The organism is Parabacteroides sp. AF19-14 (assembly GCF_003635485.1).
GTDB lineage: Bacteria > Bacteroidota > Bacteroidia > Bacteroidales > Tannerellaceae > Parabacteroides > Parabacteroides distasonis.
This window is the reverse complement of the sequence record NZ_QTMJ01000009.1, coordinates 1-47,991: the sequence shown is the minus strand read 5'-3', so window position 1 is coordinate 47,991 and position 47,991 is coordinate 1. Positions and strand designations below refer to the sequence as shown.

The following is a 47,991-nucleotide window of genomic DNA, read 5'->3' as shown; positions in this document are numbered from 1 at the left end:
CTTTGTTTCGAGAGTGTGTATAATTATGCGCCGAAAGTAGGGTGAAGAAAAGTACGCTACTTGGCGAGTAGCCTTAACAAGAGGAGTAAAAGAATATCCCTTAGTTGTAGAGACGGAGCGTGCTCCGTCTCATCCTCTCAAAATGGTATTTTAAGTTACTATCAGGCGATGGGAGACGGAGCACGCTCCGTCTCTACATACATCATGTAGAATTTACTTCGGATAACGTGATGATTTCGGGAATACGAGGCCATTTCGTTTCTATTGCCATGTCTATACATCAGAAATAAGAACGAAGATTTAAAGAGAATCAAGGTTGAAACACAAACAAAGCCTAATGTTTGCTTGTGTTATGTTATTTTTTACTACATTTGCAGCATGAAATGACGCTACTCGCCAAGTAGCATGAGTATTGAAGGGATGCAAATTTTCAGTAATTCCTTTTTGTTTTCATATAAGTATTTATTTATCAGGGTATTACAATGATATCTTGATAAGGCTCTGAATTATCTTCCTCAATGAATATCATGACAAGTAATAGCTCTGATAGAGCTATGGTGCATATACGCAATCGCCGTAGTCAGGAGGCTGTACGCTGGTACGTACTGACGCTTCCTACCGCCATAGGGGGACGTGATAATATCTATTCGTCAAAAGGATTAGATGCCGAGCTTTCCCGTCGTAAACGTTGTGGGGAACCCTTGTTCGAGTACTTTGCCCCCTCGTATGTCGAGGCTCGCAAGGTGGGAGGCAAGATGGTCAATACGAGGAAGCCTCTTTTATACAACTATGTGTTTATCCATGCTTCGGAGAATGAGATTTTCCGTTTGAAACGTATCATGCCTTTGTATAATCTTCTTCCTCGGGTATCCGTGGGCGAACACTCTTATTTCCCTTACCTGTCAGATCATGAGATGGAGACCTTACGCTGGATGGCTGAATCTTATTCCAATGAGCTTCCGGTGTACGTACCGGATAGCGGTCGCTTGCTGAAAGGTGACCGTGTACGTATCACCTCGGGTTCTTTCATGGGGATGGAAGCTGAGGTGGTGGTGCAACCGGGTGGAGGTCATAAGGATGTCATGGTACGTATCCTTGACTGTATGTGGGTTCCTCTATTTGAGGTAAGGCAAGGCGAGTATGAGCTGATCGAGTTGAATACGAAAGGCAAGCACGTTTATACCCATTTGGATAACGAGCGTTTATCGGAAGGTATGCACAAGGCGTTGGGGCATTATTATCTCTCGGGCAAATTGGAAAAGGAAGACGAACTTCTGGTTCGTGAGGTGCTGAAGGGCTATGCTTCCCTTCGTGTGGAGACCGACGTGATGCGTTGCAAGGTTTACTCATTACTCCTTCCGGCCTATAAGCTGTTGGATCAGGAAGAGGAGTTTGAACGCTTGCATTCCACCCTACGCAATATGCTTCCATTGGTTAAGGCTGTGAATTCTCGTGCCTTACTGCTCGTCACGCTTTACGGCTGCACGAATAGCAACCTGTATTACCGTATGGCGCATGAGCTGGTAGATCCCTGGAGGGATGACCCTTCGCCTAAGAGAAGCAAGGCCTTGTTGATACAGCGTTTACACGATTACGATATTTGGCTAAAACATTAAATAGTAGACTGTCATGAGAAAGGAAAGCGAAACTCCCTCCGGTATCCGTTTGATGCTATTGCTGAAAGGGCATTTGAGAGAGATCATGGATCGTGAGTGTGCGAATCAGACCTCGATCCATTTATATTGTACGGGATCTTATTGGGTCGCGTTCGAACGTTCCGCTTATCAATTGCGTCGTGCCTTTCCGGATAGTGAGATCACGCCGATGCGCCTGTACGCTTATCCTTTTCCGGTTGTCATGGTTTCCGTAACGGATCGTTCCCTTCGTTTGTATGAACGAAAACATATAGCTAAGCAGAACGGGGCAGATTACAAGTTATTGACTGTACCTGAACTCTCCGCTCCCGCCTACCAAGCGTGGCATACGAGGGAGGTGAAGGGACTCCCTGCGTTAAACTAATCGGAAAACTCGTTCACGACATTAAAACAGGGACAGGATTTCGACGGGTCCAAGTCTTGATGTCCCACGATTAGGGCTTTGGGGAATCGCTGATGCAATTCACGAAGCAAACCCTGTAGGGCTTCTCGTTGGGCTTCCGTTCGGGTATCCATGGGAGTCTTTCCATCGTTGGCGAGTCCTCCGATATAGCAAACCCCGATACTGTACCGATTGTGGTTCTTACAGTGAGCACCCACTTGTTCAAGGGGCCTACCGGTCTCGATCGTACCATCGGTCGGGATAACGAAGTGATATCCGCAGCCATTCCAGCCGAGAGAGCGATGCAGACGGTCGATGTCCATCATCCGTAAAGTGCTGCCCTGCCTATTGGCAGAGCAATGCACGATAATCAGCGTGATGGTTCTCATCCGATCCAACCGCTAGCGGCTCCACCGGCAGCACCGGTGATGACCAGTTCGACAATACGGATGATGTAGAGCAAGACGCTCTTCCAATTTGTTTTTTTCATACTTGTAGTCTTTAAATAAATGAATAAAATAAGCTTCATGGTTTGAGAGCCGTATTTCTCAATGGTAGGATTTAGATCTCATCGGGAGATTCTGAGTCTCCTTTCTTCAACGCAGCCAAGTCCACCGTGTCTTTATTCTCCTTTACCGCCTTCAGCGAGGCGGCTTGGACCGCACGGCTGGTTACCAGGTGGAACTCCGCTTTGGAACGTAGGTTCTCGAAGTCAACTCCCGGGGTGAATAGGAGATTTACCGCTTTGATGTTGTCGCTGGTGAACTCCTTGAGTGTAGCGGCCGGCTCGCAGGTGAGGGAGATGCTAAAGATTCCCAGTTCGCCGAATTGTACCTTGTAGCCGTTCAGCAATTGTTCCACCAGACATGAGCAGGTGTCGCTTACCACTCCTTTTACCGTGCCGCGTGTGAAAACACCGTTGTGATCTGAGATGTGCTTCACGAAATCATCGAAACTCATCACTTTCGTCACTTGGTTCTTGGCATACGCCTGTTCCTTTGCTGTCTCATCCAGTGGACTTTTCCACATGTAAGTTGAATAATTAATCATACTTCTTTTTTTTAAAAGATTAAACTTATTGTTGACAATGCGAAAGTACAACCCCCGGATAGCGAAATCAAATCCGTTGATAACCGTTGACAAACTGTTTACTTTTCATTGACAAACGATTCATATATACCTTATGTCTGATATAACGATTACCATACACGGCGGCAACAACCAGATACTCCCCAACGCCACGGAAGCCATCCAGAACTTCTATGTGGGAGAATATTGCGGGGAGACCTCCCAAGAAGAGGGGGACGGTAGATCCGGTCTCATGCCTGAAACGATCCGTTTTCGTGCCTATATAAATAAAGAAGAGGATCTGGAACGCTATCTTGCGCAGATCGTCGAGTGCCGGACGGTTACCGAGTTGGCCCAAGTCATTCTGGTCATGCAAGAGAACGAGCCGAAAATAACCCCCGAGGAGATGGTCAAAGAGCGTTTCATCCGCCTCTTTCTACCCATCACCCCCCGAATCACGAAGGGTAAAAGCGTCAGCAACATCCGTGCCCGTATCAACGATGCGTGGAGCAGTCGTCTCAGACACCGTTCAACTGGCCGTTTTTGAGAAGATATACTGCATATGCCCGAGGATATATACTGCGTTAGGCAATTGATATATACTTCACAGGGCAATTCATATATACCTCGTTTTCCAAGGGAAACGAAAAGTGATAACCTTACTGAAAAAATTACGATATGACAGAAAACCATGAGCGGGCGGAACAAGCACGTTTCGTCTTCCATATCTACGGTTGCAATGTGCAGATCCTGCCCAATGCAACCCATGCGATCCAAATCATCCACCAAGGTGATGGTACGATCTTGCGGACGGAAAGCTGTATTACGCCCGCCACTTCGGGACGCCATGAGTCACAGGCACCGCCGTTGGGAAAAGTTAGGGCATTGAATATAAAACAAACAAAATACAAATGATGGATTTTCATAAGGGCAGATGGCGATTGGCCTTAGGCCGTCTGGTGAATTTGCGGTATATCAACCGTTGGATCATTTTTAGTGCGGACCTTTTCGTCTCGCTCTCCGTGTCGTTGCTGGGCGTACTAGGAATGTTTTCCATTCTGCATATACGTATAGGAGAGTCTGATGTGCTGAAAGTAGGCCTCTCCTCATTTGTGGGCAGTATCGTTTCGTTCTTGCTGTTCAAAGCATATCATGGGGTTATTCGCCATTCTACGCTGCGTGGCTTGTGGCGGATCGGTGGTGCTGCGATCGGCAAGTCGCTCTTGATGTTCCTGCTGCTTTGGCTGTTGAAAGCCCGTTTCAGCCCTTCTATCTATTGGTTGGGTGGAATCATGGACAGTACGTTGACGATCGTGATGTTGGTCACGTTGCGTGTCTTCGTGATCAATGTCTATAACAGTGTCCTCCTGCAACTCGGCAAGAAACGCAAGCGGGTACTGGTCTTTGGCACGGAGGAGGAGAGCGTGATGATCGCCACATCGGCGAACCGTCAGGTATTCATGCAGAATTATAGCATCATGGGCTTCCTTTCCTTTGGCAATTCCAAGAAAAGCATCCGGATCGCGGAGTTACCGGTCTACCAGATCGAGAACGTGGAGGATCTGTATCGCTTGATCCCTCGCAACAGCTTGGATGGCGTTCTCTTCCCCAATATAAAGGTTGCCCATCAGGAGCGTGACCGTTTGATCCGTTATTGCGAGCAGGCCTCCTTGAAGACGTTGGTAGTCCCGGAGATGGAGGAGCTACGTGGAGGTGAGGCGAAGCGTTCCGTTCGAGAGATCCGTATCGAGGATTTGCTAGGTCGTGAGGAGATCCATATCAATCTGGATGAGATCGGCAATCTGTTGGAAGGGAAGACCGTGCTTGTCACGGGAGCCGCCGGCAGTATCGGTAGCGAGATCTGTCGCCAGCTGGCTCATTTCCCGATTAAGAAGTTGGTTTGCTTCGACTCCGCTGAGACTCCGATGCATAATCTTCGTTTGGAATTGGAAGAGAAATACAAGGAACTGAACTTTGTTCCGGTGATCGGCGATGTTCGCAGCCCGGACCGTGTGGATTATGTGTTCCGCAACTGGCACCCCCAAGTGGTGTTCCATGCGGCGGCCTACAAGCATGTCCCCTTGATGGAAGAGAACCCCTGCGAGGCGATCCGAACAAACGTGTTCGGTACTCGTGTGATGGCGGATGCCGCTGTAAGCTATGGCGTGGAGAAATTTGTGATGATCAGTACGGATAAGGCGGTGAACCCCACGAACATCATGGGATGTAGCAAACGCTTGGCCGAGATCTACGTACAGAGTCTGAGCCTTGCGATTGAGCGAGGAGAGGTGAAAGGCGAGACGCGTTTCATTACGACTCGCTTTGGAAACGTATTGGGTAGCAACGGTTCGGTTATCCCCCGTTTCCGTGAACAAATCGCTCAAGGAGGTCCAGTGACGGTCACCCATCCCGATATTATCCGTTACTTTATGACCATCCCGGAGGCTTGCCGTCTGGTATTAGAGGCCGGTACAATGGGCAAGGGCGGTGAGATCTTTATCTTCGATATGGGAGAGCCGGTGAAGATTGCGGATTTGGCGAAGCGCATGATTGAACTGTCCGGGTTGCAGGTAGACAAGGATATCGAGATTAAGTATACTGGTCTCCGCCCCGGCGAGAAACTATATGAGGAGCTATTGAACAACAAGGAGAATACGAAAGAGACTCCTCACGAGAAGATTCGGGTGGCAGCTGTACGCAAGTACGATTATAAGAACGTAGTAGAACATATCAATGTATTAACTGAATTGTCCCTCCGTGTTCAGATATTCTCGATGGTGAGGGAGATGAAAGCCTTCGTGCCTGAGTTCAAGAGCCAGAACTCTCGGTTTGAGGAGTTGGATTGAGGAAGGAAAAATGACTGCTTACGAGAATTTAGAGCAGATTGAGCATGTCAGAGCGAAGAAAATCTGAAGTGAATAAATATATAAATAGTTAATAATAAGCAGAAAAGTAGAAGAATGATTTGTCCTTTTCAAAATAGTGAGTACTTTTGTTCCATATAATATGGAGGTAATGTTATGGCACAGTTGATTTTGGAAGTTGAGGACAATGCGCAGCTTCTTGATTTGAAGAGAGCTGTGGAGATGTTTCGTGGGGTGATAAGCGTGACAGTGAAAAAAGAAACCGCTTCGATCCCTAACAAAAAAACGATAGAAGCTATCAAGGAGGCCAAGCGAGGAAACTTCGCTGGAGAATTGGACGTTTCATCGAAAGAGACCTTGAAATCTTCTATCATGGCGTTATGAAACGCATTGTATTTACTAAAAAGGCTAAAAAGGACATAAAGCGTCTACAAGGCGATTCAAAAAAGATAGACCTTTTGACTGATTTGCTATTTAAACTCGCAAATAACGAGGTGCTTGATTCTACTTATCATGTCCACGAATTAAAAGGTGAATATGCGGGATGCCTTGAATGCCACATACAGGGAGATTTCCTTCTTGTGTGGATTGATGATGACGCAATAAAAATAATCAGGGTAGGAAGCCATTCGGAACTTGCATCAACCGCTATGACAGTTGCTTGGATGACATAGAGGGGAAGGTTTATACGCAGGATATTTTCAGGAGGGATTAAATAGATGGGGCTCTCAAGTGCTTGCGGGAACAACGTATTGCAAGGGTGTCCAAATTGAGACTCTCCGGATTTAATCCCCGATAAGATCTCATTGGCCGGTGGCCAATGGCTAAAATCAGGATTTATTTTTAACAGAACGCAGTTCAGGGCACGGTAAAGAGTCCTTTCAAAGGAGTGTACCCTAATTTGAGTGTTTGCTGTTATATAACAGTTCTGATAGTTGTATTATGTATAGTATTTATAATTAATTTTGTCACAGATAATCTGTGACGACATAACAATGGCAACATTTAAGGAAATAGAGGCATACTATCGAAGTTTGGATGACGCTTATAAGAGTGGACAAGAATCTAATCGTTTCAATACGGATCGTTCCCATAACGCTACGATTTTTCGTTTTATGCTTGATAAATCAGAACATATCTACATGTTTTGTGGGGAATTGTCGGTTTTGCGACATAGTTTTGCCAAATATGTAAAAGAAGATTGTGGACCAGCTGATGGCGAAAAAGTTATGCGATGCATGTATGATAGTCTCGCTTGTTTTTTGTCGGATGAGAAAAAGACACTCCATATTATTTTGGAGAACGATATATCATCAGATCATAAAGGTCATTTTGTAGACGATCTTGTTACAAAAGAATTGTTTATGAAAGCTTTGAAAAAGGGGCAAATCGAACTCAATGCATTAGGGGACAATTTGACTTCAAAAGAAGGCTTGTCTCATTTTACTTATACAGATACGCAAATTGTCCGGATAGAGCAAGATAAAGTAGAACATTCAGCCATTTGTACAATGAACGATGCTCGCTATTATCACCAGATAAAAACAATCTATAGCAATTTAAGCCGATTTGCAGTTCCTGTACAATTGGTATGATATAAAGATGGAATCGATTTTTTTAGGAGATAGCCAAACCTTTTTAGGAACGATCGCGACCCTTACAATCCTATGTGTTTTTTCAGAACAGGATAGTAGTAATTTTATTGTTTCGGTTTTGAAAGGGATCCGAGAGCGGATTGAAAAACAGATTAGGCAGTTAAAAGAGAATACAAGCATGGAGTTGCCGGATTCAATACAATTGCTACAGTATTTTCTTGGTAATGCGAATGTGGAAAGTGAACTGAATAACAAGGGAGTTCAAATCTTGCGTGAAATCTCCGTTAAGGAAAATGAATTGAAAGCGCAATACACGATGAACGTGGAGTTCAAGAAGGATGAACTTTTTGAGCAGATAAAAAAGTCGGAGGAGCAATTCTTGGCTCCGTTGTATTCCTTCCTTTTTTGTCTTGTAATCTTTGTGTTTGATGAATTATTGCGTGTCCATTTTGTCGGTAAAGAGTGGCTCGTTTCCGGAATGGCACTGTTCACGTTTTATTCTTATTTGTTTTGGTTGATTATCTGGATAAAGTTTTTTGTAATACATCGAGCTGGGTATAAAAAGCGAGAAAAAACATTCATTCCAGAGCGGCTGATGAAGAGATGGAATGAGATCTCCTTACTGGTGAGGCATTGGGGATGTAGTAAAAGTTTCACCTTACGGTTGGCCTGTTTTTTGCTATTCTTTGTAGTATGCTTTCTATTGGCGGCTCATTGCAATTCTAAAATTTCGATGTTTATTCTGGTTGTCGGTCTGTCTATCCCGGTTCTTATCAAGGGATATTCGAGGGTAAATTGCTTTTTTGATGAAGAGGATTATTCCCATTTGTTTTTGGTAGGGCATTTTGTCGCTATATTTATTTTGTCATTTCTTTTGGCGATTGTGATTCATTTATTTGTGGATTACGATCATTCTTTTAAATCCTTATTGATTCCTTATGAGAATTTTTTATGGATGAAATATTCCGTATTATGTTTTGCGTTGCTTAACGGTATTGTGTTTCCATTCCTTTTCCCATTCTTATGCTACAATTCTTTGTATATACATGCGAAGAAGACAGCAAGGATGACCAAGAGGGAGCAGGATGAATTTGTTAATAGTTTAACACCCCGACTGAAAGATTTTTGTGAAAGCATCCTATCTTCAAAATCTGCAGGAAGTAAAGAGGAAGAAATAAGCGTTTTTGAAAGGCATTATCAAGAATATACGGATTTGAAAGGTGTTAAAATTGTGGATTTTTGTCGGAAGAAAGGCATTGATGTGGTGGCTTTTAGAGAATATCGCAGGAAACGTTTAAATGATTAGTGAAATTTAAGAGCCAAAAAGTATTTTATATCTAAACCACATACACCTTCGCTGCGAAAAAACATAGGAAACACGCATGGCGGCGAATAATTAGGACGATTTTATTTTCAGCATCCGGTGGAGTCGTTGCCCCAAGGCGTGTCCGTTCAGTCTTTTTTGTAAAAGGAATAAGGTTTCTTTTGGGATCTTTCCAAAGTGCTATACATTGGCCGGTAAACGACCATTATAGCGTAAGGTACTATTCTGTATATCTTCGCCTCCGCATCAAGACATAATTTGTAATGGAGACGAAAGAATATTTTGAGAAAGTGATGCAAGACTACAATCAGCATCGTAATGGTCGCAGTTTGCGAAAATACTGCAAGGAAGAAGGAATTGACTATGATTGGCCCATTGAGTATAAAAAGAATTATCCACTGCGCAAGGAAGAAGCTTTTTCTGAAGCTTCCGGATTCATTTCTCTCTCTTTGGATGCAAAGATAATTCCTTCCGTATGGCAAGTTTCCCATTTGGTTTTGTCTGGTCCAAATGGGGACTTGGTTGAGATAAAGAGCAATAACTTGCTGGTAGCCCAGAGTTGCTTCGTAAAATGTCCGTAAGCAGTCAAAAAGTGGCTATTAATAGAAAGGAATATCTTCGCCGGGAACAAATTTTTATAATCAAGTATAGCAGTGAAGATCTTGAAAGGTTTTACTTTCAGTACTAGACGGAGGCCTTGCCTCGTGGGGAATCCCTCCAATCGTTTTGTGTTAAGAACAAGTTCCTTATAATATTTTCAGAAATGGTATCAAGGATACTCGGAAAAAAGTAGTTACAGTTCAGATTGATGGTGCTCCTGGGATTAGCCATTCGGAAAAACAAAGAGTAGTGATCAACCTCAGCCATACCAAAAAGCGGTAATGACGCTCCAGTTCGTATATGGATTGACATCCGTGTCTGCAATGGCTTACATTTATCCCAAAAGAATTTAAGCTACTAGGATTTAGTTCGTATGGTAGATAAATTGGAGGGTTTATGCTGAGTGTTACCTCAAGAGATAAAAGATCCATCCAAGAAAGAGCGTGATTTATCCAATCGTCCCGATGGGTATAAAACGATGGGAGTGTCCGGAGAAGCGATAGAGCATCCATCAGATTTGACAAAGATTCCCGGTCGTATTCTAAAAACACATTACGTAACTGGCTTAAGAAAGGCAAAAAATATCTGGATGATCTGGTTTGTGTATTGAAGTCTATAGCCTTGGAAAAGGATTCGATAGTGAACTGCGATGAGACCTGGTGCAAGGTGCATAAATATGATTATTATAAGAAGTGTTATATCTGGGTGCAACAGTAAAGCTTCATGGCGGTTCTATCTGGAACTTCATCGGAACACGGGTGCAGGGATTATGTTAATATGGTTCCTGGCAAAATCACTTTGGCTACTGGCCAATGTTAAATTCAAAACTAATTAATTAACAAAACTCGGTTTAGGGCACAGAAAAGTGCCCTTTCAAAAGAGTATGCCCTAAATAGAGTGCTTACTAATAGAAAAATAGAATGAAAGCTTGTTTTATGGGGTTGGGCTATATTGGCCTGCCCACTGCAATTATTGCCGCTAAACACGGAATTCAGATTATTGGAGTTGATATTAATCCTAAGGTTGTAGAAATGACTAATCAAGGAAAGTTACATATCATTGAGCCGGGCATGGAGGAGATGCTCCAAGAAGTTGTGGCCTCTGGTCAGTTGAAGGCTTCTACTACTCCGGAAGTGAGTGATGCCTATTTCATGGTTGTGCCTACTCCTTTCAAGGGAAATCATGAACCCGATGTTTCTTATGTGGAGGCTGCTACACGTGCCGTGATTCCTTTGTTGAAAGAGGGGGATTTATATGTTATAGAATCTACATCACCAGTGGGAACTACAGATAAGATGGCGGAGCTGATTTTTGAGTTGCGTCCGGAGTTAAGAGATAAAATCTATATAGCTTATTGTCCGGAACGTGTATTACCGGGAAATGTCATTTATGAACTGGTCCATAACGATCGTGTCATTGGTGGGATCAACCCTGAGTCGACGGAGAAAGCGATCGGGTTTTATAGCCAGTTTGTCAAAGGAACCCTGCACAAGACAAATGCTAAAACGGCGGAAATGTGTAAGCTGACTGAGAATTCTTCTCGTGATGTGCAGATAGCCTTTGCTAATGAGCTTTCTCTGATTTGTGATAAGGCGGGAATCAATGTCTGGGAGTTGATAAGTTTGGCGAACAAACATCCTCGTGTGAATATCCTTCAACCTGGATGCGGTGTGGGAGGCCATTGTATTGCAGTAGATCCTTATTTCATCACGGCAGAATTCCCTATGGAATCCAAGATAATATCTACTGCTCGAGAAATCAATAATTATAAAGCATTCTGGTGTGCTGAAAAAGTACAAAATGCTATGCTTAAATTTGAGTTGGAACATCATCGCAAACCCTCTGTTGCCATGATGGGATTGGCTTTCAAACCTGATATTGATGATTTGCGTGAAGCGCCTGCTAAATATATCACTACGAAAGTGATGCAAAGTTGTAACAATGCGGATATATTGGTTGTAGAGCCTAATGTGCAAACACATAATGTATTTAAACTTACAGATTATAAAGAGGCTTATGAGAAAGCGGACATAGTCGTTTTTCTGGTTGCCCATTCGGTATTTAAAACTTTGCCTTATAATGACCGGAAGGTAATTCTTGACTTTTGCGGAATCTATAAAAATGATTAATCGTTGTAGCATGAAGAAAGTAATGTTGGTTTTCGGGACTCGTCCCGAAGCTATAAAAATGGCTCCTTTAGTAAAGGAATTTCAGAAATATCCCCAAGAGTTCAAAACAATCGTATGTGTCACTGGGCAGCATCGTGAGATGCTTGATCAGGTATTGCGTATATTTGAAATCACTCCGGATTATGATTTGAACATAATGAAACAGGGGCAGGATTTATACGACGTGACAGCCCGTGTTTTGACGGGTATGCGTGATGTGTTGAAGGATGCGCAACCGGATGTTGTTTTGGTTCATGGTGATACAACTACATCTACCGCTTCGGCTTTGGCTGCTTTCTATCAACAGATTCCTGTAGGCCATGTAGAAGCAGGGCTTCGTACTCATGATATTTATAGTCCTTGGCCAGAAGAGATGAATAGGTTGATAACAGGTCGTATTGCCACTTACCATTTTTCTCCAACGCCGTTAAGCAAGCAGAATCTGTTGAATGAAGGAGTAAAAGCCACTTCTATTATCGTAACTGGTAATACGGTGATAGATGCGCTCTACATGGTTATAGATAAGATAAAGAAAGATGAGAAACTTGATGGAGAGTTGGAAGGAATTTTGCGTACTTCCGGTTATGATGTTAATCGTTTGCAGGGGGGAAAGAAATTGGTTTTGATAACAGGACATCGGCGTGAGAATTTCGGTGACGGATTTATTTCTATGTGTAAGGCTATTCAGACTCTTACAAAGCGATATCCGGATGTTGACTTTGTTTATCCGATGCATCTAAATCCCAATGTTCGTAAACCTATTCATGAAGTGTTTGGCGAAGATTTGTCCAATTTGGGGAATATGTTTTTCATTGAGCCTTTGGAATATCTTTCTTTTGTTTATTTAATGGAGAAATCGACTATTGTCTTGACTGATAGTGGTGGCATTCAAGAAGAGGCTCCAGGACTTGGTAAGCCTGTACTTGTGATGCGTGATACAACAGAACGTCCGGAAGCTTTAGAAGCTGGTACGGTGAAATTGGTAGGAACAGATTATGATAAGATTGTAAATGAGGTTTCTGCTTTGTTGGGTGATAAAGTGCGTTATGAGGAAATGAGTAAGGCTGTGAATCCTTATGGGGATGGAATGGCATGCGGAAGAATAATATCTTTCTTATAAAGTTCAGTATGCGGAAGAGATAATTTGTCAGAGGAACTTCCTGCATACGAAGGAAGTCCAGAGTCGTATGCACAGTCTTGTAAATGTCCCCACTTCGGAGGAGTACTCTCCCCCGAAGTGTACTGATGGATAAGGTTGGCAATTAGCTGAAGAACTTTGGGAATCAGACGCCTCCTTGCAGGTGAGCAGAATGGCTCGTTGTTCTTTGGAAGTAACCGGATGGCGAATGTGTTTGCTTCCTATTATACATTAATATCCATTTGTCGTGCTAACGGCATAGTCGTCCTTTAATATTTGAAGAATTTTTCCGTGAAGTGATTAAAGGTTGTAAAGATTATGAGAACTTGCTGCCGATAATCATTGAGATTGCTGTTGATAAACGTTAAAAACAAATCCAGCTTTTGAATTTTTTAAGAGGAATGTTTCCCAATGGCTTTCACTATGAGGTATGTCAAAATTGGATGCTAACTATCCAGGACCTTAATTAAGAGCTATGTTCGAATTATAGGACTTAAGTCTAAATGTTTATGGAAGATTTATTAATAGTTTCTAATGCTGATTTAATATGGGTAAAGCGTTATGTGGAAAATGTTGTGATTCCTCTTGGTTTATCTGTTAAAATAGTTTCAACTTACAATATAAAATATAGTCAATTTTATAAAGAATGTGGAATAGATGTTGAAACACTTATTCAAGGGAAATACTACCAAAATATCCCTTACATAAGGATGAAGTTTGCTAACAGAAAACTTAGAAATATTTTATTAAGTACAAGAGCTAATTTTGTGAATTTCTTTTTTGTGTCAGATAACATTATAGATATATTATCTGATATAAATTTAAGAAGCAATATAATATTAACATATTTAGGAAGTGATTTGCTGAGAAGATGTAAAAAGTACCATAAAAAGGAATTGTGTGCAATGACAAAATCGTCCAATATAATTGTTATGACGGAAGATATGTTTGATGTTGTTTCAAAAGATAGCAAGATGCTAACTGAAAAAATATCTGTTATAGATATGGGAGTAAGTGCTATTAATGAAATAGATAATCTTCGGGATAATAATGTAAGTTGTAAACTAAAAATTCTTGGAAGAGACAATATAAATAAAAAGATTGTAACAATTGGCTATAATGCTATTCCTCAGCAACAACATATTAAAGTAATTGAATCCTTAATGAAGTTAGATGTTGTTGATAAACAAAAGATACATCTAATAGTCCCTCTTACATATGGAAGGAAAGATATACAGTATATTGAAAATGTTAAGGTCATTCTTTCTAAGAGCGGTTTTACATATACTATTTTAGAACAATTCATGAATGATAAAGAAATCGCGGAATTATGTTTGGCAACTGATTATTTTATAAATGCTCAGACAACAGATGCATTTTCGTCTTCTATGATAGAGCATTTATACTCTAATTCAGTTGTTATAAATGCATCCTGGTTAAGCTATAAACCATTAATTGTAATGGGTATTGATTGTGCGACTTTTCACGATTTTAATGAACTTCCCAATTTGATTTTTAAATTAGAAAAGACTGATATAGATATAAATATACTAAAAGAATATTGCAGTTGGGATACGTGTATGAATAAATGGAAGAAAATTTATAACAATGAATGGTAATTTGTTTTTTTGCGATAAGTTTAGTAGACAGAATCGTGTTCCTTTAAGTTTAATGTATATTACCAATCATCCAGAAATTGCAAAGATTGCAGAAAAATCTGGTGTAGACAGAATATGGATTGATCTTGAAACGATAGGTAAGGAGCAGCGTCAGTTCAATATGAATACAGTAAAGTCTGACCATGTCCTTTCCGATATACCGATAATTAGAAATGTCCTTTCTAAATCAAAATTACTTGTAAGAATTAATCCATTATATGATGGTTCGAAAAAAGAAATAGATAAAGTAGTAGATGGAGGAGCTGATATTATCATGTTGCCGTGGTTTCACACTCAAGATGAAGCTAAAAAATTTGTCGATTTAGTTGATGGTCGTGCAAAAACTATATTACTAGTAGAAACCACTAATGCAGAGAAAAATATAAAAGAAATATTAGCAACCTCAGGAGCAGATGAAATACATATTGGATTGAATGATTTACATTTGGAGTACAAAATGACTTTTATGTTTGAATTATTAATAAATGGTGCTATAGATAGGATGCTCAAAATTATTCATGATTCCTCTCAAATACATTATGGATTTGGAGGAATAGCTCGTTTGGATGAGGGGATGCTACCTGCAAGATTGATAATAGCGGAACATTATAGGATGGGAAGCCAAATGGCAATATTATCTAGAAGTTTTTATGATTCATGGGTATCACAAGATATAGATGAGATAGAAGCTGTGTTTAGACACGGCGTAAGCGAGATAAGGGAGTATGAAGAAAGATTAAAAGAAAAGGAAGATTCTTTTTTTATCGAAAATCACAATAAAGTGGTAAATATTGTTAAAGAAATAGTGAATCGGAAAAGAGCAAAATAATGAATACTTTATATAATAGTGATAAACTTCTTCAGTATGAAGTCTTATCAAAATTAACAGAATATTACGGAGATGCTTTTTATGTGCTTCATAAAGAACAATTTGTAAATAATTTTAACGAGTTGAAAAATGTGTTTCAAGATTATTATCCCCAATTTAATATAGCTTATTCCTATAAGACTAATTATATTCCACGTTTATGTCAAATAATAAATGAATTAGGTGGTCTTGCTGAGGTTGTTTCAGATATGGAGATGCAGCTAGCGCTAAAAATAGGTGTGCCTCCATGCAATATCATATTCAATGGACCTTATAAATCACCTGCCGCAGTTGAAAAATTATTATTACTAGGTGGTGTTGTTAATATTGATTCTATTGAGGAAATTGATGTTTTAAATAAAATATTGACTAATAATCCACAAACAGTTCTTAATGTTGGTATTAGAGTTAATTTCGCTATTAATGATAATGTGTTGTCTCGATTCGGATTTGATATTGATACTGTTGAGTTCAAGAAGGCGTTATATTTCTTAACAAATACAGATGGTATACATTTTACTGGATTTCATGTACATATAGCAGCAAGATCTCTTGAGACATGGAGACCACGAGCTGAAGGAATGTTAAAATTGATTCAAGAGTTAAATATCAAACCTGAAAGAATTGACATTGGTGGTGGATTATTTGGCAAGATGTCAGATGATTTCAAGGGACAATTTACAGATTATATTCCAACATATAGTGAATATGCCAAAGAAGTAGCAACTGTATTTGCAGATTTTTATTCAAGTGTTACCAATGATGAGAAGCCTCTATTGCTGATTGAACCGGGAAGTGCCCTTGTTGGGGATTGTATGTCTATCATTAGCAGAGTTAAAAGTGTTAAAACCGTACAATCTCAAAGTATTGCAACACTTTTATGTAGCTGTTATAATATCAATGTTGGAACTAAAAATCCTCCTTTAACGATTGTTCCTTGCGATAGTAAAAATCGAAAAGAGTATTCGAATTTAAATTTTGCCGGTTTTACATGCATTGAGTCAGACTATTTATATAAAAATTATTCTGGTAAACTTGCAGTAGGAGATTATGTTATAATTAGTAATATAGGATCATATTCAATAGTTTTTAAACCACCATTTATCCTTCCAAATTTTCCAGTTATTGCGTTTGATGATAGTTGTGAAGAAGGTATTGATTTGATTAAGAGACAAGAAACTTTTTCAGATGTTTTTCAAACTTATAAGTTTTAATGAAGTTATGGCAAAGTATAGTGTTGAGAATAGATTGATATGGCTTAATGGAGAAATTGTTCATGTAAATGATGCTAGAATAAATGTATTATCTCCTACATCACAATTTGGATTAAATGTTTTTGAAGGTATCCCTTGTTTTTGGAACGAAGAGAAAAGAGAACTATATGCGTTTCGGTTAAATGATCATTATGTAAGACTGATGAGGTCGGCTAGATTATTGCATATTAATTGCTCTTATTCGATAAATGAAATATCTAGAGCTTTAAAGGATGTAATAAAGGCTAATGAATATCAGGAGGATTTATCGGTAAGGCAAACTTTGTTCGTTGAAGGTTTTGGTTCATGGGCGTCGAAAGAACCAACGGGGATGTTTGTTGCTCCGATTCCTAAAAAAATGACGTCGTTAGAATATAATAAAATAGGATTGAATTGTTGTACAAGTTCATGGAGAAGAATAAATGATGTTTCACTTTCTCCAAGAATTAAGTGTGGAGCGAACTATATTAATAGTCGAATGGCTCAATTGGAGGCTTTAAGAAATGGATATGATACAGCTATATTGATGAATGAATTTGGTAAGATTGCGGAGGGACCAGGATCTTGCTTTTTTTTAATTAGAGATAATAAGCTTGTTACCCCTTTAATTACGGATTCTGTCCTTGAAAGTATAACGAGAGATACTGTTATACAAATAGCAAAGGAAATGGGGATTTGTGTTGAGGAACGAACAATAGAAAGAACCGAATTGTACATGTGTGACGGTGCTTTCCTTTGTGGTTCTTCTATGGGGATAACTCCAATTTATAGTATTGACAAATGTGGAATTAATGGAGATTCTGATATAATAAAGGAAATACATAAGAAATATTTTTCTATTGTTAGGGGTACTGGAGAACATAGAGAATGGCTCACTGTTGTTAACTCTAAATATTAGTCAATTAAATTATTATCATGAGAACATTTGGTTTTACTGTGATATTAGGTAAATCTTACAATTGTAATAATATATCTGCTGATTCGATTATTACGTATGACGATATAAGATGTTTTAAACATATGATTGATAAATTTGAAAAAGATAAAGTGTTTTCGAATGATAATAATTATATTGTTATTGTTGATGGTGTAATTCTTAATAAGAATGTTTTAATTACGAGGATGGGAGGAAATACTTGGCTTGATACAATAATAAAACTTTATATAGAAAAAGGGGAGTTGTTTTTTGATGAATTTAGAGGGTCTTTTTGCGGATTATTGTATGATAAGTCTAGTAATAAAACCATTATTTTCTCTGATCATATCGGTACTAAATATATATATTATTCTCAATTGGAAAATGTAATTATATTTTCAACAATTATTGATTTTATATATGGCTTTCTAAAGCTTAATAATGTAAAATATAATCTATCAGTGGAATCTGCTTATTTGTTACTTACATATGGGTTTATGTTAGAAGGACGTACCTTGTGTGATAAAGTATTTAAACTTAAACCAGGATATTATCTTTTAGTACAAGATGGGAAAATTTCAGAAAAAAGATATTGTTTATTGAATAATGAGCCGGATTATTCAATGTCTGAAAATGAAGCTATTGAGTTGTGTGATTCAGAATTTAGAAGAGTAATAATATCACAATTCGAAAAAGATAAAGAATATGGATACAAACATTTAGTTGCATTAAGCGGTGGATTAGATTCTAGAATGACATCATGGGTAGCTCACGAACTAGGATATGCAGAACAATTAAATTATACTTTCTCCCAAAGCGACTATTTGGATGAATCCGTGCCAAAACAAATTGCACGGGATTTAAAACATGAATGGATTTTTAAATTTCTAGATAATGGATTGTGGCTGAAAGATATAGAAAATATCACAAAAATTACAGGTGGTAATGTGTTGTATTATGGTTTAGCGCATAATGGAAGCTTTTTAGAGAATTTGAATCTAGAGAAGTATGGTATTATTCATTCAGGACAATTGGGAGATGTAATTTTTGGAACCTGGTATGAATCGCCCAATCCTCAAGCCCAGTTCCATTTAGGGAATGGAGCATATTCTTGTACCTATTTAGATAAAATTAGTAATATATCAATTGAGAAATTTGATAATCAAGAAATTTCTAAATTTTATCATAGGGGATTTTGTGGTACTAATAATGGACAATTAATAGATATGATTTATTCAGAAACTTGCTCTCCATTTATGGATTGGGATTTAATGAATAAAGTTTTACACATCCCTGCAAATTATAGATATAATCATAAACTATATAAGAAATGGATTATAACTAAGTATCCTAAGGCTGCAGATTATATATGGGAAACTATAAAAGCTTCTATTAAAGAACCAATGATTAATATTGCTAACCGTCGTATACCTATTAGGATACTTCCAGGGAAAATATTTGATTTATTAAAAAATAAAATAGGAAAGCAACCAACCAATAAGCATATGAACCCTATCGGGTATTATTTTGCATCTAACAAAGATTTAGAAGTATTTATAAATAATATACTATGTCAATATGGTTTAATTAATGATATAGAATTGGCGAATGTTATAAGAAAAATTGTTATATCGGGGACGCCTATAGAGAAGATACAGGCATCATCGCTCATGTGTGCTATAAAAATGTATTTTTCATAAGAAGATATAAATGGTAGAGATACAATCATCTAAAGATTTGAAAACAGCAACAATTGTGGGAGGTGTGAAATGGACAACATTTTCAATGATAGTTTCTTCCCTAGTACAAATTTTAAAGATAGTAGTACTTACTAGATTTTTGTCTACAGAGGATTATGGGCTTATGGCAATCATACTTCTCGTTTTAGGGTTTACTAGTTTGTTTTCAGAGTTAGGAATGGGAGTAGCTCTTATGCATAAGCAAAATGTTACACAAAATGATTTCTCTAGCTTATATTGGAGTTTCTCATTACTCTCTATTGTATTATATATAATATTATGTTTGTGTACACCATTAGTGGCTCAGTATTATGCACAACCAATTTTGAACAAATTAATACCTTTGATGGGATTAGAATTAGTCATAGTTGCTTCTGGTAAGTTATATGGTACTCTACGAGAAAAATGTTTTGATTTTCGTTTTATGTCCATTCTTACAAGCATAGCAGTGATAACTTCACTTATTATATCTGTTGTGTTGGCCATAACCGGATTTGGGGTATATAGTCTTATTTATTCAGCTCTTTTACAATCCGCAATATTGCATATTGGTAGTCTAATAACAACTTTTAAAAAAGCCCCATTACTTTTTCATTTTTCTTTTCAAGAGGTAAAACCTTTCTTGAAGATAGGACTTTATCAGTCAGGGGCTGGTATTTTGGATTATTTTTCAGGTAAATTTGATATTCTTCTTATCGGAAGACTATTTGGAATGGAAACATTAGGTATTTATAGTTTGGCTAAGGATTTGATTATTAGGTTGTTCTCTTTGGTGAATTCTGTTGTTAATAGAGTTGCATTTCCAACTTTTGCAAAAATGCAAGACAATAGAGATACTTTAATCATGTGGTTTGGTAGATTACAATCCGTTTTAGCATATATAATTTTTCCAATATATTGTTTTATCCTTTTGTATTCGCACTCTATTGTATTGATATTATATGATGAATCATTTGTAGGAGTAGCTAATTTATTATCTTTATTGACTATATATGGGGCTTTCGCATCTTTAGTGAATTTTTCTTCGGTTATTACAGGTGCATTAGGACGAACTGATATGTCTTTTATATGGACAATTATTCAATTTGTAATTATGCCTATATGCGTTTATTTATCAAGTCAATTCTCAATAGTTATATTAAGTATAACAGTTTCATGTTTATCAGTAGTTAATCTTATTTTATATTGGCGACTAATATTTAAGAAAATAGTAGATGTTTCTTTATCAAAATACATATATCCACTAACAAAACCTTTTATTATTACAATAATAACAGGTTTTGTTTTATCAATTGTATCATATTTTTGTCATGTAACTATTCCTATATTAAAATTGTTGATTTATGGCTCTGTTTTTTGCATAGTTTATGTGATTAATCTATTTATATTTGATAAAAATAGCTTCTATTCTATTTTGAAGTTGTTAAATCGTAAAGCTGGATAAATATTTATTTTGTTGAAAGCACGATGATTTATATTTGTATCGTTGTATCGTTAATATTCTGTATTGTAAAATACGATATATATTCTTCTAGTCAATATAAGAATACTGTTTTCAAAGTAGTATTCTTTGTTTTATGGTTTCTTGCTGCTTTTAGATATAGGATTGGGAATGATACGGCTGATTACATGTATGAATACACGCATTCTTTAGCTATTTCTGATTGCTCTTGGGAAGATATATTAGGTAATATTAATAGGCGTCCTGGATGGAATATCTTAATTGGAGTATGTAAACAGATAGGAAGTGATTATGTGATATTTCAGTTGTTTCATTCGACTTTTATTAATTATTCTATATATCATTTTATAAAAAGATATTCTAAGATGATATATGTAAGTGCTTTTATCTATTTCGTTTTGTTTTATGCTAATTTGTGTTTTGATGCTATGAGAGAAGCTTTGGCTGTTGCAGTTTTTTTATGGTCTATAAATTCATTTACTAAGAATAAATGGGTGAAGTATTATTTTATTGCATGCATTGCATCATTGTTTCATATTAGCTCTATAATCATATTTATATTACCATTAGTTAAGATCTTGAAACCTACTAAAACTTTACTGATTTGTTCTTTTGTTATCTTTTGCGTACTATTATCTTTATATCCATTTATTAATGAATACCTATTATATTTACAAATTTGGGGAAATGTTGGTGATTTTGGCTCTAAAGCAACAAATTATCTTTCTAATGAAAACTATCAATTTAGTGGTACAATATTGTCGATTATAAAGGCTTTAATTTCAGGTGTTTTGGTGTCTCTGTTTTTTGTTTATTATTACTGCATGAGGAGAAATGATAGCTATGATTGGATAATACAAATAAATTTAGTTTATATTTTGTTGAATATATTAAATGTGGGTGCTCCGTTGTTCTATCGTTTCCAAAGTTATTTGTGTATAATATATGTCATACTAATATCAAATTGCTGTTATTATTTATTGTATGAGAAAAAACTATGTTTATTAACTAGGCAGTTTTCAATATTTGTAGTTTTAATATGTATATCATATTATCCAATAAAGCGATATTTTATGCCATTCCCACCTAAGCCTGAAATTTTGAATTATCGCTTATACAGTCCATATAGTACAGTCTTTTTTAAAGATGTAGATATGGTTAGAGAATCAATGAGGGACCATCCAGAAATTAAGTAATTGAATATAAATATGAAATCTATTCTTGTATTATTAATTGGTGATATTAAGTACGATGGAAGAGTACAAAAAGAAATTTATACACTTCAAAAAGCTGGCCATCATGTTACGTTAGTTGTATCTTCTTTTAATACGAATGACAGTCTTGATAATTATGATTTTGATATAATTGAGTTAAGAAGTGAATATAGTTCCTTTGCTATAGGAAGACTGTTTAGTGCTATATCATATTATAGGCAAATACATAAGATAATAAAAACTGTATCTCCCAATATTATACATTGTAACGACTTGAATACATTGTTGTATATTGGCGGAATATCAAGGAGTATAGAGGTTGTGTATGATGCGCATGAGTTATATTTAGAAGGAAGGACTGGATTAATAAAATGGTTTTGGGATAAAGTTGAAAAAACTTTAATTTACAGAACTAAAGCTGTTATTGTTCCTCAAATTGACCGTTTATATTATATGTCATTTCGTTACAAATTACCTATATATCATTATCATTTGGTTGAGAATTTTCCAATGAAAACAAATAATCTTACTAGGACATATTTTAAAGATGTATTTGGTCTTGATACTGGAAATAGAACAGTGATTAGTTATATTGGAGCTATTACAAAAGAGCGAGAGTTGTTACCATTGATTGAATCTATGACTTTGATAGATAATGCGGTTTTATTTATAATAGGTAAAGGGAATAAAGAATATGAATTGCAACTTAATAATTTTATAGAAAAAAATAAGTTACAAGACATAGTTAAAATTTATCCTCCTATTCCTCATAATGAAGTTTTATACGCAATTAATTCTTCGCATATTGGTGTATGTTTTTATAATGACAAAAATTTTAATTCTTATTTCTGTGCTAGTAATAAGTTGTATGAATATTTAGATTTAGGTGTTAAAGTTTTAACTAATTATACAGCAGGTGTAGCGCATGTTGTACATAATGGAGAAAATGGATATTGTTGTAGAATAATAAATAAAGAAAATATAGCTGAAGGATTGAAGGTTTTGCTTAATATGCAATCCATTGTTAGAGCAAATTATTATTGGGAAAATCAAGTAAATACTTTTTTGAAAATATACGAATAGCATTTGGGGGATGATTAATTTCAATTATGCCCATTAAATGAATTATAATGCAAGTTTAAGGATAGAACTTAATTTGAGATTTAGAATTATGGCATTACAGAATTGTTGTAAAATAGAACTTTGGGGAACATATCCTCCTCCTATTGGTGGAGTTTCGATACATGTATATAGATTGATTCATAATCTGCATAAATTAGATTCTTCTATAATATTGCGCAATTTTGGGAACTCTCTTCCTGCTTCGAATGTTCCTTATGTGAAACAGGTGTCTTATAGATGGTTAGAATTTTTTCTTTTACTTTTTAGAAAGAAGAGAGTGATTCATTTACATTCAAATAATCTATTAGCATTTGCTTTGTTTATTTTATTGGGAAGAAGGCATAAGGTTGGTGTTACATTGCATAACCAAAATTTGATAAAAGAAACCTCTTTTATCAGAAAGAAAATTATTCAGAACTTTCTTCGAAAAGCGGATTTTGTTGTTTTGAATGATGATAATTATATGTTGAGATTATGTTCGCATTTTCATTGTTTAAAAAATAATTTTTATGTATTGCCTGCTTTTTTGCCTCCAGATGAATCTGAATATTTGGGATTGGGTGAGGATATACTGTCTTTTAGAAAACAGCATGTTTTTTTACTTTCAGCAAATGCTTATAAACTACGTTATGAAAATGGTATTGATATATATGGCTTTGATTTGTTGATACAATTAGTGAAATCATTGAAGGAAAAGGGTATAAATGTAGGACTTATATTTTGCTTACCTATGATTGGAGATATGGCATATTATCAAGAGTGCCTTTCTTTGATAAAAGAAATGAATATTGAAGATAATATTTTAATTGTTCAAAAAGAAATTCCTAATGGATTTGAAGTTTGGAAGTTGTCGGATTTGTTTATTAGGCCTACATTTACTGATATAGAAGGTATTTCGGTTAAGGAAGCCTTGTATTGTGGTACTCCAGCTATTGCAAGTGATGTTTGTAAGAGGCCTAATGAAACTATTTTATTCAAAAATAGAAATTATAGAGATTTAGAAGAAAAAGTGTTGAATTTTTATAATAGTTATACTGTCTCTCGAAAGAAAAATCTAATTATTGATAATCAAACTGTTGAATGTTTATTGAGAATATATGAAAAATGTAAATACATATTGTGAAATTAGACGTAATTATATTTCTTGCGAAAATAATTTTGATTTGATTAGGCTTTTAGCTGCATTACAAGTATTGTTGGGACATGGAATAAATCATTTACAAATACTAGGGTATGAGCATATATTGAATGCTATATCTTTCTTTCCTGGAGTTATAATATTTTTTGTGATAAGTGGTTTCTTGATAACTCGTTCATATATTACAAAGAAATATCAAAAAAATAGGGGGGGATAGTGCAATATTGCAATATATTAAAAATAGATGTTTTCGGATTTTTCCAGCATTGTGGTTTGCATTTATCCTAGCAGTAGTTTTATTGTTGTATTTTGGAATTATTCATTTCTCTTCTTTTTTTAATTTTGATTTGTGGAAATGGATTTTAGGTCAAATAACAATATTTCAATATTATACACCTGATGTTCTGAGGAGTTTTGGAGTTGGTACTCCGAACGGTAGTTTATGGACGATTCCTGTGGAACTGGAATTTTATATTTTACTACCTTTATTTTTTCTTTTCCTTAAGAGCATTTCAATAAATACGAAATTTCTGGTATTGTTCTTGTTCTCTGTTATGTTCAATTTTTTGTGGACAAATGACAGTAAGAGTGAGGAAAGTATATTAGATAAACTTATTGGAGTTTCGGTTTTTCCATATTTATATGCTTTTCTTTTTGGAGGGATGATGTATTTGAATTGGGATAAAATAAAATTTTTTGTTGAGGGGAAGGTGGGCTATTGGTGCTTAACTTATTGTGTATATTGTTATTTTTTTAATATATCACCTGGCTATCATTTAGAAGATGGGACTACTTTGTTTGCAAATTTATTGTTAGGTGTATTAACGATTAGTGCAGCTTTTTCAGTAACGTCATTAGCTAAAATCTTACATGGTAATGATATTTCGTATGGTATATATATTTATCATATGCTGGTGGTGAATGTATTTGTGCAAATGGGATTTGTAGGTAGTATTTTTTATTTGTTATTAGTATTAGTTGTAACAGTTATTATATCAACTATTTCTTGGGAATTTATAGAGAAGAAAGCATTATTATTGAAATATAAATCATGAAACAAATCATTCAAGATATGAAATCAGGGAGAACTGTACTTGAAGAAGTACCAGTTCCACAAGTAAGATCAGGCTATGTTTTAGTTAAAACATCCTGTTCTTTAGTGTCTTTAGGTACAGAACGTATGCTTGTTGAGTTCGGAAAGGCAAATTTAATAGATAAAGCTCGTCAACAGCCGGATAAGGTAAAGCAAGTGCTTGACAAAATAAAGACGGATGGGCTACAGCCTACATTAGAAGCAGTTTTTAATAAATTGGGTCAACCATTGCCTTTGGGGTATTGTAATTCCGGTGTGGTGGTTGCTGTAGGAAACGGGGTTACAGAATTTAAAGTGGGTGATCGCGTAGCATCTAATGGACAACATGCCGAGTATGTTTGTGTCCCTAAAAATTTGGTAGCTAAAATACCAGATAATGTTTCAAATGAAGAAGCAGCTTTTACTGTAATCGGTTCTATTGGTTTACAAGGTATTCGTTTGCTGAATCCGCAGTTGGGAGAGACTGTTGTTGTGGTTGGATTGGGTTTGATTGGATTAATAGCGGCTCAGTTGTTGAAAGCAAATGGATGCAAGGTGATAGGTATTGATTTTGATGAAGAAAAAGTAGAATTGGCTCGCACTAAGGGAGTGATAGGTATAAATCCTGCAAAAGGCACTGATCCTGTAAAGTATGTACTTGAAGAAACGGCTTCACATGGAGCTGATGCTGTACTGATAACAGCTTCGACTAAAACAGATGAAGTGATTCATCAAGTTGCTGAGATGTCAAGAAAAAGAGGACGTATCGTTCTTGTTGGTGTGATAGGGTTGGATATTCGGAGAGATGATTTTTATAAAAAAGAATTGTCATTTCAAGTTTCTTGTTCATACGGTCCGGGACGTTATGATGAAGATTATGAAAACAAAGGAATAGATTATCCGTTGCCTTTTGTGCGTTGGACTGAAAAAAGAAACTTTGAAACAATTTTACAGGCAATATCCATGGGGAATATTGATGTGAAATCATTGATCACAGAAGAAGTTGACTTGAACGATTATGAAAAGATATACGGAGACATGCGTAAACATGGTTCCATAGCTTCCATCTTGAAATATCCTGTTGATGCAAAGCAAAATACGGTAGTTGATGTTACTTCTGCTAAATTCTCTGCAACAAAGGGACAGATAGGTATTATTGGTGCTGGAAATTTCACATCGGCAACCATGCTTCCTGCTTTGATGAAAGCCGGAGCACATATCCGATATATTGCAAGTGCGCAAGGGCTGTCAGCTAAAGTTTTAGCCCGAAAGGCAGGTGCGATGAAGGCTACTTCTGATTACAAGGAAATGTTGAAGGATGAGGCGGTAGATTTGGTAATGATTACCACTCGGCATAATCTTCATGCTTCAATGGTATTGGATACATTACGAGCCGGAAAGCATGTATTTGTGGAAAAACCTTTGTGTCTCAATCAGATGGAATTGGATGAGATAACAGAAACTTACAAAGAGGCACAAAAGAAAGGAATAACATTGACGGTGGGATACAATCGGCGCTTTTCACCCTTTGCAGTGAAAATGAAACAACTTGCAGGAGATGGAGTGAAGAATATAGTCGCAACGATGAATGCAGGATTTATTCCACCTGAAGTATGGGTGCATGATTTGAAAGTAGGAGGCGGGCGCATCATTGGCGAAGCCTGCCATTTTATTGACTTGTGTTCGTTCTTTACAGGATGTAAGGTCGTTTCAGTATGTATGAATGCAATGGGGGAAAATCCGGAAGAGAATACGGATAACGCAAGCATTCTGTTAAGATATGAAGATGGCTCGAATGCTGTGATAAACTATTTTGCCAATGGAAGTAAATCCTATTCGAAAGAAAGAGTGGAAATCTATACGCAGGAAAAGACATTGGTCCTTGATAATTGGAGAGAATTAAAGGGATACGGTTGCAAGGGATTTTCTAAAATGAAGAAGGGCATGGATAAAGGACATACGACCCAATTCGCTTTATTGAATGATAGAATGATAAGGGGGGGGGAGGCTTTGATTCCGTTTGATTCCATTGCCAATACAACTAAAGCATCGTTTGCTTGCATTGATAGCTTGAAACAGAACAAGTGGATTGAAGTAGAATAATTCAGTGTCCTTTTATGAATAAATATCTTCTTTATTTTCAGTTACTGCGTAACATGGGGATGAAGTACTTTGCGTTTCGTGTTCAGTATGAAATACGTCGTAAGGGGGGAATGTTGAAGAAAGTGTATCCGGTTTCTTTGGAGAATAAGAAGTACTTGTCATTGGTTGAGTGGAGAAGTCATGCAATGCCTTTTTTCTTTTCAAATAGAGATAATGTAAGATCCACTAACACTGATATCACTTTGCTTTCAGAAAAGGTGAATCGTATGTTATGTGGTGAATTTTGCTTTTTTTCATCCCATTGGTACAATCTTGGTATGGATTATGATTGGATGACAAATCCTGATACGAATTATAAATATGATTCTAAAGTGCATTGGACAGAAATAGAGGATATTGTAGCTGAAGCAGGAGATATAAAATATGTATGGGAAAAATCTCGTTTTTCTTTTCTTTATGATATAATCCGTTATGACCAAGAATCCGGGGAAAATCATGCGGCTTTTGTGTTTTCTCAAATTAAGGACTGGATTTATAAAAACCCATTGAATTGTGGGCCGAATTATAAATGTAGTCAGGAAATCTCTTTGCGTGTTTTGAATTGGGTATTTGCCCTTTATTATTATAAAGATTCGGCCGAATTGACAGAAGATATTTTCAAGTTAATCATTCAATCTGTTTATGGGCAGATGAAGCATGTACGTACAAATATAAACTTTTCTCGGATTGCTGTTCGTAATAATCATGCGATAACGGAAACATTGGCGTTGTATTTGGTCGGTATGCTGTTTCCTCAATTTCCGGAAGCTAAAGATTGGAAAAAGAATGGAAAGAGATGGTTTGAAGAGGAAATAAAATATCAGGTGGCAAAAGATGGCACTTATTTGCAGTTCAGTATGAACTATCATCGGGTGGTGGTTCAGCTTTTGACATGGGCCATTACGCTGGCAGATAGAAATGGGGAATTATTTTGTAAGGAAGTGTATGAACGTGCTTATCGGTCTGTGAATTTTTTGTATCAATGTCAAGATGATTCAACCGGTTGGTTGCCCAATTACGGTTCAAATGATGGAGCTTTGTTTTTTAAACTGAACGATTGCGATTATCGTGACTATCGCCCTCAACTGGATGCTTTGCATTATTTACTTACTTCCGAACATCTGTATGATTGCTCTTATGAAGATAAGGAATGGTATTTATGTGAGTGGAAGTCAAATCGACAAATGTATCCACCGATAAAAAAACAGTGGGGATGCATCTCTTTTGAGACGGGGGGATATTATTGTATTCGTGAAAAGGATACTTTTTCTTTTATCAGATGCGGAAAATATAAAGATCGGCCTGCGCATGCGGATAATTTGCATTTGGATATTTGGTATCAGGGAGAAAACTTGTTATTTGATGGAGGCAGTTACAAATATAATACAACAGAGAAGTTGCTTCGGTATTTTATGGGTACTGAATCTCATAATACAATAATGCTTGATGGACATGATCAGATGTTGAAAGGCTCCCGATTTATTTGGTATAATTGGTCGCAGGCAGAAGTAGGCTCATTGAAAGAGACAGAGGATGCTTACATATTCGAAGGGGCGGTTTCCTGTTTTACTTATCTGAATAAAAAAATGAAACATTATAGAAGAATTGTAAAATGGAAAAATGTATGTAGGTGGGAGATAGAGGATTATATGGATGGTAAGCCGAAAGGTATGAATATGCGCCAATTATGGCATACAAATAAGGACAACATTCGTTTGGAATCAAATGGTGAGACAGTTGATACAAAACAATTGTGTTCTGATTATTATGGACAAATGTCTGAGTGTAGACAGGTTGAATTTCAAACTAAAAATAATTCGATAATAACAACTCTTCAAATTATATAAATGAAAGTACTTTATTTCCATCAACATTTTACTATTCCCACTCAGGCAGGGGGAACGCGATCTTATGAATTGGCAAAGCATCTGATTGCCAAAGGCCATTCTGTTTGTATGGTTTGTGGAGAAACTGCAAAGTTGGATTTGCCGAAAACGAAGATGAAAAATGTCCATAGGGGAATGGTGGACGGTATAGATGTGATTCAGATAGCTCTGCCATATTCTAATAAAGATGGTATTGCCAAAAGGGCATGGACTTTTGTGAAATTTGGATGGAAGGGTATTCAAATAGCATTGAAAGAAGATTATGATTTGTTGTTTGCCACTTCCACTCCTTTGACTGCCGGTGTGCCGGGCATAGTGATGAAGTTGTTCCGGAAAAAGAAATTTATCTTTGAAGTTCGTGATTTGTGGCCTGAATTGCCTAAGGCTTTGGGGATGAAGAATCCTTTCTTGCTGTGGGGAATGAGTGTTTTAGAGTGGCTAAGTTATCATTGTGCGGATGCATGCGTGGGCCTTTCTCCCGGAATTTGTGAAGGAATTAAAAGAAGAAGCCAATTAGGTAAGCGTATTGCTATGATACCTAACGGTTGTGACTTGGAAATATTCAAGCCGTCTTCACGTGTGAATCTTTCGTTAGAAGGAATTTCTGCTACGGATAAAGTAGCTGTGTTTACAGGTGCGCATGGTATTGCCAATGGTTTGGATGCTGTGTTGGATGCTGCTTCTGTATTGAAGAAAAAGGGGAGAAAGGATATTGTTTTGGCTTTTATTGGTGATGGTAAAATGAAACCACATTTGATGAAACGGGCTCAAATGGAGCAATTGGATAATTGCCGCTTTTATGATCCGATGCCTAAGAAAGAATTAAATAAAATAGTAGCATCAGCAGATTTGGGTCTGATGGTATTATCTGATGTTCCGGCATTTTATTATGGAACTTCACCAAATAAATTTTTTGATTATATTTCTTCTGGATTAGCTGTACTCAATAATTATCCGGGGTGGCTTGCTGATATGATTCAAGAAAACAAGTTGGGTTTGGTTGTTGCTCCTAATAATGCAAATGCTTTTGCCGAAGGCTTGATGAAATTGATGGACAATGATACATACAGAGCTGAATGTGGGCAAAGGGCCAGGGTATTTGCTGAAACTAATTTTTCAAGAAAGTCATTAGCGAATAGGTTTGTTACATTTTTGGAAGAAGTGTCTTCATTGAAATAAAATATGTTTTTCTTTGTTTATGGGTGGCCTTATACCCTTAAATGAAAACCGGCGAATTAGTCGGTAAGCTGTCAAAAAATGGCTATTAATAGAAAGGAATATCTTCGCAGCCAACCAATTTATAGAATTATGTATAGGTATCCTATAACATCTTTCAAAAGGTTATGTCCTAAATAGAGTGTTTACATAATCAATAAATATGTATAAATTCTTTTTTAAGAGGATGATTGACTTCATTCTCGTGTTTGTAGTGTTGGCTATTACTTGGCCAATACTGTTGTTAATTACCGTATGGCTTCATTTTGCCAATAAGGGAGCCGGTGCATTTTTCTTACAGGAGCGTCCGGGTAAGAATGGTAAGATCTTCAAGGTAATTAAGTTCAAGACCATGACGGATGAGCGGGATGCGGATGGGAGATTGTTGCCTGACGCTGATCGGTTGACGAAGGTAGGGAAGTTTGTCCGTTCCACCTCGATCGACGAATTACCGCAATTGTTTAATGTATTGAAAGGAGATATGGCCTTGATAGGCCCGAGACCGTTATTGGTACAGTATCTACCTTTGTATAGTAAGGAACAGGCTCGTCGGCATGAGGTACGTCCTGGTATTACGGGTTGGGCACAGTGTAACGGCCGCAATGCGATCAGCTGGACGAGGAGGTTCGAGTTGGATGTTTGGTATGTGGATCATTGTTCGTTCCTGTTGGATCTGAGAATCTTATTCATCACCTTGAAAAAGGTCTTTGTGCGTGAAGGTATCTCACAAGAGGGACAGGCGACGATGGAGTTTTTTACAGGAAATAATTAAATCAAGATATGTATTTGTATGGCGCAAGTGGTCACGCTAAAGTGATCATCGACATTTTGTGTGCGCAAGGTTCGCAAGTGGAGGGATTGATTGATGACAACTCTGAGATAAGGGAACTTCATGGATACCCAGTCTTTCACGGGAGGTCTGATCTATTTCCTCTAATTATCAGTATAGGAGACAACCGTATTCGTCGCATGATTAGCTTGCGTTTGCAAGGGGCATTTGGAAAAGCCATTCATCCATCTGCGATCATATCTCCTTCGTCTATGATTGATGAGGGAACAGTTATCATGCAAGGTGTAGTTGTGCAAGTGGATGTACGAATAGGTAAGCATTGCATTATTAATACGGGAGCTTCTGTTGACCATGATTCAGTGATTGGGGATTATGTACATATCTCGCCCCATTCAACACTTTGTGGGAATGTAAAGGTCGGTGAAGGTACATGGATCGGAGCGGGAACAACCATAATTCCCGGTGTTACCATAGGGCGTTGGTGTGTGATTGGGGCCGGTTCTGTTATTACAAAAGATGTTCCAGACGGTATGTTGGCTTTGGGAAATAGATGTGAGGTCATGAAATCGTTGGATATAAATAAGTTAATAAATATTAACGGGGGGGTAGAGTACCTTATTGAACCTATACGATCGGCACTGGAGTGTGTCAGTTCAATATCCCAAAAAGAAAAAAGGAACATTCTCATTACATCCGCAGGGAAACGGGTTGCGTTGGTCAATATCTTTAAAGCGGCGTTGAACAGGCGTGATCGGGCATGGAAGGTCTTTACAACGGATATGAACCCGAAGATGGCTCCCGCCGGTATTGTTTCAGACAACTGCTTTAAAGTTCCTAGAGTGACAGATGAAGGCTACATGGATATATTGCTTACCCTCTGTATTGAGAACGGGATAGGCTTGGTGATACCTACCATAGACACGGAGTTGGTTTTGTTGGCGAAATATAAATCATTATTTGCGGAACATGGTATTATCGTGTCTGTTCCGGAAAGTTCTTTTGTGCAAACTTGCCGGGATAAAAGGAATACGGGGGAATATCTGACAAGATTGGGAATTCGTGTACCTGATCCGGTTGATAAACATCATCCTACATTTCCTTTGTTTGCGAAGCCATACGATGGTTCGCTGTCACAAGATCTGCATATTGTGAAAAGTGCGGAAGAACTTACTCCGGAAATATTGAATAATCCTAAATTGATCTTTATGGAGTATATAGACAAGAAGGAATACAAAGAGTTCACGGTGGATATGTACTATGGAAAAGATAACCGGGTGAAAGCAATCGTGCCAAGAGAGAGGATAGAGATTCGAGCCGGAGAAATCAATAAGGGACGGACTCGAAAGAATTTCTTGGTGGATTTTCTTAAGGAACGAATGAATTATTTGCCGGGGGTAATAGGATGTATCTGTATCCAACTCTTTTATAGAGAAACTGATAATGATGTGGTAGGGATAGAGATCAATCCCCGGTTTGGTGGGGGGTATCCCTTGTCTTATCATGCGAAAGCGGATTTCGCTGAGTATTTGCTCAAAGAGTATTATGAAGGGTATGAGATTGATTATACGGCTGATTGGTTGGATAACACGTTGATGCTACGTTATGATTCGGAAGTGATAACCTATGGATAAGGTTGTGGTTTTTGATTTGGATGATACACTCTACAAAGAGATTGATTATCTAAGATCCGCTTATCGGGAGATCGCTTTGTGGATAGAATCTTTCTTTGGTAAGAAGGATATTCTTCCTTTCATGCAGGAATGTTATAATCAAGATAAGGATGTTTTTGGAAGCCTTAACCTATGCTACGGATTGGATATTCCGATAGATATTTATTTGTATAAATATAGGACGCATATACCATCTATCGTGTTATCGGAAGAGGTGGAGAATATGTTATCGGTTCTTAAAAGGCAGGGATGTGTCATCGGTTTGATTACGGATGGCAGGAAAATTACTCAGTGGAATAAAATTCATAGTTTAGGGTTAGAACGATATATTGATAAAGAGGATTGTATCATATCCGAGGAGTTTGGCTATGCCAAACCCTCTCAAGAAGGATACTTGTATTTTCAGCATAAATATCCTCATGCGGAATATTATTATATAGGAGATAATGTGACAAAAGATTTTGTCGCTCCCAATCGGTTAGGGTGGACTACCGTGTGTTTGAAAGATGATGGTCGGAATGTCCATAAGCAGATGGAGGTTGTCGGAGAATTGAAGGCCAAATATATGATTGAAAATTGGAGTATGTTGATTGATCTAATAGTTTTTTTGATAAGTGATTAAAAATCAGAATAATCAATGGATAAACGAATTTATCTTTGCCTTGCTCACATGAGCGGCAAAGAACAAATGTATATCAAAGAAGCCTTTGATACGAACTGGGTCGTGCCTCTGGGTCCGAACGTGAATGGATTTGAGAAAGATCTGGAGGAATTCGTGGGTGAAGGTAAACATGTGGTGGCTCTGTCTGCCGGTACTGCCGCGGTACATCTGGCGTTACTTGCCTGTGGCGTGAAGCCGGGGGATGAGGTGCTGGTACAGAGCTTTACCTTCTGTGCTTCCTCGCATCCGATCATGTATTTGGGGGCTACGCCTGTATTCGTGGATTCGGAGGCGGATACTTGGAATATGGATCCTGTGTTATTGGAAGAGGCGATTCAAGATCGTATCGGGAAGACGGGAAAAACACCGAAAGCGATTGTTCCGGTGGCCTTATATGGGATGCCTTATAAGGTGGATGAGATTATGGCTGTCGCTGATCGGTATGGGATTCCGGTCATAGAGGATGCGGCGGAGGGTTTTGGTTCTCGCTATGATGGACGTATGTTGGGTACGTTTGGAGAATATGGGGTGCTGTCGTTCAATGGGAATAAGATGATTACGACTAGTGGTGGTGGTGCGTTGATTTGTCCGGATGAAGAGGCTAAGCGGGAGATCATGTTCTACGCTACGCAGGCTCGGGAGGCTTATCCGTATTACCAGCATGAGCGGATCGGGTATAATTACCGGATATCGAATATTTGTGCGGGTATCGGGCGTGGTCAGATGACGGTGGCTGACGCTCATGTGGCTCATCATAAGCATACGTGTGATTTATACCGGGAACTGTTGAAGGATGTGAAAGGGATCACCTTGCATGAGAATCCTTCCGGTCGTTTTGATAGTAATTATTGGTTGAATACGATTGTCTTGGATCCTTTATTGAGGGTGAAAGGGCAGGAGAATGCTTATCAAGCAACGGTACAAGGAGCTGTTGGTGGTGCGGGCGGTGTGACTCACGTAGCGGTTAACGCACATACGGATTGCGAGCCGAATGCCAATGTCGAGGCGATGCGTGTGGGACTTGATGCGATGGATATAGAATCCCGTCCTTTGTGGAAACCGATGCATAAGCAACCTGTCTATAAAGATTGTCCGGCTTACGTGAATGGGGTGAGCGAATCTTTGTTTAAGGTCGGGTTGTGCTTGCCTTCCGGCCCGTATGTAACGGATCGGGATATTGAGTATATCATTGGAGGTATAAGGGGCTTGATTGAGCGTTGATTTTAACAGCTATTCCATGAGTTAAATTCGTTTTACTGTGTAGGCCTAAGTAAAGGCTAATCATAAAGATTTTATTTTCGTTACGAGGAGGGTGTGTCATTTTGATGCACCTTTTTTTGTGTTTGGTAGAAAGTTGCAAGTTGAACAATGTGGGCGCTTTGTTCTTGCCATGTGACTATGTTCGTCGTTATGGAGACGGCAAGGATGCTGAGATAACAAAGCCGTCTCAAACAGCCGCTTAATTGTTAAAGAATAAGAAATCTGAATTTTGTTCAGAAAAACTGGTATGGTTAACCTGTTGATAAATACTGGGTACGCTGTATTGGTGGTTCACGCTTGCAAAAAAAGTAGACTAAATACTGTATTATAATCAATAATGATTATATTTGTTTCTGTAAAAGAAAAAGATTATGGATACAACGGTGAAAATAGCGGATAGTTATATAAATTTATTGTCTTCGTTTAGCGATGAGATAAAGTTGCGTGTCATTCGTAAGCTTTCAGAGAGCCTTTTGAGAGGTAAAAAGAAAGAGACATCCATACAAGATTCGTTTGGCGCTTGGGATGATGACAAAAGTGCAGAAGAGATTATTGCTGAAATTAATAAAGCACGTGTTTTGGGAACGCGATCTATTGAATCTTTTGACGAATGAGGCGTTATCTTTTAGATACCAACATATGTATCTTCTATATGAAAGGGAAATTTCATTTAAATGAGAAGATTGATGATAAAATGAAGCGATATTGCTTTATTTCTGAAATTACTATTGCCGAACTTCTATATGGAGCTACTTGCTCAAATCGAAAGGATAAAATGTTGAAAGAGGTAGAATCTTTTATCTCGCAGTTTACAGTTTTACCAATTTACGGTTCTTTGCTTATGTTCGCTGAACTAAAAAGCACATTGCGATCTCAAGGACTTTTAATAGATGATTTTGATTTGTTGATTGGAGCTTCTGCCGTAGCAAATGATTTGATTTTAGTTACAGAAAATGTAAAGCACCTAGAACGTATTCCTCATCTTAAAATAGAGAATTGGATTGATAGAGCGAAGATTTAATTGATAATCTATTCATTTAATTAAAGTTACTTCATGATAGGAAAGATATAATGGAGCAAGTAGCTATTGCCGCTCGAGAAAGTTCACTTAGAGCGGAGATGGAACTGAAACGAAGAATGCAGGAAGTGAGAGAAAAACTGAAGATATATAGATCGAACGAATCTAAATAGTGATTTGTAATGAAAGAGAAACGCCCTACACTTTGTATTGTTGCTGGTCCTAATGGATCAGGAAAAACTTCTACTACTGAACAATTATAATTATGCCCCCGTCTTTCTTTCCCTTAGGGAGGATGAGAGAGACAGGGGCTTTTTTATGCTTCTAAACATGGAATGATAATTGGCTGGGATTTGGATAATCGCTAACTTGTCGGCGCTGAATCCGTGAAATTCCTTGCAGATTGTAAGCACCTACTAAATCATTCACGTTATGGAAATACATCTTGATAACTATTTGCCGGAATATCCTTCCTTCGTTTCCGGTATTCGCCGTGCTCCCGATCGCGGCTATTCGCTTACGCCCGCTCAAACAGAAACGGCATTGATGAACGCGCTTCGTTACATCCCTGTTGAATTACATGAGAAGCTAGCTCCTGAGTTCATGGAGGAATTATTGACCCGGGGACGGATCTATGGTTATCGCTACCGTCCGCAGGGAGACTTGAAAGCGAAGCCTATCTCTGAATATAAAGGTCAATGTATCGAGGGAAAGGCCTTTCAAGTAATGATCGATAATAACCTTTGCTTTGATATCGCTTTGTATCCTTATGAGTTAGTTACGTATGGCGAGACTGGGCAGGTCTGCCAGAATTGGATGCAATATCGTTTGATTAAGAAGTATTTGGAGGAGCTGACCGAGGAGCAGACCTTGGTGATCGAATCCGGGCATCCTCTGGGATTGTTTCATTCCAAGCCGGATGCCCCACGGGTGATTATCACGAACTCCATGATGGTGGGAATGTTCGATAACCAAAAGGATTGGCATATCGCCGCCCAAATGGGAGTCGCTAATTATGGACAGATGACGGCCGGAGGTTGGATGTATATCGGCCCGCAAGGTATCGTACACGGTACGTTTAATACATTGTTGAATGCCGGACGTAAGAAATTAGGGATTCCACAAGATAAGGATTTGCGAGGCTATCTGTTTGTATCTTCCGGTTTAGGAGGAATGAGTGGCGCTCAACCTAAAGCCGCCGTGATTGCCGGTGCTGCCAGTATAATCGCCGAGGTAGACGCTTCCCGTATCGAGACACGCCGATGCCAAGGATGGGTCCAGCATGTGACGGATGATATGGGGAAAGCTTTCTCCTTAGCCGATGAGGCGATTCGTAAGAAAGAACCGATCTCTATCGCTTTTCATGGCAATATCGTGGATTTATTGGAATATGCCGATAAACAGGGGCTTTCCATCGACCTTTTGAGTGACCAGACCTCGTGTCATGCGGTCTATGAAGGTGGTTATTGTCCGGCAGGCGTGACGTTTGAGGAACGTACGGAATTATTGGCTCATCACCGGGAAGACTTTTGTGCTTTGGTCGATAAAACGTTGAAGCGACATTTCGAGGTGATCAAGCGTCTGGTTGCCCGGGGTACCTATTTCTTTGACTATGGGAACTCCTTCATGAAAGCGATCTATGATGCCGGTGTACATGAGATTTCCCGTAACGGTGTGGATGAGAAAGATGGTTTTATATGGCCTTCTTATGTGGAAGATATCATGGGGCCGGAATTATTTGATTATGGGTACGGTCCTTTCCGCTGGGTATGTTTAAGCGGTAAGCCGGAAGATTTGATTCGCACGGATCATGCGGCTATGGCGTGTATCGATCCGACTCGAAGAGGGCAGGATATGGATAATTATAATTGGATACGTGACGCAGAGAAGAACCGTTTGGTGGTGGGTACGCAAGCCCGGATCTTATATCAAGACGCTGAGGGGCGCTTGAAGATCGCCCTTGAGTTTAACCGAATGGTACGTGATGGGGAGGTAGGCCCGATTATGTTGGGACGAGACCATCATGACGTGAGCGGTACGGATTCTCCATTCCGTGAGACCTCTAATATACGGGACGGAAGCAATGTGATGGCTGATATGGCGGTGCAGTGCTTCGCCGGAAATGCCGCCCGGGGCATGAGCTTGGTCGCTCTTCATAATGGTGGAGGGGTTGGTATCGGTAAGGCGATAAACGGAGGTTTCGGTATGGTTCTCGATGGTAGTGAGCGGGTGGACGAGATACTTCGCTCTGCTATGATATGGGACGTGATGGGGGGTGTCGCCCGTCGCTCATGGGCCCGTAACCCGAATGCGATGCGTACGAGCGCTACTTTCAATGAGAACCGTGGCGAACAGTATCATATTACCCTCCCGTATATCCCGGAGAGGGCGTTTATTCATGAAATCGTACAAACATCATTAAATAAAAAGGTATGAGTACTTGGAATAAGATTATGGAATGTGTCCCTAACTTCAGTGAAGGACGGGATCAGGAGAAGATAGATAAGATCGTAGCGCCTTTCCGGGCTAAGACGGGTGTTAAACTGTTGGACTATAGTAATGACGAGGATCACAATCGTTTGGTTGTTACCGTGGTAGGGGAGCCAGTCGCTTTAAAACAAGCTGTATTGGAGGCCATTGGAGTTGCCGTTGAGCTGATCGATTTAAACAAGCATAGCGGTCAACATCCTCGAATGGGGGCCGTAGATGTGGTTCCTTTTATACCGATTCGCGGATGTACGATGGAAGAGGCGATCGCCTTGTCTAAGGAAGTAGGGGAGGAAGTGGGCGCTCATTATGCCGTGCCGGTCTTCTTATATGAAAAATCGGCTTCCGCCCCTTACCGGGAGAATCTGGCGGCGATCCGTAAAGGAGAGTTTGAAGGGATGGCTGAGAAAATCCATCAACCGGAGTGGAAACCTGATTTTGGTCCGGCCGAAAGACATCCGACAGCCGGTACGGTCGCCATAGGAGCCCGTATGCCTTTGGTCGCCTATAATGTGAACTTAGGAACGAATCAATTGCAGATCGCTACGGATATAGCGAAGAAAATCCGTTTCATCGGCGGAGGTTTACGCTATTGTAAAGCGATGGGGGTTGAGTTGAAGGAACGTGGTATCGTACAGGTCTCTATTAATATGACCGATTATACCCGTACGGCCTTGTACCGGGCCTTCGAGTTAGTTCGTATCGAAGCTCGCAGATATGGTGTTCCGGTGGTGGGGAGCGAGATTATCGGCTTGGTTCCTATGGAGGCGTTGATCGATACGGCCTCTTACTATTTGGGATTGGAGGATTTCTCAATGAATCAGGTGCTGGAAGCTCGTATTATGGAATAGCGTATGGAGAATAGCAAGATATTAATCAGGAATGCTGCCCAGATCGTCACTTGCCATGGGGATAAGGCGCGACGGGGAGCGGAGATGTCTGATTTAGGCGTTATCGAGGATGGAGCCGTAGCGATGTCTGATGGGGTTATTACGCATGTAGGACCTACGGAGGAGGTACTTCGAAACATCCATGCGGAGGATTATTTGGAGATTCGGGCGGAGAACCAAGCGGTGTTACCCGGATTTGTAGATAGCCATACGCATTTTATCTTTGGCGGTTATCGGGAGGAGGAGTTCTCTTGGCGATTGCGGGGAGATAGTTATATGTCGATCATGGAGCGTGGTGGAGGTATCGTGAATACGATGAAAGCTACCCGTGAAAGTGATTTCGATACACTATGGGACAGAGGGGAAGAACGTTTGGATGAGTTATTCTCCATGGGTGTTACCACGGTGGAGGGGAAAAGTGGTTATGGTTTGGATTTGCAAACAGAATTAGTTCAGCTTCGTGTCATGTCGGACCTGAATGAGTCTCATCCGATGGATGTCGTATCGACCTTTTTGGGAGCTCATGCTGTTCCTCCTGAATTTGCCGGTCGTACGGACGATTATGTGGATTATATGATCGAGGAAGTTCTTCCTGCCATACGAGCCGAACATACGGTTACGTTTTGTGATGTGTTTTGTGAGAAAGGCGTTTTCTCGTTAGAACAGAGTGAGCGCTTGCTTCGTGCCGCCCGTCATCATCGTTTTAAATTGAAGATGCATGCGGATGAGATCGTTCCTTTCGGAGGGGCGGAACTGGCGGCCTCCTTGAAGTGTGTAAGTGCTGATCATTTGTTACATATATCGGACACAGGCATCAAACGTCTGGCAAGAGCGGGTGTCGTGGCTACCTTACTTCCGCTGACTGCCTTTTCCTTGAATGAGCCGTATGCGCCTGCAAGGAAGATGATAGATGCCGGTTGCGCGGTGGCTTTAGCTTCCGATCTAAATCCGGGAAGTTGTTTCTCTGCCTCGATCCCGATGATGATAGCCTTGGCCTGTATCTATATGAAGATGAGCCCTGAAGAAGCGGTAACGGCATTGACCATTAATGGAGCCGCAGCTGTGGGACGTGCCTCCGAGATTGGAAGTATCAGCGTGGGAAAACGTGCGGACGTGATCTTGCTGAAATACCCGTCTTATAAGTTCCTACCTTATCATGTGGGAATGAATCTCGTGGATACTGTAATTAAGGATGGGGAACTTTATATGATGTAAGATAAGAATTGTTGAATCATTTAAATCAAAATACTATGTTAGCAGACTTGACAATTAAAGATTTTTTGGCGGAAACGGCGGGTAGTGCTCCCGTTCCCGGTGGTGGAAGTATATCTGCCTTGAATGGCGCTATAGCGGCAGCTTTGACAGAGATGGTGGCCCATCTGACTGTTGGTAAAAAGAAATATGCGGAAGTGGAAGGACAAATGAAGACGATCGCTATCGAGGCGGCTTTGATCCGTGAGCGTCTTACTGAATATATCGATAAGGACAGCGAGGCTTATGATCGTGTATTCTCCGCTTTTAAGTTGCCGAAAGAAACGCCTGACGAACAGGTGATCCGTACGAATGCGATACAGAGCGCAACGAAGGAGGCGGCTATTGTTCCGATGAGGGTGGCGGAGGAGATCGGTTCCGTAATGGAGACGATTATCTATGTGGCTCACAAAGGTAATCAGAATGCCGTCACGGATGCTTGCGTGGCGATGATGGCTGCCCGTACTTGTGTATTGGGGGCTTTATTGAATGTCCGAATTAACTTAACGTCCATCCAAGACGAGGTGTTCGTCGGAATGATGCGGAAGAAAGCGGATGAACTGGAGGCGAACGCTATCCGTGTAGAGCAAAAGTTATTGGATTGGGTGAAGACTAAATTATAGCATATGAGTAATGTTTATTATGTGGGTTCCGAGCCTCTCTCTTTTGAGGGAATCGAACGGATACTTACTCAAAATATGAAGTTGGAGCTTTCACCCGAGGTGAAGGAGCGCATCCAGCGTTGCCGGGATTACTTGGATCATAAGATCGAGCAACAGGAGGGGCCTTTGTATGGGATTACTACCGGTTTCGGGTCCTTATGTAATAAGAATATCTCTCCGGACGAATTGAGCACCTTGCAAGAGAACTTGGTGAAAAGTCATGCCTGTAGCGTAGGGGATGAGGTAAGTCCGGTGATCGTTCGTTTGATGATGTTATTGAAAGCGCATGCCCTTTCGTTGGGGCATAGTGGCGTACAGGTGATCACCGTACAACGTATTCTGGATTTTTTCAATAATGACGTGCTTCCGATCGTGTATGATCGTGGCTCTTTAGGCGCTTCCGGTGATTTGGCGCCTCTGGCGAATTTGTTCCTGCCTCTGATCGGCGTGGGTGACGTTTATTATAAGGGCCGCAAACGGGAAGCAATCAGCGTATTGGACGAGTTCGCTTGGAAGCCTGTGAAGCTGAAAAGCAAGGAGGGGTTAGCTTTATTGAACGGTACGCAATTTATGAGCGCCAATGGCGTATTCGCCTTGATGCGTGCGTTTAGCCTGTCCAAAAAAGCGGATCTGATCGCCGCTTTATCCTTGGAGGCTTTCGATGGGCGTATCGATCCTTTCATGGATTGTATCCAGCAGATGCGTCCGCATCCCGGACAAATCGAGACCGGGGCCGCTTTTCGACGGCTATTGGAGGGAAGTGAGTTAATCGCCCGGAAAAAGGAACATGTTCAGGACCCGTATTCATTCCGTTGTATCCCTCAAGTGCATGGGGCTACGAAAGACGCTATCAATTATGTGGCGAATGTCCTGCTTACCGAAGTAAATTCCGTGACGGATAACCCGACGATCTTCCCGGAGGAGGATAAGATTATTTCCGGCGGTAATTTCCACGGTCAGCCCTTGGCGATTTCTTATGATTTCTTGGCGATTGCCTTGGCTGAGTTAGGAAATATATCGGAACGTCGTGTCGCTCAATTAATCATGGGTTTGCGGGGATTGCCTGAGTTCTTGGTCGCTAATCCCGGCCTGAACTCCGGTTTCATGATCCCTCAATATGCGGCTGCTAGTATGGTAAGCCAGAATAAGATGTATTGCTATGCGGCGAGCAGCGATTCTATCGTGTCCAGTAATGGACAAGAGGATCATGTGAGTATGGGGGCGAATGCGGCGACAAAATTGTTTAAGATCATGGACAACTTGGATCATATCTTGGCGATCGAGCTGATGAATGCGGCACAAGGAATCGAGTTCCGTCGTCCGGCTAAGACCTCCCCTGTGTTGGAGAAGTTCTTGAAGGATTACCGGAAAGAGGTGCCATTTATCGATGAGGATATTATTATGTACACGGAAATACATCGTACGGTGGCGTTTATTCGTAGGAAAGACTTTGTATATTAATGAATATCGTTAATAGAGGTTAGAAATCCAGCTGAATCTCCTATTCGGCTGGATTATTTTGTATTTTCGCCGTCAATCTAAACACAATCGATCTACTTTATGCAAAATGTAACAAATCCTACCGTGAAAACACACGTAGTTTGGCTGGATGTCGTACGCTTGATAGCCATGTTTACTGTTGTTTGCTGTCATTGTACAGACCCGTTTAATTTCTATCCCGGAGATTCTCCGATTATTGGGAATATTAAGTTTTGGGGAGCTGCCTATGGGGCTTTTCTTCGTCCTTGTGTACCTCTGTTCGTTATGATTACGGGAGCCTTGTTGCTACCGGTCCGGGAAGAGACTTCTATTTTCTATAAGAAAAGGATATTGCGTGTATTCTGGCCTTTCTTGATTTGGTCTGTTATTTATAATTTATTTCCTTGGTTTACGGGGCTGCTTGGTTTGAGGCCGGAACTTATTCTTGATTTCTTCCCTTATTCGGGAGAAGAGGTGACTCGTCAATCGTTGAGTGTGTCTTTAGGCTATATCGCCCAGATACCGTTCAATTTCTCATTGTTGGATGTACATATGTGGTATATCTATTTACTGATAGGTTTATATCTTTATTTGCCGATCTTCTCCGCTTGGGTCGAGAAAGTTTCGGATAAGGCGAAATTATGGTTTCTGGCAGGTTGGGGAGTGACTTTGTTTATTCCTTATTACCGGGAATTCGTATCTCCTTACATTTGGGGTGGATGCTCATGGAATGAATTCAGTATGCTTTATTATTTCGCCGGGTTTAACGGTTACTTGCTATTGGGGCATTATCTGCGGAATCATGATTGGTCGTTAGGAAAGATCGTTGAGATAGGCATTCCTATGTTTGTCGTAGGCTATGCCATTACTTTCTTCGGTTTCCGCTATACGACCGCTTTGCCTGCTTACACGGAGGAACAGTTAGAGTTATTCTTCTATTATTGTTCTCCCAATGTGGTGATGATGACGATTCCTATCTTCTTACTGGCGAAGAAGGTAAATGTTAAGTCGGATACGATTAAGCGAATGTTGGCGAATTTAACCATATGCGGTTTCGGTATCTATATGGTACATTATTTCTTTACGGGACCCAGCGTGCTGTTGGCGAGAGCCTTGAATATCCCTTTGGGTTTACAGATTCCTGCCGCTTCTGTGGTAGCATTCGCTGTATCTTGGCTGATTGTGTTGGGTATCAGAAAGATTTGCGGTAAGAAAGCCAAGTATATTGTGGGCTGAATTTATACGTACGTTCGCATAGGCTGATACGTATATAGGCGTAGGCCCATGCGAGCGTACGTGTAGGACGATACGTATATACGTGCGAGACCACACGTATATACGTATAAATCATCTTTATTTCTTGGTTACAATCACTCGCTCTGTCGGAGCCAGATGCTCGTTGCGATAGTCTATCTGCTTGACTACATTCTCGGCCAATTCTTGGAATGCTTTTCCTGTGATCGAGTCCGGGTTCAACGCTACCGGCTTACCTTGATCTCCTCCTTCGCAGATACTTTGTACGATAGGAATCTGTCCCAGTAACGGCACGTTCAGTTCCTCAGCTAGGCGTTTACAACCTTCCTTTCCGAATATATAATATTTGTTTTCCGGTAATTCCGCAGGGGTAAACCAAGCCATATTCTCGATCAATCCTAAAACAGGGACATTAACCTTATCTCCAGTGAACATGCTGATACCCTTACGAGCGTCCGCTAAAGCAACCTCTTGCGGCGTACTTACCACCACGGCTCCGGTTATCGCTAGTGTTTGTACCATTGTCAAATGGATATCACTCGTTCCGGGAGGTAAATCGATTAAGAAATAATCAAGCTCACCCCAGTTGGCGTCGCCGATCAATTGCTTCAATGCGTTGCTAGCCATTGCTCCACGCCATAGGACTGCGTCGTTTTTATTAACGAAAAAGCCGATGGATAACATCTTGACACCATAATTTTCGGCCGGCTTGATCAGTTCCCTGCCCTCTACCTCTTCCATATAAGGGCGAGCCTCTTCTAGGTTGAACATCTTGGGTTGGGACGGCCCGAATATATCGGCATCCAGCAACCCTACCTTATATCCTTGTAAAGCCAGTGCGACAGCCAGATTAGCGGCAACGGTACTTTTACCAACTCCTCCTTTACCGGAAGATACGGCGATAATATTTTTTACTTGCGGTAATAATTTATCCGGTTCCGGGCGAGCTAACTGACGGGCTTTTACCGTGATGTTCCCCTTGATATTCACCTCCGGGCTAACATAGGTTAAGATAGCTGTCTCCGCGGCTTTTACTACGGAGCGGATAAACGGATCATTCGGCTTCTCGAATAATAACGAGAAGGTGACATTCATACCATCGATACGAATGTTGTCTTCTACGAGGCCCATGGAAACGATGTCCTTTCCCGTACCCGGGTAACGAACGTTCTTCAACGCCTCAATAATCAGATTCGGATAGATTGTCATATCTGTTGATTTTTTTAAGTCATTCTTTTATTTACCAGAAGCCAAAGCGCTTCGCTTACTGCGATTAAAGCTACGATAAGGATCTAACTCTATTTCTACGTCAGGTTCCACCAATCGCTCCCTTTCCTCACAAACAAATTTGATGTATTTGATGTTTAAGCCACGATCTAGCCATTGTTGCTCGTAATAGGTCTTGATGGATAAGATCTCATCCGCCAGATTGGAATGATATAGGTCGTCTGTACTGAACAATACGGGATAATGGTTCGTTTTTACCATCTCGCACGTATAGGTATACATGAAGTTACTGTCCGTTTTTAAATGGATAATACCATCTCCGGAAAGGATTTCCCGATACATTTTCATAAAACGGGTTCCAGTCAGACGCTTATTGACCTTTTTCATTTGAGGGTCAGGAAATGTGATCCAGATCTCGGCTACTTCGCCCGGAGCGAAGAAATAGGAAATCAATTCGATACTCGTACGTAGGAAAGCCACGTTACTCATCCCGGCTTCCAGCGATTCTTTCGCTCCGGTCCACATACGTGCTCCCTTGATATCGACACCAATAAAATTCTTATTTGGGAAAAGCTTTCCCAAACCTACGGTATATTCCCCTTTTCCACATCCCAATTCCAAGACAATAGGATGGTCGTTCTTGAAAAAACGTTCATGCCACTGTCCTTTCATATCAAACCCTTTTTCTTGTAGGGCGGCGAAAGGGTATTGGAATACGTGCGGATAGCCCGCCATATCGTCAAACTTAGCTAATTTATTCTTTCCCATGTCGCGAAGATAATACTTAAAAAAATGCTTTTTACGTTTTTTCTACTGTTTTAGATAGGGGTTTTTATGCGTTGGCGAGTCTTTTGAACATATAGGCTGTCAGAAGTTTTATTTGAAAGTGGAGTTGTAACGAATAAAAAAGGATATGTTGAGAGTATTTTTTAGACGCCCGATATTTAAGAATCCGAGGTTTGTCGGATTTGTTTGGTTTGCGACGGCCCTTGTCGCTTGCTTATTGAAATTACCTGTGGGAAGGACTTATAATAACTTTATGATTTATAGGGCTTCCTTTTTCCATGCGTTAGAGTTGAAAGACCTTTATATATATTATCCGAATGAATACCACGACCGGTTTTTATACGGGATCCCTTTTACGGCTATAATAGCGCCTTTCTCCCTCTTCTCTCCTTATATCGGGATGTTGCTATGGTGTCTCGCGAATAGCTTGCTGCTTTATATGGCTATCCGTAAACTCGGATTGGCGGATTGGAAACAGGCGTTTGTCATTTGGGTATGCTTGAATGAGTTGTTTACGTGTGTTCTTATGCAGCAATTTAACATAGCCATAGCCGGCATGATTTTATTCTCGTTTATTTTTATTGAGCGGAAACAGGAGTTTTGGGCGGCGCTAATGATTGTCTTGGGTACGATGACTAAGATTTATGGCATTGTCGGTCTTGCTTTCCTGCTATTCTCAAAACGCCGGATCGCCTTTTTGAAAGGACTTATTTTCTGGGGCATAGTCTTGTATGTTCTTCCGATGTTATATACGTCTCCTCAATATGTGGCAAGTCAATACGTGAAATGGTATGAGGTACTTCTCGATAAGAATGTAGAGAATTTATTTACTCCTTATACAAATATCTCTTTGTTGGGGATGGTTCGTAAGATTTCGGGAGTCAATACGTATAGTGATCTCTGGTTGGTTATCCCCGGGCTACTTTTATTTATTGCTCCTTATTTTAGGATAAATCAATATGATAACCGGCGGTTCCGCATGCATTTTCTTTGCTCTACTCTTTTGTTCATGGTTCTTTTTAGCTCCGGAACAGAGAATAGCGGATATTTGGGAGCCATGATAGCCGTCTGCCTTTGGTATATAGGTACGCCTACCCGTAAGACGACTCCTGTCTTGAATACGGTACTATTCGTTTTCTGTTTTATTCTTACATCCCTTTCCCCTACAGATATATTTCCCTGTTATATCCGGAAAACGTATGTTATTCCTTATGCGTTGAAAGCACTACCTTGTGTGTTGATCTGGTTTAAGATCGTATGGGAGCAATTGACATTGGATTTTTCAGAGCCGCTTCATCGGCCGAAGACTCTCCCGGGTAAAGAGGAGGCGATCGACCTTATCTTGCCTTGTTATAACCCACAAGAAGGCTGGGAACGTTTGATGATCGAGAAACATGCGGAATTGGTAAAGATGCTTAAAGGTCGCTCACTTCGTTTTATCGTCGTGAATGACGCTTCGAAGAGAGGATTTACGAAGGATGCGGTGGGACGTCTTCTGGAGGCTCTCCCTGATACGATGATCGTAAGTTATGATACGAATAAGGGAAAAGGAGCCGCTGTTAGGGCTGGCTTGTCTCATTCCACTTCATCCATTACTTTATATACGGATTATGATTTTCCGTATGAGACGGATTCTATCTGCCGGATGGTAGAATGGTTGGAATCGGGATATGATGTCGTTATCGCCGTGCGGAATCATACTTATTATACCCATTTAAGTACTCGAAGAAAGATTATGAGTTATGCTTCCCGTATATTGAATTTTACGCTTCTAGGATTAACGCATACGGATGCTCAAGGAGGTTTGAAAGGTTTTAACCAGCGGGGAAAATCGTTCTTGGCCTCAACTCAGGTGAATCGCTTTTTATTTGATACGGAGTTTATTTATAAGGCTTCGCAGGAGTCGGATGTACTTATTAAAGACATGCCCGCTGATTTGCGGGATAACGTTCATCTTCCCAATATGCGTCGTGGAGTCCTTGCGGAAGAATTAAAGAACTTATTTTTAATCGCTTGGAGAGGGTAGGAGGATTACAGGGCTCACCCGATAAATCAGGGGGAAAATTCTTTAATTCTA

General features: G+C 39.5%; 43 protein-coding genes and 3 pseudogenes. 42 read left to right on the top strand and 4 right to left on the bottom strand.

All coding sequences use genetic code 11. From position 1 onward, the window contains the following. Positions 1-518 precede the first annotated feature (518 nt). Positions 519-1,616, top strand: a complete 1,098-nt coding sequence (locus DWX33_RS10745; protein ID WP_122380382.1) for a transcriptional regulator — start codon at positions 519-521, stop codon at positions 1,614-1,616. Between the two features lie 13 nt (positions 1,617-1,629). Further along, positions 1,630-2,019: a hypothetical protein gene (locus DWX33_RS10740; protein ID WP_048927193.1), complete on the top strand. Its 390-nt coding sequence runs from the start codon at positions 1,630-1,632 to the stop codon at positions 2,017-2,019. On the opposite strand, the gene DWX33_RS10735 is transcribed toward DWX33_RS10740, so the two are convergent. Together DWX33_RS10735 and DWX33_RS10730 are read right to left on the bottom strand one after the other, a co-directional pair. Then, positions 2,016-2,426, bottom strand: coding sequence for an N-acetylmuramoyl-L-alanine amidase (locus DWX33_RS10735; RefSeq protein WP_122380381.1), 411 nt, complete (start codon positions 2,424-2,426; stop codon positions 2,016-2,018). The genes DWX33_RS10740 and DWX33_RS10735 overlap by 4 nt on opposite strands. Before the next feature lie 172 nt (positions 2,427-2,598). After that, a complete protein-coding gene (locus DWX33_RS10730) occupies positions 2,599-3,087 on the bottom strand; it encodes a DNA-binding protein (RefSeq protein WP_122380380.1) in 489 nt (162 codons plus the stop codon). Between the two features lie 133 nt (positions 3,088-3,220). Between DWX33_RS10730 and DWX33_RS10725 the strand changes: the two genes are divergently transcribed. The 39 genes and pseudogenes from DWX33_RS10725 to DWX33_RS10540 all read left to right on the top strand — a co-directional run bounded on the left by DWX33_RS10725 (position 3,221) and on the right by DWX33_RS10540 (position 43,883). Continuing rightward, positions 3,221-3,652, top strand: coding sequence for a hypothetical protein (locus DWX33_RS10725; RefSeq protein WP_009276205.1), 432 nt, complete (start codon positions 3,221-3,223; stop codon positions 3,650-3,652). Positions 3,653-3,783: 131 nt separating this feature from the next. Continuing rightward, on the top strand, positions 3,784-4,020 hold the full coding sequence (locus DWX33_RS10720) for a hypothetical protein (RefSeq protein ID WP_057326175.1): 237 nt from the start codon (positions 3,784-3,786) through the stop codon (positions 4,018-4,020). Beyond that, positions 4,017-5,951 carry a nucleoside-diphosphate sugar epimerase/dehydratase gene (locus DWX33_RS10715; RefSeq protein WP_122380379.1) on the top strand — a complete coding sequence of 645 codons (1,935 nt, stop codon included), beginning with the start codon at positions 4,017-4,019 and terminating at the stop codon, positions 5,949-5,951. The genes DWX33_RS10720 and DWX33_RS10715 overlap by 4 nt, the downstream gene beginning before the upstream one ends. A 174-nt stretch (positions 5,952-6,125) precedes the next feature. Continuing rightward, positions 6,126-6,353, top strand: a complete 228-nt coding sequence (locus DWX33_RS10710) for a hypothetical protein (RefSeq protein WP_122380378.1) — start codon at positions 6,126-6,128, stop codon at positions 6,351-6,353. Continuing rightward, on the top strand, positions 6,350-6,643 hold the full coding sequence (locus tag DWX33_RS10705) for a type II toxin-antitoxin system YafQ family toxin (protein ID WP_122380377.1): 294 nt from the start codon (positions 6,350-6,352) through the stop codon (positions 6,641-6,643). The genes DWX33_RS10710 and DWX33_RS10705 overlap by 4 nt, the downstream gene beginning before the upstream one ends. Positions 6,644-6,964: 321 nt before the next feature. Then, complete coding sequence (locus DWX33_RS10700; RefSeq protein WP_122380376.1) at positions 6,965-7,564, top strand: hypothetical protein; 600 nt, start codon at positions 6,965-6,967, stop codon at positions 7,562-7,564. Between the two features lie 7 nt (positions 7,565-7,571). Further along, positions 7,572-8,870, top strand: coding sequence for a hypothetical protein (locus DWX33_RS10695; protein ID WP_147425510.1), 1,299 nt, complete (start codon positions 7,572-7,574; stop codon positions 8,868-8,870). A gap of 281 nt (positions 8,871-9,151) precedes the next feature. Next, the gene (locus DWX33_RS22380; protein ID WP_158595302.1) at positions 9,152-9,469 is read left to right on the top strand and encodes a hypothetical protein; all 318 of its coding nucleotides are present in this window, start codon (positions 9,152-9,154) and stop codon (positions 9,467-9,469) included. 116 nt (positions 9,470-9,585) lie between these two features. Beyond that, positions 9,586-9,849 (top strand): annotated as a pseudogene (locus DWX33_RS22855) (hypothetical protein). Positions 9,850-9,900: 51 nt separating this feature from the next. Beyond that, positions 9,901-10,196 (top strand): annotated as a pseudogene (locus DWX33_RS22850) (hypothetical protein); the annotation flags it as partial. Between the two features lie 212 nt (positions 10,197-10,408). After that, positions 10,409-11,617: a UDP-N-acetyl-D-mannosamine dehydrogenase gene (wecC, locus tag DWX33_RS10675; protein ID WP_122380374.1), complete on the top strand. Its 1,209-nt coding sequence runs from the start codon at positions 10,409-10,411 to the stop codon at positions 11,615-11,617. A 10-nt stretch (positions 11,618-11,627) separates the two neighbouring features. After that, positions 11,628-12,776 (top strand): non-hydrolyzing UDP-N-acetylglucosamine 2-epimerase, encoded by a 1,149-nt coding sequence (gene wecB / locus DWX33_RS10670; RefSeq protein WP_122380373.1) that lies wholly within the window; start codon positions 11,628-11,630, stop codon positions 12,774-12,776. 527 nt (positions 12,777-13,303) lie between these two features. After that, positions 13,304-14,413 carry a hypothetical protein gene (locus DWX33_RS10665; RefSeq protein WP_147425509.1) on the top strand — a complete coding sequence of 370 codons (1,110 nt, stop codon included), beginning with the start codon at positions 13,304-13,306 and terminating at the stop codon, positions 14,411-14,413. Then, the gene (locus tag DWX33_RS10660) at positions 14,403-15,281 is read left to right on the top strand and encodes an aldolase/citrate lyase family protein (protein ID WP_122380371.1); all 879 of its coding nucleotides are present in this window, start codon (positions 14,403-14,405) and stop codon (positions 15,279-15,281) included. The genes DWX33_RS10665 and DWX33_RS10660 overlap by 11 nt, the downstream gene beginning before the upstream one ends. Further along, complete coding sequence (locus tag DWX33_RS10655; RefSeq protein ID WP_122380370.1) at positions 15,281-16,534, top strand: pyridoxal-dependent decarboxylase; 1,254 nt, start codon at positions 15,281-15,283, stop codon at positions 16,532-16,534. Before DWX33_RS10660 ends, DWX33_RS10655 begins: the two co-directional genes overlap by 1 nt. Then, complete coding sequence (ilvE, locus tag DWX33_RS10650; protein ID WP_229033117.1) at positions 16,509-17,471, top strand: branched-chain-amino-acid transaminase; 963 nt, start codon at positions 16,509-16,511, stop codon at positions 17,469-17,471. The genes DWX33_RS10655 and ilvE overlap by 26 nt, the downstream gene beginning before the upstream one ends. A 17-nt stretch (positions 17,472-17,488) precedes the next feature. After that, positions 17,489-19,189 (top strand): asparagine synthase, encoded by a 1,701-nt coding sequence (locus tag DWX33_RS10645; protein WP_122380369.1) that lies wholly within the window; start codon positions 17,489-17,491, stop codon positions 19,187-19,189. A 10-nt stretch (positions 19,190-19,199) separates the two neighbouring features. Next, positions 19,200-20,672, top strand: coding sequence for an MOP flippase family protein (locus tag DWX33_RS10640; protein WP_122380368.1), 1,473 nt, complete (start codon positions 19,200-19,202; stop codon positions 20,670-20,672). A 23-nt stretch (positions 20,673-20,695) separates the two neighbouring features. After that, complete coding sequence (locus tag DWX33_RS10635; RefSeq protein WP_122380367.1) at positions 20,696-21,886, top strand: EpsG family protein; 1,191 nt, start codon at positions 20,696-20,698, stop codon at positions 21,884-21,886. A 12-nt stretch (positions 21,887-21,898) separates the two neighbouring features. Beyond that, positions 21,899-22,987: a glycosyltransferase gene (locus DWX33_RS10630; RefSeq protein ID WP_122380366.1), complete on the top strand. Its 1,089-nt coding sequence runs from the start codon at positions 21,899-21,901 to the stop codon at positions 22,985-22,987. An 88-nt stretch (positions 22,988-23,075) separates the two neighbouring features. Continuing rightward, entirely contained in the window at positions 23,076-24,149 is a 1,074-nt protein-coding gene (locus tag DWX33_RS10625) for a glycosyltransferase family 4 protein (RefSeq protein ID WP_122380414.1), read from the top strand. Beyond that, complete coding sequence (locus DWX33_RS23155; protein WP_370450820.1) at positions 24,124-24,381, top strand: acyltransferase family protein; 258 nt, start codon at positions 24,124-24,126, stop codon at positions 24,379-24,381. Before DWX33_RS10625 ends, DWX33_RS23155 begins: the two co-directional genes overlap by 26 nt. Before the next feature lie 7 nt (positions 24,382-24,388). Continuing rightward, entirely contained in the window at positions 24,389-25,219 is an 831-nt protein-coding gene (locus tag DWX33_RS10620) for an acyltransferase family protein (protein ID WP_158595301.1), read from the top strand. Next, on the top strand, positions 25,216-27,339 hold the full coding sequence (locus DWX33_RS10615; RefSeq protein WP_122380364.1) for a bi-domain-containing oxidoreductase: 2,124 nt from the start codon (positions 25,216-25,218) through the stop codon (positions 27,337-27,339). The genes DWX33_RS10620 and DWX33_RS10615 overlap by 4 nt, the downstream gene beginning before the upstream one ends. A 14-nt stretch (positions 27,340-27,353) precedes the next feature. Beyond that, entirely contained in the window at positions 27,354-29,225 is a 1,872-nt protein-coding gene (locus DWX33_RS10610; RefSeq protein WP_122380363.1) for an alginate lyase family protein, read from the top strand. Continuing rightward, on the top strand, positions 29,226-30,443 hold the full coding sequence (locus DWX33_RS10605; RefSeq protein ID WP_122380362.1) for a glycosyltransferase family 4 protein: 1,218 nt from the start codon (positions 29,226-29,228) through the stop codon (positions 30,441-30,443). It begins immediately after the preceding gene. Between the two features lie 199 nt (positions 30,444-30,642). Beyond that, positions 30,643-31,251, top strand: a complete 609-nt coding sequence (locus tag DWX33_RS10600; protein WP_122380361.1) for a sugar transferase — start codon at positions 30,643-30,645, stop codon at positions 31,249-31,251. Between the two features lie 8 nt (positions 31,252-31,259). Beyond that, positions 31,260-31,841: pseudogene (locus tag DWX33_RS22540) on the top strand (acetyltransferase); the annotation flags it as partial. After that, entirely contained in the window at positions 31,830-32,900 is a 1,071-nt protein-coding gene (locus DWX33_RS10595; protein WP_122380413.1) for an ATP-grasp domain-containing protein, read from the top strand. The pseudogene DWX33_RS22540 and the gene DWX33_RS10595, both read left to right, overlap by 12 nt. Continuing rightward, a complete protein-coding gene (locus DWX33_RS10590) occupies positions 32,893-33,561 on the top strand; it encodes an HAD family hydrolase (protein WP_122380360.1) in 669 nt (222 codons plus the stop codon). Before DWX33_RS10595 ends, DWX33_RS10590 begins: the two co-directional genes overlap by 8 nt. A gap of 15 nt (positions 33,562-33,576) precedes the next feature. After that, on the top strand, positions 33,577-34,821 hold the full coding sequence (locus DWX33_RS10585; RefSeq protein WP_122380359.1) for a DegT/DnrJ/EryC1/StrS aminotransferase family protein: 1,245 nt from the start codon (positions 33,577-33,579) through the stop codon (positions 34,819-34,821). A gap of 410 nt (positions 34,822-35,231) precedes the next feature. Then, the gene (locus DWX33_RS10580) at positions 35,232-35,474 is read left to right on the top strand and encodes a hypothetical protein (protein WP_005859159.1); all 243 of its coding nucleotides are present in this window, start codon (positions 35,232-35,234) and stop codon (positions 35,472-35,474) included. Further along, the gene (locus DWX33_RS10575; RefSeq protein WP_005859157.1) at positions 35,471-35,881 is read left to right on the top strand and encodes a type II toxin-antitoxin system VapC family toxin; all 411 of its coding nucleotides are present in this window, start codon (positions 35,471-35,473) and stop codon (positions 35,879-35,881) included. Before DWX33_RS10580 ends, DWX33_RS10575 begins: the two co-directional genes overlap by 4 nt. A gap of 429 nt (positions 35,882-36,310) precedes the next feature. After that, positions 36,311-38,314: a urocanate hydratase gene (locus tag DWX33_RS10565; RefSeq protein ID WP_122380358.1), complete on the top strand. Its 2,004-nt coding sequence runs from the start codon at positions 36,311-36,313 to the stop codon at positions 38,312-38,314. Further along, positions 38,311-39,216: a glutamate formimidoyltransferase gene (gene ftcD, locus DWX33_RS10560; protein ID WP_122144042.1), complete on the top strand. Its 906-nt coding sequence runs from the start codon at positions 38,311-38,313 to the stop codon at positions 39,214-39,216. Before DWX33_RS10565 ends, ftcD begins: the two co-directional genes overlap by 4 nt. A gap of 3 nt (positions 39,217-39,219) precedes the next feature. Next, positions 39,220-40,470: an imidazolonepropionase gene (hutI, locus tag DWX33_RS10555; RefSeq protein ID WP_005867814.1), complete on the top strand. Its 1,251-nt coding sequence runs from the start codon at positions 39,220-39,222 to the stop codon at positions 40,468-40,470. A gap of 35 nt (positions 40,471-40,505) precedes the next feature. Further along, on the top strand, positions 40,506-41,129 hold the full coding sequence (locus tag DWX33_RS10550; RefSeq protein ID WP_008779294.1) for a cyclodeaminase/cyclohydrolase family protein: 624 nt from the start codon (positions 40,506-40,508) through the stop codon (positions 41,127-41,129). A gap of 3 nt (positions 41,130-41,132) precedes the next feature. After that, the gene (hutH, locus tag DWX33_RS10545) at positions 41,133-42,629 is read left to right on the top strand and encodes a histidine ammonia-lyase (RefSeq protein WP_122380357.1); all 1,497 of its coding nucleotides are present in this window, start codon (positions 41,133-41,135) and stop codon (positions 42,627-42,629) included. A gap of 99 nt (positions 42,630-42,728) precedes the next feature. Beyond that, positions 42,729-43,883 (top strand): acyltransferase, encoded by a 1,155-nt coding sequence (locus DWX33_RS10540; RefSeq protein WP_122380356.1) that lies wholly within the window; start codon positions 42,729-42,731, stop codon positions 43,881-43,883. A 117-nt stretch (positions 43,884-44,000) separates the two neighbouring features. Here the strand turns inward: DWX33_RS10540 and DWX33_RS10535 are convergent, their stop codons facing one another. Together DWX33_RS10535 and trmB are read right to left on the bottom strand one after the other, a co-directional pair. Then, the gene (locus tag DWX33_RS10535) at positions 44,001-45,110 is read right to left on the bottom strand and encodes an Mrp/NBP35 family ATP-binding protein (protein WP_005859141.1); all 1,110 of its coding nucleotides are present in this window, start codon (positions 45,108-45,110) and stop codon (positions 44,001-44,003) included. 27 nt (positions 45,111-45,137) lie between these two features. After that, entirely contained in the window at positions 45,138-45,896 is a 759-nt protein-coding gene (trmB, locus tag DWX33_RS10530; RefSeq protein ID WP_012056121.1) for a tRNA (guanosine(46)-N7)-methyltransferase TrmB, read from the bottom strand. Positions 45,897-46,041: 145 nt separating this feature from the next. On the opposite strand from trmB, the gene DWX33_RS10525 reads away from it, so the two are divergent. Further along, the gene (locus DWX33_RS10525) at positions 46,042-47,940 is read left to right on the top strand and encodes a glycosyltransferase 87 family protein (RefSeq protein ID WP_122380355.1); all 1,899 of its coding nucleotides are present in this window, start codon (positions 46,042-46,044) and stop codon (positions 47,938-47,940) included. Positions 47,941-47,991 lie beyond the last annotated feature (51 nt).

Excerpts from the sequence above, each read along its gene's own strand:
- DWX33_RS10745 (WP_122380382.1), top strand. The coding sequence starts at position 519 with ATGAATATCATGACAAGTAATAGCTCTGATAGAGCTATGGTGCATATA.
- DWX33_RS10740 (WP_048927193.1), top strand. The coding sequence starts at position 1,630 with ATGAGAAAGGAAAGCGAAACTCCCTCCGGTATCCGTTTGATGCTATTG.
- DWX33_RS10735 (WP_122380381.1), bottom strand. The coding sequence starts at position 2,426 with ATGAGAACCATCACGCTGATTATCGTGCATTGCTCTGCCAATAGGCAG.
- DWX33_RS10730 (WP_122380380.1), bottom strand. The coding sequence starts at position 3,087 with ATGATTAATTATTCAACTTACATGTGGAAAAGTCCACTGGATGAGACA.
- DWX33_RS10725 (WP_009276205.1), top strand. The coding sequence starts at position 3,221 with ATGTCTGATATAACGATTACCATACACGGCGGCAACAACCAGATACTC.
- DWX33_RS10720 (WP_057326175.1), top strand. The coding sequence starts at position 3,784 with ATGACAGAAAACCATGAGCGGGCGGAACAAGCACGTTTCGTCTTCCAT.
- DWX33_RS10715 (WP_122380379.1), top strand. The coding sequence starts at position 4,017 with ATGATGGATTTTCATAAGGGCAGATGGCGATTGGCCTTAGGCCGTCTG.
- DWX33_RS10710 (WP_122380378.1), top strand. The coding sequence starts at position 6,126 with ATGGCACAGTTGATTTTGGAAGTTGAGGACAATGCGCAGCTTCTTGAT.
- DWX33_RS10705 (WP_122380377.1), top strand. The coding sequence starts at position 6,350 with ATGAAACGCATTGTATTTACTAAAAAGGCTAAAAAGGACATAAAGCGT.
- DWX33_RS10700 (WP_122380376.1), top strand. The coding sequence starts at position 6,965 with ATGGCAACATTTAAGGAAATAGAGGCATACTATCGAAGTTTGGATGAC.
- DWX33_RS10695 (WP_147425510.1), top strand. The coding sequence starts at position 7,572 with ATGGAATCGATTTTTTTAGGAGATAGCCAAACCTTTTTAGGAACGATC.
- DWX33_RS22380 (WP_158595302.1), top strand. The coding sequence starts at position 9,152 with ATGGAGACGAAAGAATATTTTGAGAAAGTGATGCAAGACTACAATCAG.
- wecC (WP_122380374.1), top strand. The coding sequence starts at position 10,409 with ATGAAAGCTTGTTTTATGGGGTTGGGCTATATTGGCCTGCCCACTGCA.
- wecB (WP_122380373.1), top strand. The coding sequence starts at position 11,628 with ATGAAGAAAGTAATGTTGGTTTTCGGGACTCGTCCCGAAGCTATAAAA.
- DWX33_RS10665 (WP_147425509.1), top strand. The coding sequence starts at position 13,304 with ATGGAAGATTTATTAATAGTTTCTAATGCTGATTTAATATGGGTAAAG.
- DWX33_RS10660 (WP_122380371.1), top strand. The coding sequence starts at position 14,403 with ATGAATGGTAATTTGTTTTTTTGCGATAAGTTTAGTAGACAGAATCGT.
- DWX33_RS10655 (WP_122380370.1), top strand. The coding sequence starts at position 15,281 with ATGAATACTTTATATAATAGTGATAAACTTCTTCAGTATGAAGTCTTA.
- ilvE (WP_229033117.1), top strand. The coding sequence starts at position 16,509 with ATGTTTTTCAAACTTATAAGTTTTAATGAAGTTATGGCAAAGTATAGT.
- DWX33_RS10645 (WP_122380369.1), top strand. The coding sequence starts at position 17,489 with ATGAGAACATTTGGTTTTACTGTGATATTAGGTAAATCTTACAATTGT.
- DWX33_RS10640 (WP_122380368.1), top strand. The coding sequence starts at position 19,200 with ATGGTAGAGATACAATCATCTAAAGATTTGAAAACAGCAACAATTGTG.
- DWX33_RS10635 (WP_122380367.1), top strand. The coding sequence starts at position 20,696 with ATGATTTATATTTGTATCGTTGTATCGTTAATATTCTGTATTGTAAAA.
- DWX33_RS10630 (WP_122380366.1), top strand. The coding sequence starts at position 21,899 with ATGAAATCTATTCTTGTATTATTAATTGGTGATATTAAGTACGATGGA.
- DWX33_RS10625 (WP_122380414.1), top strand. The coding sequence starts at position 23,076 with ATGGCATTACAGAATTGTTGTAAAATAGAACTTTGGGGAACATATCCT.
- DWX33_RS23155 (WP_370450820.1), top strand. The coding sequence starts at position 24,124 with ATGAAAAATGTAAATACATATTGTGAAATTAGACGTAATTATATTTCT.
- DWX33_RS10615 (WP_122380364.1), top strand. The coding sequence starts at position 25,216 with ATGAAACAAATCATTCAAGATATGAAATCAGGGAGAACTGTACTTGAA.
- DWX33_RS10610 (WP_122380363.1), top strand. The coding sequence starts at position 27,354 with ATGAATAAATATCTTCTTTATTTTCAGTTACTGCGTAACATGGGGATG.
- DWX33_RS10605 (WP_122380362.1), top strand. The coding sequence starts at position 29,226 with ATGAAAGTACTTTATTTCCATCAACATTTTACTATTCCCACTCAGGCA.
- DWX33_RS10600 (WP_122380361.1), top strand. The coding sequence starts at position 30,643 with ATGTATAAATTCTTTTTTAAGAGGATGATTGACTTCATTCTCGTGTTT.
- DWX33_RS10595 (WP_122380413.1), top strand. The coding sequence starts at position 31,830 with ATGAAATCGTTGGATATAAATAAGTTAATAAATATTAACGGGGGGGTA.
- DWX33_RS10590 (WP_122380360.1), top strand. The coding sequence starts at position 32,893 with ATGGATAAGGTTGTGGTTTTTGATTTGGATGATACACTCTACAAAGAG.
- DWX33_RS10585 (WP_122380359.1), top strand. The coding sequence starts at position 33,577 with ATGGATAAACGAATTTATCTTTGCCTTGCTCACATGAGCGGCAAAGAA.
- DWX33_RS10580 (WP_005859159.1), top strand. The coding sequence starts at position 35,232 with ATGGATACAACGGTGAAAATAGCGGATAGTTATATAAATTTATTGTCT.
- DWX33_RS10575 (WP_005859157.1), top strand. The coding sequence starts at position 35,471 with ATGAGGCGTTATCTTTTAGATACCAACATATGTATCTTCTATATGAAA.
- DWX33_RS10565 (WP_122380358.1), top strand. The coding sequence starts at position 36,311 with ATGGAAATACATCTTGATAACTATTTGCCGGAATATCCTTCCTTCGTT.
- ftcD (WP_122144042.1), top strand. The coding sequence starts at position 38,311 with ATGAGTACTTGGAATAAGATTATGGAATGTGTCCCTAACTTCAGTGAA.
- hutI (WP_005867814.1), top strand. The coding sequence starts at position 39,220 with ATGGAGAATAGCAAGATATTAATCAGGAATGCTGCCCAGATCGTCACT.
- DWX33_RS10550 (WP_008779294.1), top strand. The coding sequence starts at position 40,506 with ATGTTAGCAGACTTGACAATTAAAGATTTTTTGGCGGAAACGGCGGGT.
- hutH (WP_122380357.1), top strand. The coding sequence starts at position 41,133 with ATGAGTAATGTTTATTATGTGGGTTCCGAGCCTCTCTCTTTTGAGGGA.
- DWX33_RS10540 (WP_122380356.1), top strand. The coding sequence starts at position 42,729 with ATGCAAAATGTAACAAATCCTACCGTGAAAACACACGTAGTTTGGCTG.
- DWX33_RS10535 (WP_005859141.1), bottom strand. The coding sequence starts at position 45,110 with ATGACAATCTATCCGAATCTGATTATTGAGGCGTTGAAGAACGTTCGT.
- trmB (WP_012056121.1), bottom strand. The coding sequence starts at position 45,896 with ATGGGAAAGAATAAATTAGCTAAGTTTGACGATATGGCGGGCTATCCG.
- DWX33_RS10525 (WP_122380355.1), top strand. The coding sequence starts at position 46,042 with ATGTTGAGAGTATTTTTTAGACGCCCGATATTTAAGAATCCGAGGTTT.